Here is a 57,671-nt window from a genome sequence, read left to right on the forward strand (position 1 = left end):
GTCGATGCTCAAATAAGGTAAGGGTATCATCAATGTTTTCAATAATACGGGTGCGTTGGCGTTGTTCGCTGTCTTGACGGGCATAGGTGCGTAAGCTTTTGACGAGATCGGCAATACGCGCCGCGCAGACATGATTAGAGCGCAATAACCGCCCACAGCGGGCGTATTGCTTCCAGGTAGCAAGTTCGTGATTAAAGCCCTCACCCAGACGTTGTTGCCACTCTTTGATGTTTTCAGGCTGATACAACCCAATGTTGACTAAATCGCGCGCGATCCGTTTATCCCCGGTAAGGTCGCTTAGGGTGCGGGTATAGGTTCGAGCCGTGGCGGTTGATAGGGGGGAACTCTCGCGGTTTGTCTGTAAAAGCGACAGGGCTTGTTCGCGGCTGGCTGAGGTCAACGGGGTTTTTGCCACTTCCTCTAGGGCGTCTGCAAGTGCGTCACTGTTGCGTAAAATCGCTGACACTGGATTATTGAGTTCGTGAGCGACGCCCGCCACGAGTTGCCCCAGTAGTGCCATTTTTTCTTTTTCTAATAACTGGCGGTTAGCTTCGTCCAGTGAGGCGAGCGTTTGCTGCAGCTGGATTTCGGTATCGATACTGCGCTTTAAGCGTTGGTTAAAGTGCAGCAACAGGTATTGAATAAACAATGGCAGCAGCTCAGAGCGGCTGGTCATTATTTTGCTAAATAACGCATGATCGATTTTGATCACCTGCGTCCGAGTGAGGGTGCGCCCCGTAGAGAAAGAAACGTCTCCCGTCACGAACGACATACTGCCAATCAAGCTGCCGGAAGAAAGGGTGGAAACATGGTGCTCTTGCCCTTCGTCATCTGTTTTATACAGCCCAACGTCACCGTCGGTGATAAACCACAAAAATGCATTATCTTGATTTTCTTTGGTAAGCACATGGTTGGCACTGTAGGTGCGGCACGCACGGCTTTCATCGTTGCCTTCAAAAAACGCATACAAACCGGCAATGACGCGATCGGCGACCGCTGCTTTGTCGGTCTCGCCTGGCGCTAACAATTGCGCTTGAAATTGACTTATCTCGCGCTCAACTTGGGCATCTAATAAGGTGCGGTGATCTAACACTTCGGTGTAACGCAGTAAATCATGTTGGCAATAGCGCAACACGTAGGTAGTGAGTTCTTTTTCGGCAACACGCTGCATCTCCTCGGCTCGCCAAGGCTTGTGCATACAATAATTGAGTCGGCCTTCATTCACCGCCTGCAAAATAATATCGTATTGCGGTGCCTCACTGAGCAAAACAGTCCGTGCGCCTTGACTGGCAGAGTGGTTGTCGACATTGACTAATAGATCGATACCGCGATTATCGTCCGACCCGTTATGGCAGATCAGTAATGCCACCTGTTGCTCGTTAGCCTTAAAGTCGTCGAGCATGGTATAGGCGTCGTCTGGGGTCTCTGCACTGCAAAGATCAAACACATCACGAAACGGCGCGAGGTCGTGAGACAACTGCTCTACCACGAAAGGGTCTTGGTCAATGCACAATATAACGTAGGGATTCATACACTCTGTCGATCTATTGCAAATATGCTTTGATTGTATGCATTTATCCGCGGCAATGATGCGAAATGGTCGACATTCACGAATAAATACACCGTATTCTGCATGGCGGTACTGTGATACACGCCCTTGCCTCATTAGTGAGAAAGTTCCTTCTTATTATCCATTGTCTATTGACCTGTGCGATGGCTTCCATAACAGTTTGCCTTCACAGTATAACGCGTTATCTTCAGCGCCTAATTTTAGTTACACTATGATTTTTCGCATGCCTGAGGCAAAGAAAACATGTTTTTAGGAAAGTATGGTGCCATCGCAGGTGGCCTTGCGATTGTTGCGTGTTGGCCGTTTGCGACTGGCCAAATCGCACAGTCGATGTATGAGCGAGAAGTCGATCAGCGCTCAACGGCAGAATTCACGCTTGAGCAGCAGACCTACGATCGCGGGTATTTAAGCTCGCAGGCGGTCACACATCTCTCATTTCAGGGTGAAACCAAAGCGATGCTTGCGCAGTCGGGCTTACCCGTTAGCTACGAAATCGCCTCAGAGATTTCTCATGGCGTGTTTGGCGTCTCGTCAAGCAACACGTTAGTGATGACGCCTGAGCTACAAGCGATCACCCAAAAAGCGTGGCCAGGTAACCCAACCCCAGTTCGTTTAGAGCTAGATACCTTGATGACAGGGGCATCCGATTATCACCTTACCGTCGCACCTTTTTCGCTATCAGAGGCGAGCAGTAACCTGACCGCGAGTGAGTTAAGCCTACAAGGCGAGATCGACCGCAAAGGACATGTGAACGCAACCTTTTCTTTACCCGCGCTGGCCTTCAACGACGATAGTGGGCAGCAACTGAAAGTGGATAGCGTGTCGGGGTCAGGAAGCGGCTATTTGCAAGATGGTCTGTGGATTGGTGAACAGTCTTTATCGCTCGAGCAAGCGCACTTCAGTGATGTGAGCGGTCAATCGTTAAAGCTGGGCGACGTCAAGCTTGAGATAGGGAACAAGTTGATTACGTCTGAGTCAACGTCAACCCGCGAGCTAAATAACACCAACCAACTGACGGTGGGAACGATTGCGTTACCGAACAACACGCAGTGGCGTAACTTGGTAGTGGCACTCGATGCCAATCATCTTGATTACAGTGCCATGTCCCAAATCGCGTTACTCTCGTCGCAGTGGCAAGAAGGTAGCGCGCCAGTGAGTATGGAGGCCTTTGACCAAGCTTTGGTGCAATTGTTGCAGTCGGGGTTATCGATTGATTTGTCGCCCGCCAGCTTAACCGTGCCAGAAGGCGATATCAGTGTCGACATGCACGTCGATGTGAAAGGCAGTGAGCCAACTGGCGTGTTTAATTTGCAGCAACTGGTCAATCAGGTAAGCGGTGATCTTGATGTCTCGGTACCCAATGGAGTGGTGACACAGTCACCGTGGCAAGCAAAAGTACAGGATCTGACCAAAGCGGGTTTTGTCATACAAACAGATAAAAATACTGTGCTGTCTGCCAAAATTGAGGGAAACCAAATCATCACCTCTGATGGCTCTGCCGTACCGCTGGTACAGTTTGTCATGTTTATGCTGATGTAAATGCCGCATGGGCACTGACTTGAGACGTCGGTGCCCTTAGTTATCCATCACAATAAAAGCGAACGATGATGCAGTCCTTGCCTGAACTTAAGGCCAAAAAATACAAAACGGTGAGAGAAGAGACCGTCATAGGGTTACGTGCCGTGGCATTTATGAAGCATGGCACCACGACGCAAGTACAAATAAAGACCCCAGTGGGACAAACGTACCGGTGTGAATGTACCTTTATCGGTTTTGATGGTGAAAAGCGCTTATTCTTTTCGCTACCGACAGAAAATCTTAATCAAGTTAATCAGTTTTTTATTGAAGGTTATCGCTTGGCGGTTGATGCAGTATCTGATGAGGGCGAGGGGGCTAAAGTGCGGTTTGCCTCTAAGATCTCAACCGTGCTCAAAACACCCATTAATTTGGTCATGGTCGAGTTACCGCAACAAGCCAAACTGATACAACAGCGCAAAGATAATCGTTATGAGTTAAACGTCAAAGGGGAAATTCCGCTCGATCATCGTCGTTTGCCCGTTAATCTTACCGATATTTCTGCAGGCGGTTGTGGGTTTAGTTTTGACGCCATTGCGCCTGTGTTTGAAAAACACCACCAAATGGCGATTCAAATCCAAGCACCAAACAGTGACGAGTGTTTTATCTTGAGTGGGCAAATAGAGAACCGCCAACAAAAATGGGGCATGCAACGCTATGGCGTGTCGTTTGACCGCAGCGGTCTCAAACATTGCGAGGCGTTGATTAAACGGCTGGTTTACGATGGTTCTCATTACATTTTTAACCCCAATGCTGAAGCGAGTGAATGACAAGGTCACTTTAGGGGCTTGAGGCATGTCGCGTCAGAGTATGAGAGCCAGTGGTAGGCCTATCCCATGTAGGATGTCCCTGCTTGCATCACTCATCCGGCGTGACATACGTCACTTTCGCTGGGATCTCATGCTGTTGAAAAAACTGTAGCCAGCGTGTTTGGTGAGGCTGTAGCGTATCGCCCGGCCCCTTTACTTCCACCCATTGGTAGGATGCGCCTCGGCACATAAACAAGTCTGGATGGCCGCGGCGGTTATGGCGACGGTCGAACAAAATACGTTGAAAACAGGCGCGAAGCTGTGTGTCTGTAAGCATGACTAACGCAGCCTCAAGCAGCGGCCACTCTATCACCGACCAATTTACCCACTCGTTAGTGATGCCGTGCTTTTGCTGATAGTGTTGTGCCACCCAATCGCGTGCTCGATCAATCTCGGCGAGGCGCTGATCAATCAGTGTCTGCCGTTTAGCGACAAAGTCGTCGCTGTGGAGATCGCGCGGCCCACGTTGAAAAGGGTTAAGAAAGGCGCCACGGACCGGCAAAAACAAAACATCCCAAAAAAACAGCCCAAACAACGCGTTAAGCAAGCTGTTCTCGCTGAACCATACTTCCCAGCCTTGCTGACGATAATAGTCAGCAACCTCATTTTCGACGCGGTGATTCAGCGGTAAAGCTAACGTCTCGGTGGGTAATGTCGCCGGTTTAGCACTCGCTGAGGGAACCAAGCTGCCGAGTGCGCGAACCGGTTTTTGTTTCGCCAAGCGATAAGCAACGTCAAGCTCTTCCTCATCGTGTGGGGCTTGGAGCATGGTTGCGATGATCGTTGCAGCCGTTTTAATGTCACCTTGCTTTATCAAGATACGTGCGCGTCGTTCTTGGCTGGGTGGCTGAGTGGTGGTTTGATACAGCGACAATGCGGTCGATAAATCATCCTGGCGCTCAAATTCGCGTGCAATGCGATTAACCAAGCGCTGCCGCTTGCGCTCGAGCGGTGCCCAGTCAAAAGGGGCTGGCAAACAGGGTGCTAACGCCAAGACTTCTTTAGGTTGCTTGTTTTTGCGCGCTTGCCACACGATCTCGTTTAATGCGGATAAGTGCAGCCAGTCATTTATTTGGGACCGATGCTCAAATAAGCGATCGGCTTGCCGAATGGGATAGGGCTCAAAGTGTTGGATACCCAGCTCGGCCACCACGAACTGGCTCAAATCCTGGCGTGAATTGCCAAAATACAGCAGGTTTAATACCGGTAAGATGTCTGGCTGGTGGCAGACCACCAATTCATAAGGGCTGTCGAGTGTATTGCCGTAGAGAGCCTCTATCGCCTGCTGCCACTGGCTTTTAGGCGCACTTTTGGCGAGCCCTGTATCAGGAAAAGCCGTCATAAGTTGTGTTTTGGTGAGTAATTTGAATACCACCTCTGCCGGGGCAGTATGGGTAAGGCTAATAAACTGATGTTCAGCTAAGGTGTCGAGCAGCGGCGGCGTTTCACCCAGCTCATCGTAGTGCAGCGAGCCGGCCAAAAACCAGTCGTGACGGCGCATCAGTAAACGCACCAGCAAACACTGTGCTTTGAAGCTAAGCTGTTGAAAGGTCGTCAGCCAATGTCGTTCTTTGTGCGTGAGAAGATCCCAGTCACGTTCGCAGACTAAATCCATCAAGTTTTGAAAGTTATGATGGTAATAATAGGGACTAAGAGGGTCTGGCTGCGTCATTCTTTTCCTTATCTTTCATCAGGACACGTGCATTCAGGAGCCGCCGCATGAAACGGATTATCGCTGTACTATTGTCAGTCTTTAGCGGATTAGTGTCGAGCTATGCCTTGGCTGAGAATGAAACTACGTTCTCCACCGAGCAAGGGATCGCTGGGGTCGCATGCATTATTAGCGATCCAGCCGGACGGCTCTTGCTAGTGAAAGACACAGTGACCGGACGGTATGGTTTGCCCGGTGGGCGGGTTAATTTGGCCGAATCACCGAGTAGAGCGCTAGCGCGTGAAGTGTTTGAAGAAACGGCTATTCGCGTCACGGTCGGTAATGTCTATCATCAAGATGAGCGCGGTGTGTTATTTGCTTGTCAAAGCCAGGCACCATTGCCCGTTGTCTCTACGGCGGAGGGAGTGGGTCTTTTGCCGGCTTGGCGCGCGCCCCATTTTGCCTCTGAAGTCGAGCAAGCACGGCTGGTACCGCGCGCCCATGCGCAGGATTATCGCTATCGTTTTCGCGACCGTCGTGATCTTTTGTGGTCGCTAGCGGCGAGAACGCCAAGCAGCGATGTCAGTGCCTTGGCCGATTTTAGTGCCTTAGCGCCTGTGTTTTATGTCAGTCAATATCGATGGGTCGCGGGGATACAAACCGCGGTACAGCAAATGAGCGAGGCGGCGAGCTCGACCGTGACCGCGGTATTTAGATTGGTCAATACGCTGGGCGAGACCGCCTTTTACATTGCACTGCTGCCGCTATTTTTGGTCTTTCGTGGCCATAAATCCGCATTATCACTGCTCTTTTTGTTAATAAGCGCGGCGGCAGTGTCGACGACGCTAAAAAGTGGCTTTGCCATGCCAAGGCCGTTTTATTTGTGGCCAGAGTTACAAATCGGCCAGGCAAGCGGCTTTACGGTACCCAGTGGTCACACCTTACTCGCAGCGGCTGTCATGACCGCTTGGTATCTAAAACGTCGGGTCACACACCCACCTGCTTATAGTGCGCTCGCCATGACGCTGTTGGTGATAGTGCTTATGGGGCTGAACCGCATGTATCTCGGTGTGCACTTTGCCAGTGATGTAGTGATCGGGGCGCTAGTAGGAAGCAGCGTTGCCTGGGCGACTGTCAAGCTTGATGCGGTAACGGTGGGTAATGAACGGCCCATGCTAACGACAGGCAGAATCTGGTTCTTAGCGTGTCTTATCATGGCGCTGTTGGCATTGGCATTAAAGATCCCCAATTTGGTGTATCTGTCAGCGTTAGCAGCGGGTGTCTATACCGGTCAGGTTTGGCATAAGCTCTTTCCTAGCCATAAACCGGCCAGCCAGCTCAATGGCAAACTGTTAACGCTGGCGTGGATTTTTTTCGGTATCGCCGCCATTGTTGGCGCAGCCTGGGGAGTGGCACAGCTGACAGGCCTAAGCTGGATTGTGCTTATTGTCGTTTCAATGGCGGCATGGAGTTTGGGCCCGTGGGTACTGATTGCCAGCCCAGAGCTTGCTAAATGGTCAGGTAAGCGGCTAGGTTGGCGCGAGTGGTGATAAGGATTTGCTAGGTGATCGCTTTGGCTGTGCCAAGAGTTAAGGTAAAGTGACAGCACAACAAAAATTGCACCAGGCATGGTGAGATAGCGCACAGGAACAGCAATGATACCGGCAATCCATCCAGAGGCGGGCCTGTCGTCCGCCGTTGTTGATTTTATCACCGCTTTGCAAACAGCAGGTTTTCAAGGCGACATTGAATCGACCTATGCGAGCCGCCTTGCGGTGGCCACTGATAACAGTGTTTATCAAGCCTTACCACAAGCCGTCCTCTTTCCCGCATCGGTTGATGATCTTCAGCTTATTGGTCAGACCGTCCAAGCCCCAGCTTTTAGTGAGATTAAGTTTTCTCCCCGTGGTGGCGGCACTGGCACCAATGGCCAGTCGTTGACCCAGCATGTGGTGGTGGATGTGTCGCGTCATATGCAACAGGTGCTGGAAGTGAACCCGGAGCAAGGCTGGGTACGTGTGCAAGCAGGCGTGGTTAAAGATCAACTCAATGATGTCTTGCGCCCGTATGGTTACTTTTTCTCACCTGACTTATCGACCAGTAATCGTGCCACGATTGGCGGGATGATCAATACCGATGCCTCCGGTCAAGGCTCGCTACGTTACGGCAAGACCTCTGATCATGTACTGGGTTTAAAAGCAGTGCTCGTCGATGGCAGTCTCTTGGATACTCAACCGCTTAACGCTGAACAGCTTCAGCAGGCAATGTCGCGCGACGATCTAAGTGGCCGAGCGCTGCAAACGGTGTCCTCAGTCTGTCGTGAGCACCGTGACTTGATTACCGAGACCTTTCCACCATTAAATCGCTTTCTAACCGGGTATGATCTTAAACATGTTTACGATGACGCACTGACCGTATTCGACATTGGTCGCGTGCTATGTGGCGCTGAAGGGTCCCTAGCGTTTATAGCCGAGGCCAAGCTCAACATCACCCCGATCCCGACTGTGCGTACCTTGGTGAATATTAAATACGATAGCTTTGACTCAGCATTGCGTAATGCGCCGATGATGGTAGACGCTAATGCCTTGTCGGTTGAAACCATTGATGCCAAAGTGCTTGATTTAGCGCGTAATGACATTGTTTGGCATACGGTGAGTGACTTGTTGCAAGCGGTGCCCGGCAAAACCATGCATGGCATTAATATGGTGGAGTTTGCGGGGAATGATCCGGGTGAGATAGAGCAGCAGATTACGGCACTTTGTCAGCAACTGGATAGCTTGATTGCTCACAAGCAAAAAGGGGTGATTGGCTATCAGATTTGTCGGGATCTCGCGTCAATCAACAAAATTTACGCGATGCGTAAAAAGGCGGTCGGACTGCTGGGTGCCACAAAAGGTAAAGCCAAGCCCGTTGCCTTTGCCGAAGACACTTGTGTACCGCCTGAACACCTTGCTGACTTTATCAGTGAATTTCGGGCATTGCTCGATAGCCACCATTTGCACTATGGCATGTTTGGTCATGTCGATGCGGGGGTACTGCATGTGCGTCCAGCGCTGGATTTGTGTGACCCTGACCAAGAACGCGTAATGAAAACCCTCTCTGACCAAGTGGTTGCTTTGGTTGCCAAATATGGCGGCTTGATGTGGGGAGAGCATGGTAAAGGATATCGTTCGGAGTACGGCCCAGCGTTTTTTGGTGATACCTTGTTTGCGCAGCTTCGCCATATCAAGGCGGCATTTGATCCGCAAAATCGAATGAACCCAGGAAAGATTTGTACGCCGATTAATAGCCAAGATGCCTTGGTGAAGGTTGATGATACCAAGCGTGGCTTTTATGACCGCCAAATTCCGGTAGAAGTGCGTGATAGCTTTAAAGGGGCAATGGAGTGTAATGGCAACGGGCTGTGCTTTAACTATGACACCGCCTCACCCATGTGTCCTTCGATGAAGGTCAGTTATGACCGTCGCCATTCGCCAAAAGGTCGCGCTGGGATCGTGCGGGAATGGTTGCGTTTACTGTCTGAGCAAGGTGTCGACCCCTTGGCGGTTGAGCAGGCATTGATGACCCAGTCGCCGTCAGTCCGTGAAGTGATGGCCAAATTCGGACGCTATTTTACTCGCCGCAGAGAAGCAGATGATTTTAGCCATGAAGTCATGGAAGCCATGAGCGGTTGCTTGGCGTGTAAGGCTTGTGCTAGTCAGTGTCCGATCAAAGTGGATGTGCCGAGTTTCCGCTCGCGCTTTATACAGCTCTATTACAGCCGCTATCCGCGCCCGGTGAAAGACCACTTAGTGGCGAACATTGAAACCTTGCTCCCGCTGATGGCCAAAGCACCAAAATGGGTGAATGCGGCGACTCAGCCTCAATGGGCCCAAGGGCTCACTGCGAAGCTAATTGGCTACACAGACACACCGGCGTTGTCGGTGCCGACGCTGGCTCAGTCTCTAGCGGGCGATCATGCGCTTAAGTTTGACTTAGCATGGCTGCAGGCTCTGTCCGCGCAAGAGCGTGAGCACTATGTGTTGATCGTACAGGACCCTTTTACCAGTTTTTATGAAGCGCCCCTGATTCACGATTTGATCAAACTGGCGCGACAACTCGGGAAGGTGCCCATGCTGGTACCCTTTAAACCCAACGGGAAAGCCCAGCATGTAAAAGGTTTCCTCCGTCGTTTCGCCCAGACGGCGCGTAACACCGCTGGCTTTTTAAACCAGCTGGCGGCGTTGAATATTCCCATGGTGGGCGTTGATCCGGCGCTGGTGCTTTGTTATCGCGATGAGTATCAAGAAGCGCTAGGTAAGCACCGAGGTAACTTTAATGTGATGCTGAGTCATGAGTGGCTGAGCAGTGTTGTGCCTGACATGCCGGTCGTGACGAGCCGTGATGCTGACCCCTGGTATCTGTTCGGCCACTGTACCGAGAAAACACAGTTGCCTCATGCTGAGCAACAATGGGTGGCTTTATTTGCGCACTTTGGTGCGACGCTTAAACCGATTTCTGTCGGTTGTTGTGGTATGGCGGGCACTTATGGCCATGAAGCAGACAAACGTGAAACGTCAGCTGCGATCTATGATTTAAGTTGGTCGCCACAGTTGGCCAACCTACCTAGCGAGAGAGTGCTCGCAACCGGTTACTCGTGCCGTAGCCAAGTGAAGCGGTTTAGTGAGACGCAGTTACAACATCCTTTGCAAATCTTGTTGCGGCTAGCGTGTACGCGAATTGATCGTGCGCGTGTCGATAACGTATCACTATAAAGCTTGCATCTGGGTGGCTTTGTCATACAGTAAAATAAAGAGCTGAAAGCTAAGGTAAAACAAATGCTTAAAACGATTGTTATCATCTTGCTGGTTTTACTCGGGATTACGGCAGCCCAGTACTTGGACGAGGGGACGCAAAAGAAAATTGCGTGGGTGATCGGAGCCATCGCCGGTGTCCTGGCGCTTGGTGTGATTGGTGTTGAGCTTTTCCGTTAGTTGTGGGCGTATCCGACGCGCCATGAGTACGATGATACCGTAACGCCAACAAACTCGCCGCGCTCGTAGTGAAACGCTCGTAGTGAAACGCCCGTAGTAAGATGCCCGCAACGGGGTGTACCACGACGGGCGTTTTTTATTTCATCCTTTTAAAGCAGGCGCTTATGCGCGTTTTCCACGCTGGTTATTGCCTCGCCCTTTGTTATTTGGCCGACGTATATCGGGTTGTTTGGGGTGCTTAGTGGCAAAGCGCTGGGTGCCATGGCGGCCTGAGCGGCGCTGCCGGCCTGTTTTTTCGGGGGCATCTTCTTTCGGGATCAGGCACTTGGGCCCGTTACCAATCAAATGCTGTTTCCCCATACGTACCAAGGCTTCACGGATCAGTGGCCAGTTAGCGGGATCATGGTAACGCAGTAGCGCCTTGTGTAAGCGTCGCTGGCGCTCTCCTTTTGCCACTGTCAGTGTTTCGCGCTTTTTATAGCGTACCCGCTTCAGTGGGTTGGTTTCTGAATGGTACATGGCAGTCGCATTACACATGGGTGATGGGTAAAAGTTTTGCACTTGGTCGCACTCAAAGGCATTCTCTTTCAGCCAGCATGCCAGATGCACCATATCTTCATCCGTACACCCTGGATGCGCGGCAATGAAGTAGGGGATCAAATACTGTTTTTTGCCCGCTTCTTTACTGTATTTTTCAAATAGAGCCTTGAAGCGATCATACGCACCCATACCGGGCTTCATCATTAAATCCAGCGTATTTTTCTCAGTATGTTCTGGGGCGATTTTTAAATAGCCACCGACATGGTGAGTGACCAACTCTTTCACATATTCCGGTGACTCAATCGCCAGATCGTACCGCACTCCCGAGGCAATCAGGACTTTTTTGATTCCCTCTACCTGGCGTGCTTTACGGTAAAGATCAATGGTATGGCGATGATCGGTATTGAGCTTGTCACAAATCTTTGGAAATACACAAGAGGGGCGACGACAGTTACGCTCCGCTTTAGGATCGGCACAGCCGAGTCGATACATGTTAGCGGTTGGGCCACCCAAGTCTGAAATCGTGCCAGTAAAACCAGGCACTTTATCGCGAATATCATTGAGCTCTTCAATGATCGACGCTTGTGAGCGGTTTTGGATGATCCGCCCTTCGTGCTCGGTAATTGAACAAAATGAACAACCGCCGAAACAGCCACGCATAATGTTCACCGAGGTTTTAATCATGTCGTAGGCAGGGATCTTGGCTTTACCGTACTTTGGATGAGGTACTCGCGCATAGGGGAGGCCAAACACATAGTCCATTTCTTCGGTGGTGAGCGGCACCGGAGGCGGATTAATCCAAAGGAGTTGATCGCCATGTTGCTGACCCAACGCCCGCGCGGAGTAGGGGTTGGCTTCCAAATGCATCACCCGGCTTGCATGGGCATACAAAATCCGATCGTTTCTGAGTTTTTCAAACGAGGGCAGGCGAACAAAGGTGTTTTTCGCATCATGCCTAGAAGGGCGAATGGTGATTGGTTTCGCGGCATCCGGCTCTGCTTTTTTGCTGGTTTCGCATTGGGTTTCTGTTGCATAGGGGTTGGGCATGGTCATGCTCTTTCCCGGTTTATCAATGCGGGTGGAATCGACTTCTGCCATACCTTCGGGCGGTGTTTTCATCATCACTGCGGTGCCCGCGATGCGAGTCATATCGGCTAAGGTGTCACCGCGAGATAAACGATGTGCCACTTCTATCAAGGCGCGTTCTGCGTTGCCAAATAGCAATATGTCTGCTTTCGCGTCACATAACACAGAGCGACGGACTTTGTCTGACCAATAGTCGTAGTGTGCTAAACGGCGCAAGCTGGCCTCTATCCCGCCCAGTACGATCGGCGTTTGCTTATACGCCTCTCGACAACGTTGAGAATAGACCAAAACCGCACGATCAGGGCGTTTACCTCCCTCGTTATTGGGCGTATAGGCATCATCATGGCGCAGTTTTCGGTCTGCGGTGTAGCGGTTGATCATCGAGTCCATGTTGCCAGCCGTCACGCCAAAGAATAGGTTAGGCTCGCCTAATGCCATAAAATCATCTTTATTGTGCCAGTTAGGCTGCGAGATGATGCCAACACGAAACCCTTGTGCTTCCAATGTGCGGCCAATCACCGCCATACCAAAGCTAGGATGATCGACATAGGCATCACCGGTTACGATGATGATATCGCAGCTATCCCAACCTAAGATATCCATCTCTTCACGGCTGGTGGGCAAAAAAGGCGCGGGGCCAAAGCAGGCCGCCCAATAAGGGGTGTAATCGTATATAGCAGTCGGTGTCACGTTATGGTCTCTTGGTCAGCCCATTGCAATGAGGACAGGCGATTCAACGATACGCGCATCGTGCGCCAGGGCGGGCGATAAATTAGCCAGCGATTTTAGCGATAATCCTGCATCGAGTATAGGGGTAAATCTGGGGAAAGGTGGCTCAGGATGTCATAGAAGGCTTGGCAGACGGATTGTGTTGTTGCACATAATCAATGAAGGCGCGATCGGCGAGGGACAAGTAGCCCTGTTTACGCCAGGCAATCGCAATATCGAGCTTGATCGGTTGTGTAAAGGGGATCCCGACAATCCCCATTTCATGTTCGGTGACCATATCGAGCAGTGCACTGATCGCAAACCCATGACGGACGATATTCAAAATCATCGCCAGTAAATTGGTTTCTAATGAAAGTTTGGGGGTTATTGCATGCGTATCGCAGACCTGGTCAAGGTAATCACGGTGGAAGTATCCCGGACGGAACATGATCAACTCATGGTCGAAAAAGGTGTGGTAATCGAGCTTATGATGTGTGGCGAGCGTATGATCGGTCGCGACAACGGCGACCATCTGCGAGGAAATCAAATGCGTGGTTTCTAACGAATCGGGCACCTCTCTATCGTTAATCACGGCGAGATCCAGCTCACCGTCGAGCAGCATTTGCCGCAGGGAGTGAGTGCCAGCCTCTACCACTGTGAGTTTTAGCGCGGGATAGCGACGGCGGAACCCCATCAGCAACTCAGGAAAAAAATAAGATCCGAGCATACCCGGTACACCGATACGTACCTCGCCTTTTTGCAATCCTTTAAGCTCATCCATGGCTGTGGCTGCATCTTGCATTTGCTGTACGACGCGATAGGCATGCTGCAGCAATACTTGCCCTTCTTGCGTAAGCTGAATATGCTTTTCATTGCGAATAAAAATCGGCATACCCAATTGATTCTCAAGCTTTTTAATTGCAATACTGAGCGCTGGTTGCGCGATATGCAGACGCTGGGCGGCGAGCGTAAAGCTTTTAGTCTCAGCGACAGCAATCACTTGGCGGAGCTGTTTGACGTCCATGAATATAAATAAAATATATGAAGAGGATATATTTAATATATTTTATTAATTATAAAGCGGTTGTTAGCATGATCACATCTTAGCCCACTGGTGAGGTTTTCATGATAGAGCTTGGCTCACCACGTTACCGACTGACGGCGTTTGCGCTCGCGTTCGGCTCGTTTTTGATTTTTTGTAACCTTTACTTGTTTCAACCTATGCTACCTGTCTTTGCCGCGGCTGATGGGATCAGTGAAACACGGGCGAACTGGCTACTTGCGGCCACCACTTTAGGTCTTTCTTTTTCACTGGTGCCTTGGGCCGTGCTGTCGGAGCGAATCGGCCGGCGCCCCGTGATGCTGGTGAGCCTTTGGATGCTTCCCGTGATAGGCCTTATGATCGCCAGCACCTCTTCTTTTTGGATCATCGTCGGTTTACGGGCTTTAGTCGGCATTGCGCTGGGTGGGTTTGCCGCGGTTGCGGTCGCGTATATGGCAGAAGAATTCTCACCGGAGGCGCTGGCAATTGCTGTGGGTAGCTATATCAGTGCTAACTCACTGGGGGGGATCTCGGGGCGTGTATTCGGTGGGATGATGACAGATTGGTGGGGCTGGCATGGCGCGGTGATGGCGATGGCCGTGCTCTCCTTGGTAGGTGTGGCCATCGTGAGTAAACTTTTGCCTCGTCAGCGTTATTTTTCGCCTGGCAATACCTCCTTACTGACCCATTCTCGCGGGGTGCTCACGCATCTTCGCACTCCCAAATTGTGGCTGGCGATGATGATTGGCGGTATCAATTTTGCGTTATTCGTGAATTTGTTTTCGGTGATGGCGTTTCGCTTGGTGGCTGCGCCTTACCAATTGCCAGTCAGTTTGGTGTCTTCGGTGTTTGTTTGTTACCTCGCCGGCACGGTGACATCACGATTGAGCGGGCGCTGGGTGCTGCACTTTGGCGCGATCAAAGGCATGGCTTTTGGAACAGGGGTGGCCATGCTGGGGGTTTTAGTGACCTTGAGCAGTCAGGTGCTTTGGATGGTGGTGGGGTTATTAATTGTAAGCGGTGGCGCGTTCTTTACTCACTCACTCGCTTATGGATGGGTAAGCCGTCAAGCCGCGCAGGGTAAAGCAACGGCAACAGCCTTATATCTGGTGCATTATTATATTGGTGGTAGTCTCGGTGGGTTTTATCTTATCGCAGCTTGGCAACACTTTGCATGGCCTGGCGTGGTGATCGCGGCCCTAGTGCTTATCACGATTTTATTGGGACTGGTATTTGGCCTTTCTCGTGTCATGCGCCGACGTCGCGAAAGCCAGCGCCAAACGTCTGTTGTGGCATCCTAAGCGTTAACTCGGCGCGGAGAAAAAGGCGTTGCCCAACGCCCATCCAAGAGAGCGTCTCGCGATGACTGTACTTTCTCCTGCCTGTCTCTGATTGTCTTTTTGCGACCGAATGCTTCGCTAAAGCGATGTTTCGGTGGGCATATCGATATTGTCACGGCTGACAGAGTTTCTGGCGTCAAACCCCGTCTGTTTGCCTGGCTGGTAAGTACGTATACAATTTCGCCCTTCGGCTTTTGCTTGGTAGAGAGCACTGTCGGCGCGCTCTATCAAGGATGAAAGCGTATCGCCTGGTTGTAGCGTGGAAAGGCCTATCGACGCGGTGACTTTCAACGGAGTACGGCTTTCATCAATATAGACATCCATCTCTCTAATTTCACCCAGCAAACGCTCGGCGATTTGTGCGGTGATTTCGCCATTACATTTAGGGAGGAAGACAATAAATTCCTCGCCACCAAAGCGACCGAAAATATCTGCCTTTCTCAAGCGCTCTTGTACGGTGCGAGTAAATGATTGCAAGACCACATCGCCTGCGTAGTGACCCCACTTGTCATTAATTCGCTTGAACTTATCCAAATCGAGCAGCAAGACGGAGAATGGCGAGTGCCGCTCTTCACTAACGGCCAGAGCGCGCATGGCCAGCTGTAATAGCATTCGGCGGTTATAGATACCGGTTAATGGGTCCAGCGTCGCCTGCCGGTAAAGGCGCAAAATCATGTGGAGTTGAGAAAGCTGTGACCATACCACCATGAACGCAATAACGGTTTGTAGCCAATACGAAGCAATATTATCTGGACTGGTCATGGTGCCACTGAATGAATCAACCCATAAGTGGCAAATCAGGGTAATCGACATCAAGAGTATGCTTTCCCGCATTGTGAGCGGGAAGATGGTCAGCATGACAATCTGAATAATGGGCAGCAAGGTGTAGCTGTAAGAGAATGCCGCGTTGTCGGTGGGAAAGCCTAAAGTGTGGCTGGCGGACAAATAAAAGGCGTTGGTAGCGAGTACCATGGCGACCAAGCCAAGTTTCGCTGATTTGAGATTATTAGCGCGATTGACCGCGTAACCAATGGTAATAAGCATACCCGCTAACAAAAGGCGTTGTAGCGAGAGCTGCGCAGCGGCCGCTTTGTCAGCGAGGAACAAAAAATCAGCGGGTGACCATGCAATGGTCAGGGCGGCCCATACATAACACAACACGCACAAGCGGCTGCGCAGATAAGTGCTGCGTGTATTATTAAAGCTGTTTGCGTGCTTTTTAGCACTCCACAGCTCAAGGAATGATATTTGCAGCTTGTAGATAATATGGCCTAAGGTTTCACTCATCATTGCACTCATTGTTGTTCCCGCCTGTGCAAAGGTTCCAGTTGCGTCCGCCGCTTTGGTATTATCCTGCTGCGCGGTCATGTTATTTTTTTCTGTCATAAAGGTTGGTATAAGCGTGCAAACATGCCAGTTTGTTGTTTGTTTTGACTGTGTTTCTTGCATTCAATGTGATCTAGCCAACTTTTTAATGCAATGAAACGAATAATTGACCATTTTTTATTGAGATACGTAAGGTGCTTTTCACTATGTATACGTTACTTGCTCCTGCGGTTGCCTCGGCAATTCTAGGGGCACAGCTGGTGCTCTCACTGGCGCTATTGAAAGGAGAAATATGCCCAGGCCAGCGGGGCCGATTCCATCGTGCTTTCTGGGTGCCTGTTTTTGCGTGGTTGATCTTAGTTCCATTTACGTTGTTCGCCAGTTTACCCTTTTTGTTGTTAGGGATTTTTGCGTTTCGATCAAAAACAGGCAAAACACGTCACTCCGGTCCCATTCCTTTGCTTCATGTCGCAAATTTATTGGGTTTTGTTGCATGGATTGTCATACTTGCCACGCACGGTGGCGGGATGCTGATGATGGGAGCCTTGCAACTAGTGATTCTTGGGGCGAGCCTTGGCCATAGTTTGTTAGTGCGTGCGCGCTCGCGATTGCAAGCTTTTGATCGCTTGCTCCCTGTGAGCAGTGTATTAGCCTTTATGGGCGTGATGATGATGGCCGCGCTGTTGTCAGCGGTTAGCCCATCGGCAACGAGTGACATCAATGCCATTATGGCTGGTGCAGGCCTAGGTTTGCTTGGGGTGGCCGCACAGATTTGGCACCTGCTTAAACAAACATCGCCTGTGTTTTGGCGCGTGAGTGTTGGTTTTGGATTTATGCTGTTGGCCAATATCAGTTTGACACGGCTTGTCATTGCTTGATTGGGCAGTTTTTCGTCTAGGATCTATACTCAAAGTGCGTGAATTCAGTGCAAGGAGAGGGTATGGATATCCACAATATCAGCCGATTAGATGGTGCTATCTTCTATGGCATTGTGAATGAAAGACTGCGTCTAGAGTGTGATAGTTTGGAAGCACTGATGGCGCATTTAGACCTCGACCACGATCAGTTGCAAAGTAAATTTGATGATATTGGTTGTGAGTACGACCCACTTACCAACCAATTAAAGCTTAAATAACGTCTAGGCTGCGACTCACTGCACACACAGTGAGTCGCATTTCTTGCCGCCTTTTGACAGACCCGCGACACGTCCTGCCATTTTGTTAAAAATTTGATCGTTTATTAGTCTGCCCACTACGCTTATAGAGGGAGAGAGTCAGTGAACCTTCTGTTTTATCACGTGGATTATTCTTTATAAGGACGACACTGATGCCGCGAAGAGCATGGAGCGTAATTGTATTAACCGCACTGATCGGTGTGGGATTTGCAGCCTTAACCGCCCATTTATTGTATCAAAAAGAGCAAGAGGCGATTCGTAAAGAGCTGCATAAAGACGTGAATAATGCCGCAATGGCGTTGGCGCGCGAGGTCAACCTTGGCCTTGAACTGCTCTACGCGGTTAAGAATCATTTTGACGCGGGTCACCGATTGGACGCGCGTAATTTTCAGCCGCTGACATCCGGTGTACTGAAACGCCACCCAAGCTTTAAGTCGATAGAGTGGGTGGATATCGTGATGCACCATCAGCGCCGGCATTATGTTCAGGGAATGGAAGAAAGAGGTGACCCGTCGTCAGGGTTTAATATTGTCGAACTAAGCCCAAACAATCAGCTGATCCCTGCTAAGCGGCGTGACATGTATTTTCCGCTGAGATTCACCTCTGGCGAGAACAGCGAAGCGTCTGTTATTGGTTACGATCTTGGTTCCACGCCAGTCACCCGTCAGGCATTGAAAACCAGCTTTAATACCGGCGTGCCTGTCGCCACCCCTGCTACCACTATTGAGCGCGCCTATGGCAATGTACGCGGCTTTTTGTTGATCATGCCTATCTTATTAGATCCAGAGCAGCTGGGTGGAGAAGACACGCGAGATTTACGCGGGTTTCTGGTGGCGGTGATTGATGTGAATACCTTGGTTAATTTGGCGATCGACACCGTCATTAATGATGGGATTAATTATACCCTGATTGATGCGACCGACCCGAGTCATCGCCAAGTACTTCATACGCAGCGGGTGGAATTGGCACAAATGAAAGACTCACTGGCGCAACAGCCCGCCAAGCCTATTTTCTTCGCAGGTCGCGAGTGGGAACTGATTGGCTATCCGACCGTCAGCTACATGCAGGCAAGGCAAAGCTGGGTGCCGTTGTGGACGTTTCTCATTGGCAGTGGCATATTTTTGGTGATTTGCTATCTGCTTTATCGCCTGCAGTCTCGCGCCTACAGTGTTCAGGTACAAGTTGATCAAAAAACACACGCATTGAAAGAAGCCAATAGTCGACTGGAGTCGATGACCAAGTGTGATGGGTTGACGGGATTACATAATCGCACCCAGTTTGAGCAGGAGCTCGAACGTGAGATCCAGCGTGCACTTCGTGATGAAGCGCCTTTGAGCCTGATGGTAGTAGAGATCCAGCACCTGTCTAATTACAACAACCAGTATGGACGCATTGCCGGTGATCAGTTGATCCGACAAATTGCACAGGTACTGGATGAGATGCTTAAACGGCCCGGTGATTTGGTATGTCGGTTTACCGGTAGCCAGTTTGTTGCCATCTTGCCGCGCACAGAAGGCGCAGAGCGATTGGCTGATGAGTGTGTAAAAGCGGTGAAACGATTAAAGGTAGAGTTTGAAGGAGAGCCGGAAGATCGGGTCAGGGTATTTGTTGGCGGGGTAACGGTCAGCGATCAAAAAGAAATGACTGCCTCGCGATTACATGCTTATGGTGAAATTGGCTTGACCCGTGCGAAAGCGGACAATGATACTGGGTGGCACTGGATGGAAATCAGCGCGCCGGTGCAGGACAATAAAAGCATTGACCCTTAAAGAACCAGAGCGGTACAGATGCACCGCCCTTGTATGTTTCTAAGATATAAACGCTGACGCGAGGTTAGTACTCTTCACCTTTATTGAAGCGGGAATCAACCACAGGGCTTTTGAGTAGGGGATCTTCTTCAGTGTTTTGCGTGTTAGCCGCGGTGAATAATAACGTATGCGCCTCGTTACTGAGCATAAGATGATTATCACGTATTGTTGCATCACTCCATTGGCTTAGAACCTGACTCATGGTTTGTTCGAGTTCCATCGCACTGGACGAACACGCCATCTTAGTACTGGCCATTGGCGCCACTTTGAAGCGATTACTATTCAGTTCAGCGTTACCAAAATAACGGTTACAGCCACTAAAGCCGCTGACACCCATGTCCTTATTAATGGTAAGCGTTGGGGTTCCTTCCGCACTGATAGCCTGTTGATCGACCATGGTCAGTTGCCATTGCTGGGCAACGCCAGAGCTTGTCACGCTGCCATCGTCACCGCCGGCATACTGGCCGTTACTACAAGCGGTCACCCCGGCAGTGAGCATGACTGCCATCAACACGTGTTTTTTCATAATGACTCCTTAGTCACTAACAGTGGGTTTCAATTCAAGCGTAGCCAAGTTAGTAACAAGTATGCCAATAAAAATGTGAGTTTATGTCAAGCCAATGTCTTTTATGTTGGGCGATAAAAAAAGCCCCCGGTAGAGGGGGCAAGATATACCATCGCGTGTCTTATTATTATTGAAATCTTGTCTTGGTGGTGTTTATTGCACCAGCACAATTCACTGAGCGAGTATGGCTGACGCCACGGTTGGTTAGTCGCAGGAAATCAACTGATGAGATTACCAAATAAAAATGACAGTTTAGTTTCACTCAGAAGACGAGATAACGAAGGATGACATCTTGGCGATAGCGTAGGTCGCACATGACGACATCATTTCTGAGCGAACATGTTCATTTTCCTTGACAATTTTGCCATTGAGGCTGTCCACTAAGGCATCAGGCAGTAAAACCACAGCATTCGCGAGGTGTATTTTTTGGATATTAACGTTATGCTTCTATTTAGTGACAGCACTGATCCGACACTGGCTACAGTGTGTAAGTAGAAGAACGGCTAGGGCAGACCCAAAAAGGAATCCATCATGGCATTGAGCGATGCTGCAAAGAAAGTTCAGGAAGCGTTGGTTGCTCGCGGTATTGAAACCCCAATGACGGCGACATCTCCGATGTCTTCTGAAGAACGAAAAGAAAAAATTGAATTTCATATGCGTGAAATTCTGCAGTCGATCGATTTAGACCTTACCGATGATAGTTTGGCCGAGACACCGGCGCGAATTGCGAAGATGTATGTCGATGAGATTTTCTCAGGCTTGGATTACGCGCAATTCCCCAAAGTCACCATGATTGAGAACAAGATGGGTTGCGATGAGATGGTGCGCGTTAAGGACATTTCAGTGACCAGCACCTGCGAGCATCACCTTGTTACCATTGATGGTCGGGCAACCGTCGCCTACCTTCCTAACCACAAAGTGCTTGGTCTGTCCAAGATAAACCGGATTGTGCGTTTCTTCTCTCAACGTCCGCAAGTGCAAGAGCGACTAACACGTCAGGTGTTGGTGGCATTGCAAACGCTGCTGGAAACCGAGGACGTAGCGGTGCGTATTGAAGCGACGCATTATTGCGTGAAATCTCGTGGTGTCATGGATGCCAACAGTGAGACGACCACCACCGCACTCGGTGGCTTGTTTAAGAAGAATGCGGCAACACGTGCTGAGTTTTTGCACGGGATTCAATAACGCCCATGCTCAGACGGCAGATGTTCAAAAAGCCCCACTCTGGTAACAGACTGGGGCTTTTTTAGGGCGGTTAGCGTGGAGGCGTTAGCGGTTTGGTTTACTCAAACTGCCTCGCAATATCGTGGAACTGACGCACTTTATCTCGCAGCTGACGGCTTGCCTCGGAAACATCATTGACCTCGTTGAGGTTTTGCTGAGAAACCGATTCGATATCATGGATCTCTTTGCTAACGGCGGTGAAACTCTCTAATTGCGCTTGGGCAGAGTGGTGTGTTTCATTCGTGCGGCCGACCACATCCTCTATCGCATTTCTGACCGAGTGCAGGCTCGTAATACTGTGGTCCGTGGTATCAACACACGCTTGTGTTTGTTCGTGGCTTTCGTGAATCTGGTTTTGCCAATGCGAAATAGTGTTGTGCATGTCTTGGATTGAAGACTGGATTTGCTCCGTGGCTGTTTGCGTCCGACTGGAAAGCGCCCGCACTTCATCGGCAACAACGGCGAAGCCTCGGCCTTGCTCTCCAGCGCGTGCCGCTTCAATTGCCGCATTCAGCGCTAGCAAGTTAGTCTGCTCGGCAATCCCACTGATCTCACTCATTGACTCGGTCACTCGATCTGCGGTGGCAGACAGCTGTTGCGTCGCGGTGAGGGAGTTTTCAGATTGTTGAGAGAGGCTTTTTAATTGCTCGCCTGTCTGCTGTAACAAGGATTCGGTTTCTTTGCTTTGCTGCTGGACCGAGTGCAATAGTTCAACACTTTGCTGGGCGTTATCAGATACCCTGTTTGCCGATTCAGAGGCATGATCAATGTTACTGGCAATCGAGGAAATCTGGTGGCTTTGCTTATTGATAGCATTAGACACGCGTGTTGATAATGCACTCAACTCATCCGAAAATTGATTCAGTGACAGTGAAGCATCGAGCATACGTCCAAGAATAGTACGTATGCGGGCATTGAGCATTTTCACCTTGTAGTCAACCACCGAACTGAGCCCAGTCCCCGAGTAAATATAGCGGCTGATACTGTCGTAATTGGCTTGCACGCCGCGCGCGAGGGTTGGCAAGGTAAAGAGCTCGTCACGGAAGAGGGTACCAAGCACCAAAGGCATCGCAATGGCGCCCGCCACATCCCAGCCCGATATGGCGCTATCGAAAATAAGCGACACAGGTGCGGCGACCAATCCCAACCCCATTAATGTGTACTTCAATGCCGCAGGAATATCGGCAACCGACAACTGCTTCATCGACTTGCCGTTTTTCTCTGCCCGACACAGGGTTTGGTAGATTTGCGCGGCGCGATGTTTGACGGCAGGATCAGGCTTCACCCTGACGGACTGATAGCCGGTGACTTGGCCTCGGTCGTAAATGGGGGTGACATACGCGTCTACCCAATAATAATCGCCGTTTTTACAGCGGTTTTTGACGATACCTCGCCAAGGTTGGTTAGCTTTTAAAGCTCGCCACATATCCGCAAATGCCGCTTTGGGCATATCGGCGTGACGAATAATATTGTGAGGCGCGCCCGTCAGTTCCTCTTCATCGTAGCCAGCGATCCGAATAAACTCCGGGTTACAGTAGGTAATCACCCCGCGTTTATCAGTGGTCGAGACGAGGCGCTCATCGTCACCAAATACAACTTCATTATTGCTCATAGTCTTTATCTTTTTTGGTCACAGTTGATAAAAGCCTTGTTGGTTTTAGTGTAGTGGTTTCAGGCTTTCTATTAATAATTATGTTAATAAATTGTTTCTTTCTGGACGGAGCCCATAAAAAAAGGGCCTTGCGGCCCTTTTGTTTCAGTTTTAAGACAGCGGTGCTTAGTCTAAAACCTTTGCGATGGCAGTGCAAAGTGGCACCATGTTGGTGTGCGTCATGCCTGCCACATTTAAACGGCCTGAGCCGACGATATACACGCCATGATCGGCTTTGAGTGCATTGACTTGGTCTTTATTGAGCCCAGAGAACGAGAACATGCCGTTTTGCTGCTCGATAAAGCTAAAGTCACGCGACACACCTTGCGCTTTCAATGTTTTGACAAATTCGGTACGCATGGTTTTGATGCGATCGCGCATGTCCGCTAGCTCTTGCAACCACTGCGCCTTGAGCGTTGCGTCGTTCAAGATGGTGGTCACTACGGCGGCGCCGTGAGCGGGTGGGTTAGAGTAAATAACGCGGGCAATGGTTTTCACCTGACTAAACGCTTTGGTGGCTTCTTCTTGATTACGGCCAACGAGCGTAAAGGCGCCCACTCGCTCATTATACAAACCAAAGTTTTTCGAAAATGAGCTCGCGATAAGCAGCTCAGGACATACCTGAGTAAAAATACGTAAGCCGGCAGCATCCTCTTCGACACCAGTGGCAAAGCCTTGATAAGCAAAGTCGAACATCGGCAGCAGGCCTTTACGCTGACAGAGTTCCGCGAGGGTTTGCCACTCTTGCTCGGTAGGGTCGATGCCAGTCGGGTTATGGCAGCAGCCATGAAGGAGAACAACATCACCTGAGCTTGCTTTCTCAAGGTCAGCGACCATTGCTGCAAAGTCTTTATCGTTTTTCGCCGCATCGTAATAGCTGTATTCAGCTAAAGGAAGGCCAGCGGCAGTAAATACGCCCTTATGATTTGCCCAAGTTGGATTGCTGATCCAAACCGTGACATCGCCAAGATGACGTTTAATAAACTCGCCAGCCAAGCGAAGCGCACCGGTTCCACCTGGTGAGTGTGCGGTTTGCGCGCGTTTGTCGTTGATAACGTCAGCTTGCTCACCGAACAGCAGTTGTTGCACCGCGAGGCCATATTCGGCCGTGCCAGGAATGCTTAAGTAAGACTTGGTGCTTTCTCTGTCGAGAAGTAACGCTTCGGCTTTTTTGACAGAAGGGAGTACCGGCGTTTCGCCATGCTCGTTTTTGTAGACGCCTACCCCGAGATTGATTTTGTCTTCACGGGGGTCAGCTTTATATTCTTCAGTCAGTCCTAGAATAGGATCAGCGGGAGCGGCAGAGATTTTCTCAAACATTGGTGTCGTCCATGGTTATGATGAATGAAAGTCAAACTGGCTTTTTTATAACACTTGTCGAGAAGAATAGAAACCGAAGGACAAGCGGACCAGTCATGTGTTTTGTATCGGTTTATGCTGTAAAAGCAGTTTTTACGCGGAAAAAACACAAGAAAAAGGCTGCAATATGCAGCCTTTTGAATAGCAAACCGATTTAGAAGTTGGCATTGCGTGGTGAGCGAGGGAAAGGGATCACATCGCGAATGTTGCTCATTCCGGTTACGTAGGAAACGAGGCGCTCAAAGCCCAAACCAAAGCCTGAATGAGGAACTGTGCCATAGCGGCGTAGATCGCGGTACCACCAGAAATCTTCTTTCTCAAGGCCCATTTCTTCTAAGCGTTGGTCAAGTACATCAAGACGCTCTTCACGTTGAGAGCCACCGATAATTTCGCCAATTCCCGGTGCTAACACGTCCATCGCGGCAACGGTTTTGCCGTCATCGTTCATGCGCATGTAGAAGGCTTTAATGTCTTTCGGGTAGTTTTTAACGACCACCGGCGCATTAAAGTGCTCTTCTGCAAGATAGCGCTCGTGTTCAGACGCTAAATCGATTCCCCATTCAACTGGGAATTCGAATGTTTGGCCGCTGTTTTGCAAGATGGTGACCGCATCGGTGTAATCCACTTGGGCAAAATCTGCATTAACAAATTTTTCCAGACGCGTGAGCACGTCTTTGTTAATGCGTTGCTCAAAGAATTTCATATCGTCTTGGCGCTCTTCAAGCACAGCTTTGAACACATACTTAAGCATGGCTTCTGCCAAGGCCGCCGAATCATCCAGGTCGGCAAAGGCCACTTCTGGCTCAACCATCCAAAACTCCGCCAAGTGACGGCTGGTGTTTGAATTCTCCGCGCGGAAGGTTGGACCGAAGGTGTAGACTTTGCTCAACGCACAGGCATAGGTTTCAGCGTTTAACTGACCCGATACGGTCAAGAAGGCTTCTTTGCCAAAAAAGTCTTGGTCAAAGTCGACGTCGCCTTGCTCGGTTTTGGGCACATTGGCCAAGTCTAAGGTAGAGACGCGGAACATCTCGCCAGCACCTTCACAGTCTGAGGCGGTGATCAATGGCGCAGACATCCAGTAATAGCCTTGCTCATGGAAAAAGCGGTGGATCGCTTGTGACAAGGTGTGGCGAACCCGCGCCACCGCACCAATCACGTTTGAGCGTGGGCGTAAATGGGCCACTTCACGCAAGTATTCGATAGAATGACGTGTTTTCGCCATTGGATAGGTATCAGGGTCATCTACCCAACCGACGACTTTTACGGCTGTGGCTTGCAGCTCATAGGCTTGGCCTTTTCCTGGCGACTCTACCACGTTACCCGTGACTTCAACTGAGCAGCCAGCGGTCAAGCGAAGAACGTCTTGCTGATAATTATCCAGCTCATTAGGGACCACGGCCTGAATAGGGTCAAAACAAGAGCCATCGTAAATGGCAAGAAAAGAAATACCGGCTTTGGAATCTCGGCGTGACCGGACCCATCCACGCACAGTCACTTCAGTGTCGACTGCCGCCTTGCCGCGCAGGACGTCTACTACAGGCGCGTATGTCATAATTCGCTTCTATCTCCGTTTAGGGTAACGCGGTTATTCAGTGACAACCGCATCAGTCATTTTGCAAGTTAGGCTAGCAAGTTTACCTGTATCCTGTATAGCTTCAAGACTTGAGCGAGTCTGAGAGCTTAAATTGACCAATTAATCCCTCTAACTGCTCAACCAGTTGCTCAAGATTCGCGCTGATAGCTTTGACCTCATTGGCATTGCTGGCGGTATCGTTAGCATGGCTTTGGATTCGGCCAACTTGAGAGAGGAGGGCATCGGTCATTTGTGCTTGGTGTTCGCTTTGTTGGCTAATATCGTCCGCGTTGTTATTCACGGTGGTGACTTGCTCGGCGATATTGCCGAGCGCCTCAGAGAGAGCCATAACGGTTTCGCCTCGCTGATTAGCACTGTCACTGGTTGCTTCCACCGCTTGTGCTGAGGCTTCGCTACCTGCACACAGGTTTTCGATAATGGTCTGGATTTCTCCGGTTGCGTCGTGGCTGCGGCTGGCAAGGTTACGCACTTCTTCAGCAACTACCGCAAAACCACGGCCTTGTTCGCCAGCACGCGCGGCTTCGATAGCGGCATTTAACGCGAGCAAGTTGGTTTGTTCGGCAATTTCACGAATCACCCCCAGAATAGTGGTCACTTGCTGGCTTTGTTGATTCACATCCAAAATTTGGCTGCGCACCTGGCTTATATCTTCGACTAACTTGCGAATATCATTGGCGGCAACGTTAGCGAGATCACTGCCTTGGTTGGCGCTGGTGGCCGCTGATTCACTCAGTTGCGCCGCTTCTTGGGTGCGGTTTTGAATATCATGTTGGTGTTGTTGAACATTATCGATCGCCGATGACATATCATTGGTTTCATGACGCTGGCTATCCGCTAATTGGTCGGTATGGCTAGAGACGCGAATCAAGTTCATCGCCTCGGCTGACAGCGTTTCAGAGGTGCGCTGAACTTGTTGCAAGCTGGCAGAGAAGTTATCAAGCAACTGATCACAGCTATCACATAGCTCACCGATTTCATCGCCTCGGGTATCGTTGAGACGCTCGGCCAGATTTTTATCATGGCTGGTACGTTTCATGAACGCAGAGACCCGCTTGAGCGGAGACACTACCCACCGACGGATCACCGTTAATGAGATCAGAAAACCGATCACAGCAATGCTTCCCATGATCCCGGCAGTAATGAGCATTTCTTTATCTATGGTGCCGTAAAGCGGCTCGAGATCGTACTCAAGGCGAATCACCCCTAGCACTGTCCCTTCTTCGGCGACGTGGCACTGCAGACAGTTAGTGCCGCGGTAGTCGCTGCTTGCTTTCATTGGTAGGGCAACCACGAGTCCTTTTTCGCCATTGCTGTCGACGGTTTCAACGATGGTTTCACCGTCTAGGGCACGCTGATCAATCGCATCCTGCGGCGATTGTTCGGGGTTACCGGGGCCAAAAAAGCGAGTAATAGCGTCGGATCGGATCACACGCGCTTCTTCAATACCTTCATGAGAAAGCATTTTTTCTCGCAAGGTATTTCGTTGGCTAATGGTGCCCGTCAACATCAACATGTTAAGGCTATCAAAGTAGTTAGAGGCTTTATCGAGCGTTTGCTGACTAACAATCGAAGTCATCAGTGCCTTTTGCTGATGAGATTGGTAGGCCAAGGACGTGACGAGCACCAGAGCGAAAACAAGAAAAAGAGCAAGAAGAATTTTGCTCGCAAGGGTCATGCGCATGAGTCAACCATTTGTTATTAAGTTATAGAGTTATCAGTTATAGCCTGTAGCCACTATGTTAAACCCTGAGTGCGCAAGTAAGGGAGTCCCCATATAAAATGTGTGATTTCATCGACGTAAATCGTCCCGTTAGTGAGACACGAGTCCGCATTGTTGGCTGAATGCTAGGTTGGAATGTTACGTGCGCTTAGCCAGTGAGGAATGCGATTGAGTCATCCGGCTAATTTGAGTAGCATGCGGCCTCTTATTGTTGTTGGAAGAGATAAAATGACCACCGAGTTGTTTAAAGAGTTCACCTTTGAAGCGGCACACCACCTTCCTAATGTCCCTGAGGGACATAAGTGTGGTCGCTTACATGGACACTCTTTTATCGTGCGTTTGTACGTAGAAGGTGAGGTGGATCCTCACACAGGTTGGGTAATTGATTTTGCGGAAATCAAAGCGGCGTTTAAGCCTATCTATAACCGCCTTGATCATTATTATCTCAATGAGATTGAAGGGCTAGAGAATCCGACCAGCGAAGTACTCGCACAGTGGATTTGGCAACAAGTTAAGCCAAATTTACCCTTACTCAGTAAAGTGATGGTGAAAGAGACCTGCACCGCCGGCTGTACCTATTACGGTGACTGAGTGTCGTGGCGCTGCGCGAGTCACGCGGTTTTGAGTAACGGCGACCGACCCAAGCCGTTGCTCTCCATGCTCAGGCAATCGCCAGATACTTATGTGTCTGTATCGATAGACGCCAGCCTCGCTGAATGCATGTATCAATGCACAGCTGGGTCGCGCGCGCTTTTTGGCTCACGGGCTGTAATGCAATCGTTGCTGTATCAGCCGGTGGGCAGGTGGCGAGTAGCGCATCAAGCTGATCGATGTCCTTTTCTGTGCCGACCGGGTGCTTTACCTCATTCGCCCGCGCCATCGCTTCCTTAAGCACTGGCAACTTCCCTCGCATATTGATTTTCGGAGACACAGTGACCCACGTATTGGCGGATGCGTGGATAGGGTAGGTGCCGCTCGTTTCTATTTGGCATTGGCAACCTCCCGCTTCTAGCGCATGGGTTAACGGCCTTAAGTCATAAAGACAAGGTTCGCCACCGGTAATCACAATATGGCGCGCGTGGTACCGGCTTAAAATGTCGGCGGTAATCGCATTGCTATCAAGCCAGCACCAAGCGGGAGAATCCTCAGATTTATCAATAATAAAAATTTTGTCTTTCTGATCTTTCTCATCGGTTTCCCAAGTTTGCTTGGTATCGCACCAGGCGCAACCGACAGGACACCCTTGTAAGCGAACAAAAACAGAGGGAACCCCTGTAAACGTGCCTTCGCCCTGAATGGTTTCAAATATTTCGTTGACTCGGTACATGATGGTTTATAGCGATAGATATAAAGCGCCACATTATGCCAATGAATACGACTGAGATCTTGTTTTTTCACGCGTGATTAGCCTTTGAACAGCGTTACTGTTTAAGCGGGTTTTGTGAGTTTGTACGCGATTTCATCGATCTAAAGTGACCCACATCACGGGGTAGCAGCTTGCTGCTTCACAATTAGTTCGCGAAGTAAAAAAATTCACGGAGATAGGTGATATCAGGGGTATCACCATGGCCAAGCAGTTATAGGACAAGGCATGATTATTGGGCAGCCGGGACATATCGACCACATTAAGCGTAAAAATGCGGGCACGATTTATAATTTGATCGACCGCTTTGCGCCGATTTCTCGGATTGAGCTTTCGAAGCGCAGTCAATTGGCGCCTGCCAGTATTACCAAAATTGTCCGGGAGTTGATGGATGCGCACTTGGTCAAAGAAACACAAATACAGGGCACCAGCATGCGTGGCCGGCCCGCTGTTGGTCTGGTGCTGGACAATGAAGGCTGGCAGTTCTTATCGATGCGCCTTGGCCGTGGATATCTCACTATGGCATTGCACTCACTGAGTAGTGAAATCCTTATTCAAGAACGCCATGAAATTGATGTCATGGCGCAGGATGCCTTGCTTTCCACGGTGGTTGAATACGTAAAAGCCTTTTTCTCACGCCACCAACAAACGGTTGATCGTGTTACCAGCATTGCGGTCTCGCTCCCGGGCTTGGTGAACAGCGCCCAAGGTACAGTGATCCAAATGCCGCATTTTGAGGTTGACCATATGCCGCTGGGGCCCGTGTTGCATCGTGAGACCGGGCTGCCCGTATTTGTGGGCAATGATACACGCTCGTGGGCGTTGGCAGAGAAGTTATTTGGCAACGCAAAAGAATCCGATAGCGCGGTACTAGTCGCGGTTCACAATGGCGTCGGCGCGGGGATCATGCTGGAGGGAAAGGTACTCCAGGGGCGTGTTGGCAATGTGGGCGAGCTTGGTCATATTCAGGTTAAGCCTTTTGGTAAACGCTGTTTTTGCGGTAACTATGGTTGCCTGGAAACGGTCGCCAGTCTTTCTGCCGTGTATGAACAGGTACAGACGCTGCTCGATGAGGGGCACGCGAGCCAGTTACAGGGGAAACCGTTAACCATAGAAGCAATCTGTGATGCGGCAGTGGCAGGCGATGGACTCGCGCATCAGGTGATCACGGAGTTGGGGCATCATCTGGGTACGGCTATCGCGATTGTGGTGAATTTATTCAACCCAGAAAAAATACTCTTCGGCGGCGAGTTTAATCGTGCCAAGAGCGTGCTTTATCCGGCGATTATGGAGTGCTTAAAGACGCAAACCATCCCACTGTACAGTAAGCACCTCGTGTTGGAAGAAAGCTATTTTTATACCCAGGCCACCATGCCGGGGGCCGCGATGGTCAAACAAGCCATGTACGATGGCAACTTGCTGATGAAGGTTCTGGAGGGGTAGTGTCGCGCGGTGTGGCACACTGGAAAGACGACAGTCAATAACGGCCTAAGCGCCTAGGCCAGCGATAAAAAAAGCAGGTGACGTGCACCTGCTTTTTTGAAAGTGTTTCTTTAAATAGCCATGTTAACTATTTTTTCTTTCTTCGGCCATGCAAGCTGCCGCGGTAAATACCACATCCGTTGAGCTGTTGAGCCCTGTTTCTGCGGAATCTTGCAAGACGCCAATGGTAAAGCCAATTCCCACGACCTGCATGGCAATCTCTTGTGGGATCCCAAACAAGTTACAGGCCAGTGGGATCAGCAGCAGTGAGCCGCCGGCCACACCGGATGCACCACAGGCCGATACCGCCGCGACAATACTTAGTAGCACCGCAGTGGCGATGTCCACCTCAATGCCCAGCGTATGAACCGCCGCTAACGTTAATACCGTAATGGTAATCGCCGCACCGCCCATGTTGATGGTTGCACCCAGTGGAATAGACACTGAGTAGGTGTCTTCATCCAAATCAAGACGGCGGCACAGTTGCATATTCACCGGGATGTTAGCCGCTGAACTACGGGTAAAGAAGGCGGTTATGCCACTTTCACGTAGGCATTTTAAAACCAGTGGGTATGGGTTTTGACCTGTCTTGAAGTACACAATCGCTGGGTTAACCACGAGTGCGATGGTGAACATACTACCCAATAGCACACCGAGAAGGTGAACATAGCCAGCGAGAGCATCAAAACCACTTTTAGCCAGTGTGCTCGCGACCAAGCCGAAGATACCCAAAGGTGCAAAACGGATCACAAAGCGCACGATCATCGACACGCCTTCTGACACGTCGGAAAACACGCGTTTGGTTTCGTTTGATGCATGGTGTAGGGCAATCCCTAAACCAATCGCCCAGGCTAGGATCCCGATATAGTTGCCGTTCATCAATGCGCTAACGGGATTATCCACGATATTGAAAAGCAGCGTATTCAATACCTGGCCAATCCCTTCAGGTGGTGTGATGCTGGCATCTGTGGTCGCAAATTCCAGGGTCGTGGGGAACAAGAAGCTCATGGTGACTGCCGTCAGCGAGGCAGCAAGCGTACCGACAAGGTACAGACCAATAATAGGGCGCATATTGGCGCGCTGCCCTTGTTTTTGGTTTGCAATGGAAGCCGCCACTAAAACGAAGACCAAAATGGGGGCAACGGCTTTCAACGCGCTGACAAAGAGTTGTCCGAACAGTCCTGCATTCGCTGCCCACTCAGGAGACAGGTATGCAAGGACACCACCGGCAAGAATACCGACAAGGATTTGAAGTACCAACGAGTTGCCTCGGCTGACACTGGCGAGTTGTGTTTGACTCATGTGACTCTCACTTCACTGTGTTTATTATCAATGGCTGTTAATGAATCGTTAGAAGTGACGAATTAAACCAGTTTGATTCACCCGATGTAAAGGGAAAATTACTACTTTGCACTAGTTATGTAGGACTGAGCCGGAGAGTTGTCATTAAGTAAAGGTTTACCAGGTGTAATTATTCTGTTACCGCCACGAGATTAATGGCGATAATGGAGAGCATCGCCGAGCAAATGCACGCATTCCGTTGCCTCTTCAGCATAAAAAAAGGCGGCTTCGCAGCCGCCAGAAGGATAACAACTAACACAGAATTTTTTTAGTAAATCGCATGTCCCACGGTATTGAGTAATTTGCTCACACCTTTGGTGAAATAAAGCGGTGCATCTGCCACCGTGTAGCACAAACACCCTTGTTTGGTGAATGGCGTATGATGATGGCGACTATCGAGCAAAATAAAATCACCCGGTACGTATTCGCCACTTTCATCCTCGAACGTACCATCAAGCAAAAGGGTTAACTCATAGCCTTTGTGCGTGTGCGCAGGCACCGAGCCGCCTTCATCAATATGGAGGAAACTGGCACGTGTTGCCCCTTCATCAAGGTTCAACCGGGCGCGCTGTACTTTGCCAAATGATGACCAGTTAGAATCGCTAAAGCGCTGTAGCGCGCGTGGCAACGTGTAGGTTTTGTTACTCACACTTATTTGTGTTGCACGGACTGGTGTTTGCGCATCGACGGCACCATCATTGGCCGCCGCATCTTCGAAAATGGCAGCAAGCATTTCGTCTTCAGCCGCATAATCCCAATCAGCAACGGTTATTTCTTCCTCGTCGAACGCTGTATCTGCAAGCGAGGCTTCTGCAGCGGCGACATATGCCTGGCATTCCTGGCAGAGCTCAACATGTGCTGACAACGCAATCGCCATCGAGGTGGGCAGTTTGCCAGCGGCAAACGCGTCAAGTAAGTCGGTCGATGGGTGATATTTAATCATTGTTTAACCTCCAGGTGATTGCGGAGCTTTTCCAGACCTAAACGCAATCGGGATTTTACGGTGCCCAACGGCACGTTTAACTGTTCTGACAACTCTTGGTGGGTAAGCTGTTTCAGGTAAACGCCTCTCACCACTTGTTGTTGCACGTCGGGTAACTCATCAATGAACGACAGCAACTCTTGATCCATCATATATTGCGCACCAGCATCCGACTCATTGTCCTGCTGGCCAGATTCGAGCACGGGCCAAATATCATCACTGAAGTTGTCTTCCCGGTTCGATTGCACCTTACGCAACATGTCAAAGCTAATGTTACGCATGATGGTAAAGACCCATGTCGTCGCTGCGCCTTTATCAGCGTTGTACAAATGCGCTTTTCGCCACACAACCAACATGGTTTCCTGCACAAGCTCCATCGCTTGCCCATCAGCACGGAGATGCTTGGCGCCGTAAGAGCGAATCTTAGGGCCAAAAAACCGGAACAGGCGCTCGAAGGCAACACGGTCACGGTCTTCCGAGACTTTCAATAATAATGCAGACAACTCTTCCTTCGTCACGTCAGTCATGTTGGCACGCGTGTCCCGTCTGGAAATGGTGGTCTCAGTATACATGGTTTGTGGCGCAGTCATAGTTGAGTCCTATCTGTCGTAGCCGTCCATTTGGCTACCAGTACGTGGGTAGCAGTGATTGGATCACTCGACTTCCTCTTCGAGCAGCTGACTGATAAATTGTTTCGCTTCTTCTGCTGACTCTTGAGCAATAAACCATTGTTTTTGCGCATTAGAAAGCGGCAAAATTTCGAGCCAGCGCTGACAGCTCCAGGTTAAATCTTCGAAATGAGGCGCTTCATATTGTTCTGCGTGTTCAGGGTGAGCGGCAAAGACGTGTTTGAGCCCTGAGGCGATACGCGCTTTGTTGTCGGCTTGCGCCTCACCCAAATGCTCATCATGAGGCCAATCATTGAGTGCGCGCACATCGCCTACCCAAAGTTTGTCCGCTTCTTGGTCCGTCGACATAATTTCTACCCGCTGGCGACCGGCGATCGTGATACCCAGCAAGCCGTCGGGCAGTGTTTCGAAATCGACGATGTCGACTAAGGTGCCGTACTTGTAAAGACGCTTTCCCTGCATCATTGCCAGCACAAATCCTTCTTGATTCGCTGAGCACTCACGGACGAGGCGTAAATAACGAGGTTCAAAAATGCGCAGTTTGGCTCTGCCTCCCGGCAACAAAAACAGGGGCAAAGGAAACAGCTTAGTCATACTCATGCCTCCTTCTATCGATTTAACATGTCTTCCATTACGCGTAGGGCAATGGATGCGATCAAGCCGGCCCTTGTATCAAGCTAATCGTATTGACATTAATCACCCATGTGGCATTCTAGATGTCTAAATGGCCAATTAGCAAGGTGAAGGGAATGAAGATAAAACAACTCAGCGCAAGTCTCGCGATACTTCTCGCGGCGGTATTCCTCTCAGGGTGTTCCGACCAAACTGAAACCATTAAAATTGGCGCAACGGTCGGTCCCCACGCGCAAGTGGTTGAATCGGTGGCTGAGCAAGCGAAAGAAGAAGGGATTGATGTTGAAGTCGTAGAGTTCTCTGATTACATCTCGCCTAATGCAGGGTTAGCGGATGGTAGTTTGGATTTAAACAGTTATCAGCATCAGCCGTTTCTCGACAATTTCAACCAAAACCACGATAGCGAGTTGGTAGCGATTGGTCGCTCAATCTTAATGCGGATGGGGATTTATTCTGACAAAGTCGACAAGGTCGAGGCGTTAGCGAATGGCGCACAAATTGCGATCCCCAATGATCCCACAAATGCGGGTCGCGCGCTGTTATTGCTGGAAGACGCAGGATTGATTACGTTGGCTGACAATGTTGGCTTTAAAGCCACGCTGCAAGATGTTCAATCCAACCCTAAACAGCTCGAATTTGTGGAAGTAGAAGCGGCACAGCTGCCTCGCAGTTTGCAAGATGTCGATGCCGCGGCGATCACCATGAATTATGTGATGTCATCAGGGCTCGATCCGAGCGAGCAGGGCATTTTCTTGGAATCTAAAGATGCGCCTCTCGCCGTTATGGTGGTGGCCGCACGCAAAGACGATCAAGATAACCCGACGTATCAGCGATTACTCGCGTTATTCCAGTCCGACAAAACACGTCAGTTTTTGCAAGATACCTTTAATGGCACCATAGAGCCTGCGTTTTAATTTATTGTCACCCAGTGAAATCGGCCAGTGCAACGCTGGCCGATGGCCAAACGTCACTATTTGTTTACCACTCATACAGTTATTACTGTTACCATAGTGATCTATCGGTGATCCACAATGTGCTAGGATCGCGACGTCTACCTCCCCACATCAATAAAACGCATAGGAAACTGGATGCAATCGGCTAGTCGCCCATTTAATTGGTCGCCCGTATTGCTGGCATGCCTGACCGTCAGCATTGGGCAATTCAGCATGGGCTTAGTATTTCCGTCTTTGCCCTGGATCGCCCGAGATTTCAACCTCAGTATGGACAATGTCCAACTGCTAATCTCTGCCTATCTACTTGGCTTTGGACCATCACAGTTTATCTATGGGCCTATCTCAGATGCGCTTGGCCGTCGCCGCGTGTTGTTAGCCGGTGTGTTGCTTTCACTGATTGGCTTAACCGTGATGGTGAGTTTTAGCGCCAGCTTCACTGGCCTGGTCATTGGCCGCTGCATCCAAGGAATGGGCACCGGTTGCTGTGCCGTGCTCTCGCGTGCCTTTACCCGTGACTCGTATTCTGGGGATCAACTACCGCAAGCCATGTCATATTTGATTATGGTGGCGTCTTTGACCCCGATTGTGGCGCCCGTTATTGGCGGGTTCGTTAACCACAATCTAGGCTGGCTGGCGATCTTTATTTTGCTGATGGTGTACACCAGCATGGTGTGGTGCGTACTGTTTTTCCTGTTTAAAGAAAGCATGCATACTCGTTCACCGTTGCCCAATGTGAAGGTGATTCTCGGCCGTTATGGCGCATTGTTAAAAACACCGTATTTTCTCTATTTCGCCAGTATTAGCTGGGTGAATTTTACCTTGGTGATCACCACGGTGTCGCTGATGCCATTTTTAATGCAAGAGCGCATCGGTATGACCTCGGATCAATATGCGCTGTGGGCGCTTATTCCGACCTGTGGCTTATTGTTAGGGAGTGCGCTGGTTTCGCGCATTCGGCCGCGTTTGGGCACCAAGCGTATGCTGTTGATGGCACCGGTGATGCAGCTCATTTCTGCGGTTTGGTTATGGCTCACCCCGATGGACCCGTTACTGCTGATGATTGGGCAGTTCTTTATGGTGTTTGGCAATGGGATTGCGCTGCCGTGCGCCCAATCGCAGGTGATGCAACCTTACTCTAACCAAGCCGGCACCGTCGCTGCGCTCTCCGGTGGTGGACAGATGATTATTTCTGCGTTGATGAGTATGGCGCTATTGAGCTTGGGCGTTAGCGAAGCATGGCACCTTGGTGTGGTAGTGGGTGTGTGCGCGCTGCTTTCCGTACACAATATCTTCCGCGGTTTTGCGGCACCGAAAGTCAACGTCGCCAGTACCCCGAGTGAGGCATCATGACAAATACAACATTGGAAACGGGCCTGTTTCCGCTGACAACCCCACGCCTGAGCATGCGGCCAATGGTCAAAGCGGACTGGCCGTTGTTCCACCGCCTACACACAGACAATGCCGTGATTGCGCAATGTTTTGACCCGATGCCACTGGATGAGATTGAAACCCGATTTGAGCAACGGCTTACGCCCTGGTCTCCTGACGCTAAGCACTGGTTGTGCTTGGTAATCGTAGAGACGGTGACGCAAACGCCAATCGGCGTCACCGGTTTTTTACTTGAGCAGGGTGTCGCGGAAGTCGGCTATTTACTGTTGCCGCCTTATCACGGGCGTGGCTATGGGACTGAGTCTTTGCAGGCCGTCACCGATTTTGCCATTCATCATGGTGATGCGCGAATCATCAACGCGACGGTAACCGCCGGTAATCTTTCCTCTGCGCGCGTGCTAGAAAAGGTAGGGTTTCAACTCAGCCGGATTGACCCCGATGCCTTCTCTATCGGCGGAGTGTTTTACGACGACTGGATCTATACCTATACCGCAGCATGAATTAAATGTTTTCCCCAGATCACTGATTTTGTTTTGTTCGTTGACCTCAAGTTATCTTGAGGTTTTATCCTTGCCTTCGATGTTTAGCTTTCCAAGCTCAGTTTTCGATAGCACGGATAAAGGGAATGAATGATGACAACAATCGAACACGTCAATATCACTGTGGTGGACATGGAGGCGGCGTTAGCGTTTTTGGCGGTGGCTGTCCCCGATTTTAAAGTTCGCCAAGATGCCCAGTCGCCAAAAGGATATCGTTGGGTGCATGTGGGCAATGAGCACTGCTATTTTGCGCTGCAAGAGCCCAACCCAAGCTCAGAGCCCAGCATACAGCCACGTAGTACCTATAAATCTCAAGGCGTGAACCATATTGGGCTGATCATTGATGACATCGATACCATCCGCGAACGCTTGCTTGAAAAAGGTTATCAACCCAATGGTTCAATGGCGCACGAAACCCACCGCAAGCGGATGTACTTCTATGATAAAGCCGGTTTTGAGTGGGAATTGGTCGCTTACTCATCCGACAAACCGGAAGAAAGGTATCTCTACGAGTAACGCACAAAGCCGCACTGCTCGCTTTCCCAAAGAGAAAAACACCGCCCATCATCAACGGGGCGGTGTGTGCGTCATCGACTCTCTACTCACCAAAAAACTGCTTAATTGCGGTGATCATGCCTTGAGTGAGTTGGTGGAGTTGGTCGTCGCGGATGCAATAAGGTGGCATCACATACACCAGTTTGCCGAACGGGCGAACCCAAATGCCTTGGGCGGTCATTAAGGGCTGAATATCGGCCAGATTCACCGGTTCGGTCAGCTCTATCACGCCAATTGCGCCAAGCACACGCACGTCCGCCACACACTCGAGGGCGCGAGCAGGCGCTAAGCCGGTTTTTAGCTGCTTCTCGATGTGCGCGACGGTCTGCGGCCAGTCACTTTCCAGCAAGGTATCAATGCTGGCGCAGGCCACGGCACAGGCGAGTGGATTGCCCATAAAAGTGGGGCCGTGCATAAAACAGCCTGCATCACCGCTACAGACCGTATCGGCCACATGGCGGGTGGTTAGCGTGGCGGCCAAGGTCATGTAGCCGCCGGTCAGTGCCTTGCCGACGCAGAGTATATCTGGGCTGATCCCCGCGTGGTCGCAGGCAAATAGTTTTCCTGTTCGGCCAAAGCCAGTCGCGATTTCATCCACAATTAGCAGTACATCAAATTCGTCGCACAAGGCGCGCACTTGACGCAGGTATTCAGGGTGATAAAAACGCATACCGCCTGCGCCTTGCACGATGGGCTCTAAGATCACGGCAGCGAGTTGACCGTGATGCGTGGCGAGTGCTTCGCGCATAGGCTGTATGTCGCTAGGATCCCACTCACCGTCAAAGCGGCTTTGTGGCGACGGCACAAAATGATGCTGGGGCAGAAACCCTTTGTAGAGTTTGTGCATCGAATTATCAGGATCCGTCACCGACATGGCAGCGAACGTGTCGCCATGATAGCCATGACGCAAGGTCAAAAACTGTGCGCGCGATTCGCCGCGTCCCTGCCAATATTGCATCGCCATTTTAAGCGCGACTTCTACTGACACAGATCCTGAATCGGCCAAAAAGACTTGCGTGAGCGGGGCGGGTGAATGCGCGACCAAGCGTTCGCAAAGCGATACCGCGGGCTGGTGGGTGAGACCGCCAAACATCACATGCGACATTTTATCAATTTGCTGATGCGCCGCGGTGTTCAAAGCAGGGTGGTTGTAGCCGTGAATGGCTGCCCACCACGATGACATACCATCAATCAGAACAGTGCCATCTTCAAGATGGAGCTCGGCGCCGCTTGCGTGTGAGACGGGCAAGCAAGGCAAAGGGTCGAGCGTTGAGGTGTAGGGGTGCCAGATATGCTCGCGGTCAAAATGTGTGTCTATGCTCATAAATGAACCAGATGTAAACCAGTGTTAACTTGTTGTGTTGACAGGTTAACGTCTGTGGGTAGACTAGCCAAGCATTAAAACGACAACAACGGGGAAAACCGCGTGGAAATAAGACACAACTGGACCGCACAGGAAGTGCAAGCATTGTTCGATAAACCCTTCATGGATTTGCTGTTTGAAGCGCAGCAAGTGCATCGTGAATACCATCCTGCCAACCAAGTGCAAGTCAGCACACTGTTATCGATCAAAACCGGCGCGTGTCCAGAAGATTGCAAGTATTGTCCGCAAAGTGCGCGGTATCACACCGATGTTGAGAAAGAGCGCTTAATGGAAGTGGAACGCGTGCTCGAAGCGGCAGAAAAAGCCAAAGCTTCAGGCGCGACGCGCTTTTGCATGGGGGCCGCCTGGAAAAACCCCAAGCAACGCGATATGCCGTATTTGCTCGATATGATCCAAGGCGTCAAAGGATTAGGGTTGGAAACCTGTATGACTCTGGGCATGTTGGATGCGGAGCAAGCCAAGACCTTGTCCGAGGCGGGTTTGGATTACTACAACCACAATCTCGATACCTCACCTGAGTTTTACGGCAACATTATTACCACGCGGACGTACCAAGAACGCCTCGATACCTTATCCAACGTGCGAGACGCGGGAATGAAGGTGTGTTCCGGCGGCATTATTGGGCTGGGCGAAAGTGCTCGCGATCGCGCTGGTTTGCTGGTTGAACTCGCCAACATGCCGGCTCACCCAGAAAGCGTGCCAATCAACATGCTGGTCAAAGTGAAAGGCACACCGCTTGAGAACGTCGATGACGTCGACCCGTTCGATTTTGTCCGCATTATTGCGGTGGCGCGGATCATGATGCCCAAATCGGCAGTGCGGCTGTCTGCCGGCCGCGAAGATATGAACGAGCAAATGCAAACCTTGTGCTTTATGGCTGGCGCGAACTCGATCTTCTACGGCTGCAAGCTGTTGACCACACCAAACCCGGATGAAGACGCGGATATGCAGCTATTTAAAAAGCTGGGTATTAATCGCGAAGCGGTCAGCCAAAAACCCGATCAAGTCACTGAGCACGACTTACTTGAGCAAGTGGCCGAGCGAGTGGCAGCGCGCCCGCAAGAGGGCGATTTGTTCTACGACGCCAGTGTCTAAGTCCCCATGACTGATACAACATCAGCGCTGACCCGTCGTTACCAAGGCGAGCTGGCCGCACGCCAGCAACAAGGCTTATGGCGGCAAAGTGGTGACAATGCCGTCGCCGAGTCATGGCGCAACTTTGCGGGAAATGATTACTTGGGCCTTGCGCAAGACCCGCGACTGGTGAAAAGGGCGCAGCAGCACCTTGAACGCTGGGGTGTGGGTGCAACGGCCTCGCCGGTGGTATCTGGTTTTACCGCGGCGCATCAATCCCTTTGTGATCAGCTGTGTGACTGGCTCGGTTATCCGCAAGCGTTACTGTTTAACAGTGGTTTTGCCGCCAACCAAGCCTTGCTCTTTACGCTGTTAGGTAAAGACGATGTCTTGTTTCAAGACAAACTCAACCATGCCTCCTTGATTGAGGCTGGCGTATTGAGCCCTGCCACACAGCGCCGTTTTCGTCATAACGACATGGCACACCTTCGCCAACTGCTCGCAAAGCAAATCCAGCCTTCCGCATCGCTGATTGTCTCAGAAGGGGTATTCAGCATGGATGGTGATGTATCGCCAACCGAAAGCCTTGCCGCGATTGCCAACCAATCGGGGGCGCTCTGGGTACTGGATGATGCGCATGGGATTGGCGTGTTAGGGCAAGAAGGTGAGGGCAGTATCAGTCGTGGCGCACGGCCGGATATTTTAATCGTGACATTTGGAAAAGCCCTGGGCATCGCTGGGGCGGCAGTGCTGGCTTCTCCCACCATTATTGATTATTTGCGTCAGTTTGCGCGCCATTATGTGTATTCGACCGCCATGCCACCTGCGCAAGCGGCACTCGTTGAGGATGCGATTAGGCTGGCACGAACAGAGCACTGGCGGCGAGAAACACTCAGCGCTCATGCCGAACAGTTAACGCAAGGCCTCCACGACTGGTTAGAGACGACGTCTGCTTTCGAACCGCACGCTTTAAATACGCAGCCCTTCCCGCAACTGCTCGCGACGCCTAGCCCTATCAAGCCGCTGATTATCGGTGATTTGGCAGCGTTACAGCAGGTGAATCACGCCTTGATGAAGGCGCATATTCGGGTCGGGGCGATTCGGCCACCGACTGTACCTGCCAACACTGCACGTCTGCGGATCAGCTTGTCGGCACAGCATCAAAAAACAGATATCACCGCACTGATCGAGGCGCTGAAGCCGGTATTAGCAAGCGACAAAGCGTCCGAGGTGACGCCATGATCGTCGCCGATAAACAAGCGATTGCCCGCGCGTTTGGTCGCGCCGCGTCCCATTATGATGACAGTGCAACGCTGCAGCGCCGTGTCGGCCATCGGTTAATGGCATTGGCTGAGTCAGAGCGGAAAGCTGTCCGACATGGCACCGTCTTAGATGTCGGCTGTGGCACCGGCTATTTCACCCAGCAGTGGATGACTCACGCTAGGACAGTGATTGGACTGGATCTCAGCGCCCCTATGCTTGCGACGGCAAAAGCGCGCTGCGGCAATGCCATGCTAGGCGTACAAGCTGATGCGGAGCATTTGCCACTGGCCGACAACAGTGTCGATCTGGCATTTAGCTCGTTAGCGCTGCAATGGTGTGACGATTTGCATGTGCCATTGGCGGAGCTGAGTCGGGTCGTCAAACCCGGCGGGAAAATTCTTGTCTCGACACTGCTCACCGGATCACTGTGTGAACTCGACAGCGCGTGGCAACAAGCATGCGGCACATCACGGGTGAACCGCTTTATCACGTTGTCTGGATTACAGCAGGCGACCCAACGCGCCGGGCTTAGGCACGCAACCGTGTTGCAAGAAAGCGAACAGCTCACCTTTGCCAATGCCCATGCGGTGATGAAAAGCTTAAAAGGCATTGGCGCCACTTATCGCCCCCAAGGGGCGGGGCAGCAAGGGCTGGCGACAAGAGCGCAGTTTAGCGCGGTAGAAAAGGCGTATCAGCGTTTTGCACTTGCCGCCAACAACTTACCGGCGACCTATCAAATTGGCTACATAGTGATTAACCACCATGCATGACAGTTATTTTATTACCGGCACCGACACCGAAGTGGGGAAAACCTATACCACGGCGGCGCTGTTGCACGCTTTTATCAAACAAGGTTATCAAGCGGTGGGCTATAAACCTGTCGCTGCTGGTGCCGATTTAGCGCCTGAACATCAACTAAATAGTGACGCTGTCACTTTGCAGCACGCCAGTGCGATCGCATTGCCGTATGCCGCTATCAACCCAGTGTTGTTAGAAACGCCGTGCTCGCCGCACTGGGCGGCGGTGTTAGCCAACAAGCCAATCGATACCCAGATGCTGAGCGATGGGCTCGCGCATTTAAAACAGCAGGCCAGTCCGGTATTGGTAGAGGGCGCCGGCGGTTGGCAAGTGCCACTCAGTGAGACTGAAACGCTGGCCGATTGGGTGGTTGCCCACCAACTGCCAGTGATCATGGTGGTGGGGATTAAACTTGGCTGTTTAAACCATGCTTTACTCACCGCAGAGGCCATACGTGCACGCGGGCTTAGGTTAGCCGGATGGGTGGCAAACGCCGTTGATCCCAAGGCGCAGCACAGTGACGAAATGGTGCGCTATCTTGACGCGCATTTAGATGCGCCTTGTCTGGGGCGCTTGCCGTTTGCTGCCGATGCCTCGCCAGCACAATGCGCGAGCCACTTAGATATTAAGCCGTTGTAAACATATTGCGAGAATGTAGCGATCAAAAAAGCCAGCGCTGTGCTGGCTTTTTGTCTATTCAGGTAGTCAATGCGGGTAGACAATTACTTCTGGTCGTCTCGAACACCCATTAGGCTTTGCTGAACCTCGGCCATTTGGCGCGCCGCTGTCGCGTCATCCGACGCTAACCCAAGCTCTGAGCAGGCTTCATCGAAGCTCATGCCGAGATGACAGGTTAAGATGTCGATAGCGACTCGGTAGTTTTCTTGCTCTGCCATGGTCTCACTCCATTGATAACGCGTTGCGTTGTTAAGGTTAGGTTGTCCACACTGGGTGGTTATAAACTTAATGGTTGATATGACCGCCGACTGCCCATTACTTTGTTGTCTTACGCAGTGCATCAGCGTCATAGTTTTAAACAGCTGCGCATAAATTAGCCTGAGTAAACCGCGATGACAACTCGACCAAAGTCTATATTGGGTTGTTTTTGTCTTTTTTATTGGGCTTTTCTGCCTCGATGCTTGTTAAATGTTTGAATGGATTGTTAAAAATTAAGAGTTGCGCGATATCACAATTTGTTTAGATCAGATCGAAATAACGTGCCACACTAACTGGTTGGTGCAGAGAGCTGGATGGTACGGGCGCCACAAGCGACGACTGGGATTTATTCGTAACAAATTGCATCAAAGGATTGTTTTTATCATTAATGCCCATACTATTTTTATCATTACAACAAATAAGCGCTAAACACTGGGTTTAAGCGACGGAGACACACCATGAAACGCTTAGGATTATTTCTCGCTACCAACCTTGCGGTACTGGTCGTATTTAGCATTGTGCTGAATATCATTTATGCCGTGACAGGCATGCAACCGGGGAGCTTATCTGGGTTGCTGGTACTGGCAGCGGTATTTGGTTTTGGCGGCTCGTTTATATCGTTGCTGATGTCAAAATCAATGGCATTGCGCTCGGTGGGGGCGCAAGTGATTGAGCATCCACGCAATGAAACCGAGCACTGGCTAATGAATACTGTCAGTCAACAGGCGCAGCGCGCTGGCATTGGTATGCCAACCGTGGCGGTATATAACTCGCCTGACATCAACGCCTTTGCGACGGGGGCGAAACGCAACGATTCTGTGGTGGCGGTATCAAGTGGCCTGCTGCAAAACATGACCCGTGATGAGGCCGAAGCCGTGCTGGCGCACGAAATCAGCCACATTGCCAATGGCGACATGGTCACCATGACCTTGATGCAAGGGGTGGTGAACACCTTCGTGATCTTTATTGCCCGCGTTATCGCCGGTGCGGTGAGTGGCATGAACAGTGACGAAGAAGGCGAAGGCGGCGGCAACTGGATGATGTATTTCCTCGTCTCGTCAGTGTTAGAAATCGTGTTTGGTATTCTGGCTAGCATCCTGACCATGTGGTTTAGCCGTCATCGCGAGTTCCGCGCGGATGCAGGCTCGGCGCAGCTGGTGGGCAAACAGAAAATGATTGCTGCGCTGGAGCGTTTGAAAGTCAGCCACGAGCCGAAACTGGAAGGCTCAATGATGGCATTTGGCATCAACGGTAAGAAAACTCTGAGTGAGCTATTTATGACTCACCCACCGCTAGAAAAACGTATCGATGCCTTGCGTCGTGGCGACTATCTCTAACCGGATAGCGTCGTCGAGTCATCGATTAAGCGGCCTGCGGGCCGCTTTTTGTTTGTGTGCGACGCCACTTTATCCCCTCACTGGCGAGCACCGCACCCAATACAATCAACGCCATCGCCACCACGGTAAGCGCACTGACGGTTTCCGAGAACATGGGGATCGCGATCAGTGCGGCCACCACGGGCGTGAATGCGCCTATTGCGGCACTCATTTCTGCGCCCAAACGGCGAATCGCAAACGCATAGCTGTAATTGGCAATGATCCCCACGCCCAAGCCTTGCGCCAGTACATGGTAGCCCAGCTCACCGAAAGGCGCTTGAAGCAGATTAAACGAGATAAGCCCGCTCATCGCGCCCACGGGTAGCAGCAAGACGGCCGACATCGCTAATACCGCTCCGGCTTCTGCGGCATTTAAGCCCGTGACACGCACGCCAATAGTAAACCATGCCCAGCTGATACTGGCTGCGAGCAAAATCAAATGACCTTGGGTGACGCTCCACGGTGAGAAGAACAGCGAATGCCACAAAAATGCGCCAATGCCGATCACGATCAACCCAATCCCTAATCGTCGTCCCACCGAGAGCGACTCGCCATAAACGCTCCAAGCAATGGCGGAGACAAACAGTGGCAAGATCCCAGGAATTAACGAGGCGCCATCGGCGACAGGCGCAAACTGCATTCCTGTGGCGGCGAGCAGATAAAACGGTAAACCTGCCCCGAAGGCAATCGCAAACAGATAACGTTTGCGCACGGCAAAAATATGGCGCACACGATGACGGCTCAGCCAACCAAATAGCAGCGCCGCAGGCAAAAAGCGCAGTAGGGCAATATCGCCACTGGTTAACACCGACTGGCTGGCCTGACGCAAGGAGATAAACAGGCTCGCCCAAATGGTCACGGTGACAAGCATGGCGGCGAGGCCTAATAAACGTTGAGAGGTGGCAGGCATGGTTGATCACTTCCTTGATAATGGATGCAGTTAGTGTGGCAGCGTCAAGGGAGGGATTGGTGGCAAATTAACGGGTAGTTTCATCCCCTATTAGTGGTTATCATCGGTTAGTAGTAAATAATTGATGAAAATTACCAAGGAGGGGGTTTGGATAGTAAAGACAAAGCCATTCTGGCGCTGTTACAAGACGATGCGCGCCGCACCACGGCGGAAATCGCTGATGCCGTTGGGTTGTCGTTTTCGCCTTGTGCAAGACGAATTAAAAAGCTGGAAGCCGATGGGGTGATAGCGTCCTATCAGGTTACGCTCGATCGCCAGCGAATTGGGCTTAACATGACCTTTTTTGTCAACGTGAGTTTGAGCAATCACCGAGAAGAGGCGATTGTTACCTTCGAGCACGCACTGGTGGAAATGGATGAAGTCATCAACGGCCACGTGATCTCAGGTACTTATGACTATTTATTGGAAGTGGTGACGCGAGATTTACCGCACTATGAAGCCTTTATGCGCCAGCTACAAACCTTGGCGATGGTCAAAGACATCAATACCAATGTGGCGATCCGCGCGGTAAAACAGGGAGCGGCGCTAAAAGTGTAGCGCCGCGCTATTAATGTGAAATAGTGGTTAGCGAATAGCGAATAGCGAATAGCGATTAGCTAAGGTGCTGGCTCAACCAGTCGCTAAAGGCATTTTGTGGCAGGGCACCGTTGAGTACGTCAACGCGCTCGCCGTTTTTAAATACCATTAGCGTCGGAATGCTACGAATACGATATTGCGCCGCCAATGCTTGCTGCGCTTCGGTATCGATTTTAACAAAACGTGCGCGGCCTTCTTCTTGCTCGGCCACTGCCGCAAAAGCAGGCGCGAAGCTTTGGCATGGGCCACACCACGGGGCCCAAAAATCGACCACGACAGGCACATCGCTATTTAGCAACGCGTTAAAGTTTTCGCTGGTGCCCTCAATCGGTTTACCGTCCAGCACATCAGACTGACACTTGCCACATTTGGGCGCGTCATTCACCCGCTCGTTTGGAATGCGGTTCATGGCTTGGCAGTGAGGGCAGCGTGAGGTTAAGGTTGTCATTGGGTTTCCTCGTTGAATTATTTGTGTCTAATATAAGCGGGTGACGTCGCTCGCCCAAGTTGAATTTATCAATCACTCAAATAGAAAAAGCCGATGACATGGCACCGGCTTTCATGAGGTGTTATTGATTCAGTGCGCGCTAGAGTGCATCCACCACATTGAGGATGGCACTGAGCATATCGCGACCGAAGGCTTGGCTGCGCGCAGGTGACCAACCAAAATCCGGGTCCGGTTGGTCGTTATGATCTTTAAATGGCATTTCAACTGTGTACGACAAGCATTTAAAGCGCTCACCAATCCAGTTTGAGCCCACGGTCAGATTGGCCTTGCCAGGTGCGTCTTTGTCATAGCCGTGCTCGTCTTGGAACTCTGGCGTCACGGTGAGCAGGGCACGCTTAAACCTGTCCTCTAAATCCGCCATACGCGCATCGTAAGAAGGGATCCCCTCGCAACCGGCAACAAAGTTATATGGGATGGCCTCATCACCGTGGATATCGAGGCACATTTTCACCCCTGTTTGCTCCATACGCGCACGAACATGATACACCTCGGGGCTGCGCTCAAGCGTAGGGGCTTGCCATTCTCGGTTCAAGTTGGCGCCCACCGCATTGGTACGCAAGTGGCCGCGCACGCTGCCGTCGGGGTTCATATTGGGCACCACGTAAACGTCGGCCTTTTCCAACAGCGCACGGGCAGTGGTGTCGGTGTCGTCAAGCAATCGGTCGAGCAGCCCCTCGATAAACCATTCCGCCATGGTTTCGCCTGGGTGTTGGCGAGCAATCAGCCAAATCGGTGTTTTCGGTTGGACGGATTCACCTAAATCGGCACGAATTTTCAGTAGGCTAATATCGCGCCCATCCAAGGTCTGGCCGAGGGTTTCTAGCTGACATTGTGGATAGGTCTGCGCTTGGTGAATTAAATCCAGGTGGCGCTCATAGCTATACGGCGCGAAGTAGGCGAAATACATCGAGCCATGTTGCGGCGTTACTTTAATGGTCAGTGTATCGCCGTCAAATTCGGTGGGGACGCGGAACCAGGTATCGCGATCGTAAGAGGCGACCGCCTGATAATCTTTCCAGCCTTCAGGGTAGGCTGAGCCTGCCAGTTGCTGAATATGCAGTGTGTGAGCCTGATTCACTTGCGCCTCTAAGCGAAAGTGGAACCACTGATAAAACTCAGACTGATTGTCGTGGTGAATGGCAAGTTGAATGTTGTTGATGTCGTCATCGTTAACAACGCGAATATTCCCGCTGTCGAACTGGCTAAAAATACGCATAGAGCATCCTTTATCGGTTTGAGAGGCCAGCTGTGTTTGCACCTGAAGGTAAGCCTTATGTTGTAAAACCGAGCGTGACTGTCTGATTAGCAACGAACCGAGTCACTCATTGTCTTCACTGACGAGCTCGCCACTGACTAATCACGTAGGCAAGATGGCTTTACTGGCTTATTATTAACAGTATTGTGCCTTATCTTGTCGTACTGTGTCTTAGCTGGCAAGGTGCCCTTATCACGCTATGACCATCTTTTTCCTCAAAGATTATCTTTTCCTCAACCAAAAAGGAGCCACTATGCATTTGCAGGATCCTGAGCTTTTAAAAACACAGGCACTGATCAATGGGAAGTGGGTCGATGCCGACAGCCAACAAACCCGCGCAGTGACCAATCCTGCGAACGGAGAGCACTTGGCGACGGTACCTAATATGGGGGCGGAGGAAACCAGCCGCGCCATTGATGCCGCGGATGCTGCGCTACCCGAATGGCGAGATTTAACCGCCAAAGCGCGGGCAGACGTGCTTTATCGCTGGTACGAGCTGATGCTCGAGCACAAGGATGATTTAGCTGCAATCATGACGGCTGAGCAAGGCAAGCCGCTAAAAGAAGCCGCGGGCGAGATCCAATACGCGGCCTCGTTTTTACAGTGGTTTGCAGAAGAAGCGAAGCGAGTGTATGGCGCGACCATTCCCGCGGAGCAAGCGGATAAGCGTATTTCAGTGATCAAGCAGCCGATTGGCGTGACCGCGGCGATTACCCCGTGGAACTTTCCAGCGGCGATGATTACCCGTAAAGCGGCCGCAGCATTGGCGGCGGGTTGTACCATGGTGGTGAAGCCTGCCAGTGACACGCCGCTATCGGCACTGGCCCTCGGTGAGCTCGCGTTGCGAGCCGGGCTGCCAGCTGGAGTGATCAGTGTGGTGACCGGGGCGTCGGGCCCCATCGGTGATACCTTATGTGCTGACAGACGTGTCCGTAAGCTCTCGTTTACCGGCTCGACCGAAATCGGCGCACAGTTGATGGAGAAATGCGCCCCAACCATTAAAAAGCTCTCGCTGGAGCTGGGCGGCAATGCGCCTTTCATTGTGTTTAATGACGCCGATATTGATTCCGCGGTTGAAGGGGCCATTGCAGCGAAGTTTCGTAACGCAGGGCAAACCTGTGTCTGTGTGAACCGCATCTACGTGCAATCGGGCGTGTATGAAGCCTTTGCAGAAAAGTTTATCCAGGCGGTGAGTCAATTGCAGGTGGGTAAAGGCACCGACGATGGCGTGGACATCGGCCCGCTCATCAATAAGGGGGCAATGGACAAAGTGAATGCCCACCTGGAAGATGCCAAGCAAAAAGGCGCGGCGATTGAGCTGGGTGGCGCGTGCCCTGAGCTGGGAGAAAACTACACCCAACCGGCGGTGATTAAATACGCGACCCCAGCGATGCGGATAGCCAAAGAAGAGACCTTCGGCCCCGTGGCACCGCTGTTTTCTTTTGAAGAAGAAGCGGACGCCATTGCCATGGCCAATGATACGGAATTTGGGTTAGCGTCTTACTTTTATGCCAAAGACATTAGCCGGGTGCACCGTGTTGCCGAAGCGCTGGAATACGGTATGGTAGGAATCAACACTGGCTTGATTTCGACCGCGGTCGCGCCCTTTGGTGGGGTGAAGCAATCGGGCCTTGGCCGTGAGGGCTCACACTGGGGACTCGATGAATACCTAGAAATGAAGTACTTGTGTTTGGGTCTGTCGTAACCTGAACGGCTTAAACCGCTAAGTGTTAAAAATTACTGACACGTAAAGCGGGTTTTACGCTGTTTATTGCAGTCAACTTGCCTCGAACGTCACCAAATTGGTGATAATTCAGTCAGGTTGACTGTTTTTTGGCGGCTTAGTGTATGAATATTTGCATTTGCCCACATCCGCTCTGTTGTTGGCTTTTCATCCGTGGTAAAACTCAAGTACTATGCGTAAGAGAAGTCCAACCGTTGCCTTGTGGCAGCATGTTGGCGAACCAAACCAAGTGGAGATACAAGATTGATCAATGTGTTCCTTGTAGATGATCACGAGCTGGTTCGCACAGGGATTCGACGTCTTTTAGAAGACGTTCGTGGCATAAAAGTGGTAGGGGAAGCCGACAGCGGTGAAGCTGCACTCAAGTGGTGCCGGCAAAATCACGCCGATATTGTCCTAATGGACATGAATATGCCAGGCATCGGTGGGTTGGAAGCGACACGCAAGTTGCTTCGTTACTCGCCGGACGCCAAGATTATCGTGCTCACGATCCATACAGAAAACCCGTTCCCCACCAAGGTCATGCAAGCGGGAGCCGCGGGTTACCTAACCAAAGGTGCCGGTGCCGATGAAGTGGTGAACGCGATCCGCATGGTCAACAGTGGCCAGCGTTATATCTCACCGGACATTGCCCAGCAAATGGCGCTTAGTCAGTTCTCTGCCTCTTCAGATAATCCTTTCAAAGAGCTGTCAGAGCGTGAATTGCAGATCATGCTAATGATCACCAAAGGGCAAAAAGTCACCGACATATCCGAGCAGCTTAGCCTGAGCCCGAAAACGGTGAACAGCTACCGTTATCGCTTATTCAGCAAGTTGGGCATTAATGGTGATGTGGAATTGACCCACCTTGCTATCAGGCACGGCATGTTAGATACCGAAACCTTGTAACGCGAAGTAATGTAGTACGAGACCGCGCAGTGCCGAACACCTTTGATGCTAAAAATTTTCTGAAAACCGTTCCTCACCAGCCCGGCGTTTATCGCATGATGAACGCCGCGGGTGACATTATCTATGTGGGTAAGGCCAAAGATCTCAGCAAACGCCTAGCCAGCTACTTTCGGGTCCAGGTTTCCAGTGAGAAAACCAAAGCCTTGGTGCGTAACATCGCCGATGTAGAGGTGACGGTGACCCACACCGAAACCGAAGCGCTGATCCTTGAGCACAACCTGATTAAGCAGCATCGCCCCAAATACAATGTGTTGCTGCGAGACGATAAATCTTATCCCTATATCTACCTCAGTGCTCACGAGCATCCGCGGCTCGCGATCCACCGCGGCGCGAAAAAGAAAAAGGGTGAATACTTTGGTCCCTTTCCTGATGCCAATGCAGTGCGCAAAAGCCTGCACCTATTGCAGAAAATATTCCCGGTTCGCCAGTGTGAAGACTCGGTGTATGCCAACCGCAGCCGGCCTTGCTTGATGTATCAAATTGGTCGCTGCTCTGGCCCTTGTGTGCCAGGGCTGATTAGTGATGATGACTACGCCGAGCAAGTCAATTTTGCCCGTATGTTTTTACAAGGCAAAGACCGCGAAGTGATCGACAGCTTGGTCGCCAAAATGGAAACCGCCAGCCAACAGCTGCAATTTGAAAAAGCGGCGGAATATCGTGACCAAATCCAAGCCTTGCGCCGCGTACAAGAGCAGCAGTTTGTCTCGCAAGACAGCGATGATGATATCGACGTTATCGGCTTTGCATTAGAAAACGGGGTGGCGTGCATTCATGTGCTCTTCCTGCGCCAAGGCAAAGTGCTGGGCAGTCGAAGCCACTTTCCTAAGATGCCGGCAGAAACCGACCCTGGTGAAGTGGTCTCAAGTTTTGTCAGCCAGTTTTACCTGGCGCAAGCGGAAGGGCGCACCATTCCCAGCCATATTCTGATTTCTGACGATATCGGTGATGATCTGGGTTGGCTATCGAATACCTTGAGTGAAATAGCCGGTCGCAATGTGCGCCTACAAAGTCGTCCGCGCGGGGCTAGAGCCCGCTTTTTGAAGCTGGCCAACACCAATGCCCGCACTGCTTTGACCAGCAAGATCAACCATCGGATGACCATCCAGAATCGTTATCACGCGCTGCAAGAAACCCTGGGCTTAGAGCCGGTTAAGCGGATGGAGTGCTTTGATATCAGCCATACCATGGGCGAGAAAACAGTCGCCTCCTGCGTGGTGTTCAACCAAGATGGGCCGCTGAAAAAAGAGTATCGCCGTTACAACATTGAAGGGATCACCGGCGGCGATGATTATGCCGCGATGGCTCAGGTACTGACGCGCCGTTATAGCAAACAAGTCGAGCCAGAAAAAATCCCCGATATCATTGTGATTGATGGGGGAAAGGGCCAGCTTAGCCGTGCTTGGGAGGTGCTCGAGCCGCTGATTGCTGATTGGCCGATTAACCCACTCATTTTAGGGGTGGCCAAAGGTACCAGCCGTAAGCCGGGGCTTGAAACTTTGATTAAGGTTTCGGGCGAGGAGTTTTCGCTGCCCGCAGACTCGCCGGCGCTGCACCTTATCCAACATATTCGTGATGAAAGCCACGATCATGCCATTGCCGGACACCGCGCGGCACGGGGTAAAGCGCGCAAGCAAAGTGTGCTCACCCAAATTGATGGCGTAGGCCCTAAACGTCGCCAGGCCTTGCTGAAATACTTGGGTGGTATTCAAGAGCTGAAAAACGCCAGTGTTGAAGAAATCGCCAAGGTGCCCGGGATCAGCGCCACATTGGCAGAGAAAATTCATTCCTCATTGCAAGGTTAGTGGCAATGGGGCACCATAACCCAGTTAATCCTAAAATAAAAAGCTGAGCATGCGTCTAAATATACCTACCATTTTGACCTTTTTGCGCATTGCGCTTATTCCGGTCTTTGTTGTTGCCTACTATCTACCTTATGCTTGGGCGCCATTTGCGGCAGCATTGATTTTTGTGATTGCTGGCGCCACCGATTGGCTGGATGGCTATTTAGCGCGTCGCTTAAAGCAATCGACCCGTTTTGGTGCCTTTCTCGATCCCGTCGCCGACAAAGTGATGGTGGCGATTGCCATGGTGCTGATTGTTGAGCACTACGCCTCTATTTGGATCACGATTCCGGCGGCAACCATGATTGCGCGTGAGGTGATTATTTCAGCCCTGCGCGAGTGGATGGCAGAAATCGGCAAACGTGCCAGCGTCGCGGTCTCATGGGTGGGGAAATTTAAAACCGGCTCGCAAATGTTTGCATTGACCATGCTGCTTTGGCATGGCGCGCCTTGGATTGAATGGTTAGGTTACATTGCGCTGTACGCCGCGGCAGGCCTAACCTATTGGTCGATGTATCAGTACATGATGGCGGCCAAAGACGACTTGCTCGCCGACCCGGAAGAAGAATAAACCGGGCACTGAGCAAACGCATTCACGCCTGTTACCTACTCATATAAACGCAGCCACGATTTGGCTGCGTTTTTTGTTTGCTGCTGGTGGCAGAACAAGAGAAAATGCCTGTTTGACGTCGCGCTTAAGCGAACCGCTGGACTTCGCGCTTTAGGATTAGCGCGGCTAGCCTAGCGCTTGGGAATGGTCAGCACAAAGGCCGCTCCTTGCAGTGGGGAGTCGCTGGCGTGGATGTTGCCATCGTAACTGGCAATGATTTCATCGCACACCGCTAATCCAATGCCAGTGCCAGGGTTGAGCTGATCGGCACGCACCCCACGCTGGAATATGCTTTCCCGATATTGCTCAGGTACTCCGGGGCCATCGTCTTCAATCGCCAATTGCCACACTTCGCCGTGATCGTCGAGCCGGATTTGCACCGTTTCAAGGCAAAAGCGATAGGCGTTTTCCAGCAAGTTACCGAGTAACTCCATCAAATCACTGCGGTGCACTGGCAAAGAGGCACTTTCATCAAACGCTCGCACTACTTTCACGGGTTTATCGCGATAGGCCTTATCTAACATGCCGGTCAGGCTATCAATCGGTGCGGTCAGTGGGCTATCTTCGCGTTTCAGTCCACATTGTCCCACCAATGCGCGTTTGAGCTGATATTGCACCATGTCATCCATCTGGCTGACCTGCTCCAAAATCCGCTTATTCAGCTGCTCGCGCGACAGATGATTATCATCGAGCAGGGCATTGGTGGCGGATAAACGCGTTTTTAAGCTGTGCGCCAAATCATCCATGGCGTGGCGATAACGGGATTTTTGCTTTTCCCGCTGGGTGATCATCCGGTTAAGCGCTTGGGTGACATCTTGCAGCTCGTCAGGGTAATCGTTATCCAGTGTTTGTTGGCGTGATTCAGTAATCGCGATCAGCTCTCTGGCCAAGCGGCGCAGTGGGGAAAAGCTCCAATGACACGCGGCAACCACGAGTGCCGACGCCGAGACAAACAGCAGGCTGATGTAAAACCAGGTCTCGGCTTCTAAATCGGCTAACTGTTGTTTTTGTTTGTCGACGTTGCGCAGCACAAACAGCCGATTTTCGCTATCACCGGGTTGTTTTTCTGATGAAAGCCGTTGCGCCACCACGTTAAAGCCAGCAATGGAAAGGTACTGCGGCTTTTTCGCTTCGTTAGGAATATGTGTGCAGATATCGTCGATATTAAACGCTTGCACATCGCGTGAGGTCCACAGCGTGTGGTTATCGGGCGTACATAGCACCGACATATAATCGCTGCTGGACGGGTCAAGCGATTGAATCCAAGCTGTCAGCTGGTCAGCGCGGATCAGCCCGTCTTTACTGAGCTGCGCCATCACCATCGGAATTTGTGAGGCCAGATCGCGCGAGTAAGCCGCCATTGAATTTTGCTGATACAGCTTATTAATCAAGGCCGCGAGCGCAATCGAGAAAAGGAGAATAATGCCAATGGAGGTGGCGAGTACGCGGGTGCGCAGTCGGGGGCGACATTGGCAAAGGGTAAGTTGGCCTAGTTTCATGGTTTACTCAGCTTGGATCTCGAACAGGTAGCCTTGGCCACGCACGGTCGAGATGGGGTTGTCGTGTCCGGTTTGGATCAGCTTTTTACGCAGACGACTGATCATCACCTCAATGGTGTTAGGGTCGCCATCTTGGTCATGATACAGCACATCGAGCAAGCGTTGCTTGGAGATCACTTCGCGACTGTGACGAATCAGGTACTCAAACAAATCATACTCAAAGGCGGTGAGCTCTAGCGCTTGTCCGTTGACGGTGACCGATTTCGCCAACAAATCTAACTCGATATCGCCAGCGGTGATAGTGGGCTTCACAAAACCGGCACTGCGACGCACCAATGCGTTTAGTCGCGCCACCAGTTCCGGCTTTTGAAACGGCTTTACCAAATAATCATCCGCGCCGGCATCTAACCCCGTGACTTTATCTTGCCAATTGGCGCGCGCGGTGAGCACCAAAATCGGCAAGCGCAGCCCTTTAGCGCGAATATCACGAATTAGGCTAATGCCATCTTGATCGGGCAAACCAAGGTCAACAATGGCAATATCATTGGGGTATTGGTCAGCGTAATAAAGCCCTTCGCTGGCAGTGCTGGCACAGCGAACATGGTGGCCGAGTTCACTGAGTTCGGTGTTCAGGTGATGACTTAAAATCGAGTCATCTTCAATAATAAGAACCTGCATAAAAGCCCCTGTAAAACAAAAAAGCGCCCGAGGTGGACGCCTTTATTATAGGTTTAATAAACTGAATTTTGGCTGACTCAGCGACCGTCTCCAGCGTGACGTTACACCAAAATAATCATCAAGGTGCCGGCTAAGGTCAAAATAACGTTGGCAATCGCATAAGTGCCCGCGTAGCCCAAGGCAGGAATAGTGCTGCGAGCATGCTCATTGATCATATCCATCGCCGGCGCACAGGTTCTTGCCCCGATGATCGCGCCAAACAAGAGCGCGCGGTTCATCTTCAGCACATACGCACCAATCAAATAGGCGACAATCACTGGGATAACACTGATCACAATGCTGGCCAAGATCACCGAAAAGCCCATGTCCGCGATGTAATCAAATAGCCGGCTACCGGCGCTCAGTCCAATGCCAGCCATAAAGGTCATCAGGCCAAGATCTTTCACCATATTCAGCGCCCCTTGGGGCACATAGCCGAAAGTGGGGTGGTTGGCACGTAAAAAGCCGAGGCTGATCCCCGCCAACAGCAAGCCAGCGGCATTACCTAGGCCAAAGGTCACTTGACCGAAGGTGAGGGTGATCATCCCTAAGCCCAGCCCCAAAATAAAGAAGCAGCAAAAGGCGAGCAAATCCGACATCTGGCTATGAATCGAAATAAAGCCGATGCGGTCGGCCAAGCCTTTTACGCGGCTTTTCTCACCACTGATTTGCAGCACATCGCCTTTGTTAAGAATGATCCCTTGGTCCATCGGCATCTCAACCTGAGCGCGCACCACTCGGTTTAAAAAGCAGCCGTATTCCGACAAGTTTAAATCTGACAGCTTTTTCTGCGCCACGCTGTCATTTTTCACCACGATTTCTTCCTCGACAATGCGCAAGTCGAGCAGATCGCGGTCAAACACTTCTTTACCGTTACGAAAGCTCGGGTCCAGCCGTGCATGGCTGTCGGGATAGCCTACTAAGGCAATCTCGTCGCCTTGCTGCAAAATGGCGTCCCCATCAGGGTTAGCCAAAATGCCGTTACGGCGAATACGCTCGATATAACAGCCGGTTTGGCGATAAATACCCAGCTCACGCAGGTTGCGGCCATCAATCCAATCGATCAATTCAGGCCCGACCCGATACGCACGAATAATGGGTAAATAGACCTTACGCTGTGATTCGCTGCCCAAGCCGCGCTCAATCGCAATTTGTTGGGCGGAGTGCTCAAGGTTATGGCGCTGCAACTTCGGCATCAATTTCGCCAGCACAATCAAGCTCACTAGGCCGGTGAGGTAGGCCATGGCATAGCCGACACTGAGGTTATCAATCATCATCCCCAGCTGTTCGCCTTCCGCGCCGGTTAAGCCGGAGTTAAGCGCATCTTTCGCGCCCACTAATACCGGGGTGGCGGTAAGCGCGCCGGCCATCATCCCGGTGGCAATGCTGATATCCAACCCCAAATGGTTTTGGAAGAACAGGGTTAAGCCAATGGCGCTGAGTAACACCGCCAAGGCAAGCAATAGGTATGATTTTCCGTCACGGAAAAAGACGCCAAAAAAGTTCGGCCCCGCCTCAATGCCCACGCAATAGATAAACAGCATAAAGCCGATGCTGAGGGTATCAGGCGAGAAGGTGAACCCCGCGTTGCCAAAAATGATTGCGGTGAACAACACGCCGATGGATCCGCCGAGTTGCACACTACCAATTTTGATCTTTCCGACTGCGAGGCCGAGGGCGAGAACCACAAAAAGGAGTAAAATATCGTTTTGGAGCAGGAGGTTATTGACGTCTATATTCACAGCACAAATGTCCGACAGAGCGTGCAGGGGGTTAATGTGGTGAAAATTATACCAACCTTAATCACACTTTGTTGTACAAATTTAGTGAAATAATCATTAATTTTGCGCAAAAAAAGACCAGTTGCACGTTTTTTGGAAGCATCCACAAAAAATGGCACCCCCGACTGGCTTTTTAGACCCAACCAACACGCCCGCAAGATCTCGGCCAAATCCTCGAAGCAATCTCACAGAATTAGCGCTAGCTAACATTTTGGACATTAGGGAATGAAAACGTTATCACGCCTCTGTTAGGCTAATCCTTACCACAAAAAGGGAAATGGTCTATCGGGTGCCAAAAACCGGCGGGCGGTAGCGTGGGAAGGCTGGATAGTTAACCAGCTTATCGAGATAGAAGCCGAATCGGATGCACGCTTTCGCGGGGAAGAGGCAGACAGTAAAAGCGATAGATACTATTAATAACAGTCAGTTAAGAAAGAAAAGGCGCGTATAACGGTTTTGGGGAAGTGAGTGTGCGTGCTAATACAATGTTATGTAGAGGGCTATATGGGATTTTTGGATATCATAGGCGGAATTGGCCTGGCGGCTTCAATTTCTGGTTTCTCTGCTAGGGATTTGATCCCTTTCATATCGAACCCAGATAAGAAAGAGTTTGAACAATATTTCTCGTTTTTGGAGACCCGGAAGGTCCTCATCGTTCCCTTTGATGAGGAGGTAACTCAAGCGGTAATAGCAAGTTTGGAGTCTATTAAAACGGAGACGGAAAAGCTCCGTACAAACCTCTCTTCAGAGATGGCTCAGCACTTTGTTTTAGAACTTGTCTATACGCTCAGCCGTGAGCTCATGGAA

At 51.0% G+C, this 57,671-nt stretch carries 50 protein-coding genes (2 of these 50 cut by a window edge); 27 read left to right on the top strand and 23 right to left on the bottom strand.

Annotated features, from left to right (window positions below; all coding sequences use genetic code 11):
* Window positions 1–1,531: the 5' portion of an ATP-binding protein gene (locus BZG20_RS11150; RefSeq protein WP_198531478.1), read on the bottom strand. Its footprint begins 425 nt before the window's first position; the window shows 1,531 of its 1,956 coding nt (coding positions 1–1,531); it begins with the start codon at window positions 1,529–1,531; its stop codon lies off the left edge, out of view.
* Window positions 1,532–1,813: 282 nt separating this feature from the next.
* On the opposite strand from BZG20_RS11150, the gene BZG20_RS11155 reads away from it, so the two are divergent.
* On the top strand, window positions 1,814–3,109 hold the full coding sequence (locus BZG20_RS11155; RefSeq protein WP_077579039.1) for a DUF945 family protein: 1,296 nt from the start codon (window positions 1,814–1,816) through the stop codon (window positions 3,107–3,109).
* Window positions 3,110–3,174: 65 nt separating this feature from the next.
* A complete protein-coding gene (locus BZG20_RS11160) occupies window positions 3,175–3,915 on the top strand; it encodes a PilZ domain-containing protein (protein WP_077579040.1) in 741 nt (246 codons plus the stop codon).
* A gap of 88 nt (window positions 3,916–4,003) precedes the next feature.
* On the opposite strand, the gene BZG20_RS11165 is transcribed toward BZG20_RS11160, so the two are convergent.
* A complete protein-coding gene (locus tag BZG20_RS11165; protein ID WP_077579041.1) occupies window positions 4,004–5,626 on the bottom strand; it encodes a VRR-NUC domain-containing protein in 1,623 nt (540 codons plus the stop codon).
* Window positions 5,627–5,673: 47 nt separating this feature from the next.
* Here BZG20_RS11165 and BZG20_RS11170 point away from each other — a divergent pair, with 47 nt between their 5' ends.
* The 3 genes from BZG20_RS11170 (at window position 5,674) to BZG20_RS16005 (ending at window position 10,578) form a co-directional block, all read left to right on the top strand.
* On the top strand, window positions 5,674–7,155 hold the full coding sequence (locus tag BZG20_RS11170) for a phosphatase PAP2 family protein (RefSeq protein ID WP_077579042.1): 1,482 nt from the start codon (window positions 5,674–5,676) through the stop codon (window positions 7,153–7,155).
* Between the two features lie 105 nt (window positions 7,156–7,260).
* Window positions 7,261–10,359 carry an FAD-binding and (Fe-S)-binding domain-containing protein gene (locus BZG20_RS11175; protein ID WP_077579043.1) on the top strand — a complete coding sequence of 1,033 codons (3,099 nt, stop codon included), beginning with the start codon at window positions 7,261–7,263 and terminating at the stop codon, window positions 10,357–10,359.
* A 63-nt stretch (window positions 10,360–10,422) separates the two neighbouring features.
* Window positions 10,423–10,578 carry a hypothetical protein gene (locus BZG20_RS16005; RefSeq protein WP_156146643.1) on the top strand — a complete coding sequence of 52 codons (156 nt, stop codon included), beginning with the start codon at window positions 10,423–10,425 and terminating at the stop codon, window positions 10,576–10,578.
* A gap of 162 nt (window positions 10,579–10,740) precedes the next feature.
* Here the strand turns inward: BZG20_RS16005 and BZG20_RS11180 are convergent, their stop codons facing one another.
* Window positions 10,741–12,894: a YgiQ family radical SAM protein gene (locus BZG20_RS11180; protein WP_077579044.1), complete on the bottom strand. Its 2,154-nt coding sequence runs from the start codon at window positions 12,892–12,894 to the stop codon at window positions 10,741–10,743.
* 145 nt (window positions 12,895–13,039) lie between these two features.
* Complete coding sequence (locus BZG20_RS11185; protein ID WP_077579045.1) at window positions 13,040–13,936, bottom strand: LysR family transcriptional regulator; 897 nt, start codon at window positions 13,934–13,936, stop codon at window positions 13,040–13,042.
* A 101-nt stretch (window positions 13,937–14,037) separates the two neighbouring features.
* On the opposite strand from BZG20_RS11185, the gene BZG20_RS11190 reads away from it, so the two are divergent.
* Entirely contained in the window at window positions 14,038–15,255 is a 1,218-nt protein-coding gene (locus BZG20_RS11190; protein ID WP_077579046.1) for an MFS transporter, read from the top strand.
* A 117-nt stretch (window positions 15,256–15,372) separates the two neighbouring features.
* Here the strand turns inward: BZG20_RS11190 and BZG20_RS11195 are convergent, their stop codons facing one another.
* Window positions 15,373–16,680 (bottom strand): GGDEF domain-containing protein, encoded by a 1,308-nt coding sequence (locus BZG20_RS11195; RefSeq protein WP_158010033.1) that lies wholly within the window; start codon window positions 16,678–16,680, stop codon window positions 15,373–15,375.
* A 146-nt stretch (window positions 16,681–16,826) separates the two neighbouring features.
* Between BZG20_RS11195 and BZG20_RS11200 the strand changes: the two genes are divergently transcribed.
* The 3 genes from BZG20_RS11200 to BZG20_RS11210 all read left to right on the top strand — a co-directional run bounded on the left by BZG20_RS11200 (window position 16,827) and on the right by BZG20_RS11210 (window position 19,563).
* Complete coding sequence (locus BZG20_RS11200) at window positions 16,827–17,498, top strand: hypothetical protein (protein ID WP_077579048.1); 672 nt, start codon at window positions 16,827–16,829, stop codon at window positions 17,496–17,498.
* 62 nt (window positions 17,499–17,560) lie between these two features.
* A complete protein-coding gene (locus tag BZG20_RS11205) occupies window positions 17,561–17,755 on the top strand; it encodes a DUF4250 domain-containing protein (RefSeq protein WP_046073071.1) in 195 nt (64 codons plus the stop codon).
* 191 nt (window positions 17,756–17,946) lie between these two features.
* Window positions 17,947–19,563 carry a diguanylate cyclase gene (locus BZG20_RS11210; RefSeq protein WP_046073072.1) on the top strand — a complete coding sequence of 539 codons (1,617 nt, stop codon included), beginning with the start codon at window positions 17,947–17,949 and terminating at the stop codon, window positions 19,561–19,563.
* A 64-nt stretch (window positions 19,564–19,627) separates the two neighbouring features.
* Here the strand turns inward: BZG20_RS11210 and BZG20_RS11215 are convergent, their stop codons facing one another.
* On the bottom strand, window positions 19,628–20,128 hold the full coding sequence (locus BZG20_RS11215) for an META domain-containing protein (protein ID WP_077579049.1): 501 nt from the start codon (window positions 20,126–20,128) through the stop codon (window positions 19,628–19,630).
* Window positions 20,129–20,695: 567 nt separating this feature from the next.
* Here BZG20_RS11215 and folE point away from each other — a divergent pair.
* Window positions 20,696–21,352: a GTP cyclohydrolase I FolE gene (gene folE, locus BZG20_RS11220; protein ID WP_046073073.1), complete on the top strand. Its 657-nt coding sequence runs from the start codon at window positions 20,696–20,698 to the stop codon at window positions 21,350–21,352.
* 97 nt (window positions 21,353–21,449) lie between these two features.
* On the opposite strand, the gene BZG20_RS11225 is transcribed toward folE, so the two are convergent.
* The 4 genes from BZG20_RS11225 to BZG20_RS11240 all read right to left on the bottom strand — a co-directional run bounded on the left by BZG20_RS11225 (window position 21,450) and on the right by BZG20_RS11240 (window position 27,574).
* A complete protein-coding gene (locus BZG20_RS11225; RefSeq protein ID WP_077579050.1) occupies window positions 21,450–23,003 on the bottom strand; it encodes a PAS domain-containing methyl-accepting chemotaxis protein in 1,554 nt (517 codons plus the stop codon).
* Window positions 23,004–23,168: 165 nt separating this feature from the next.
* Window positions 23,169–24,362, bottom strand: a complete 1,194-nt coding sequence (locus BZG20_RS11230) for an amino acid aminotransferase (protein WP_077579051.1) — start codon at window positions 24,360–24,362, stop codon at window positions 23,169–23,171.
* A 193-nt stretch (window positions 24,363–24,555) separates the two neighbouring features.
* Window positions 24,556–25,956, bottom strand: coding sequence for an asparagine--tRNA ligase (gene asnS / locus BZG20_RS11235; RefSeq protein ID WP_046073077.1), 1,401 nt, complete (start codon window positions 25,954–25,956; stop codon window positions 24,556–24,558).
* 103 nt (window positions 25,957–26,059) lie between these two features.
* Window positions 26,060–27,574 (bottom strand): methyl-accepting chemotaxis protein, encoded by a 1,515-nt coding sequence (locus tag BZG20_RS11240; RefSeq protein WP_231637367.1) that lies wholly within the window; start codon window positions 27,572–27,574, stop codon window positions 26,060–26,062.
* 372 nt (window positions 27,575–27,946) lie between these two features.
* Between BZG20_RS11240 and queD the strand changes: the two genes are divergently transcribed.
* Window positions 27,947–28,309, top strand: a complete 363-nt coding sequence (queD, locus tag BZG20_RS11245) for a 6-carboxytetrahydropterin synthase QueD (RefSeq protein WP_046073079.1) — start codon at window positions 27,947–27,949, stop codon at window positions 28,307–28,309.
* A gap of 70 nt (window positions 28,310–28,379) precedes the next feature.
* Here queD and queE read toward each other — a convergent pair whose 3' ends face one another.
* Window positions 28,380–29,045, bottom strand: a complete 666-nt coding sequence (queE, locus tag BZG20_RS11250; protein WP_077579052.1) for a 7-carboxy-7-deazaguanine synthase QueE — start codon at window positions 29,043–29,045, stop codon at window positions 28,380–28,382.
* 264 nt (window positions 29,046–29,309) lie between these two features.
* Here queE and BZG20_RS11255 point away from each other — a divergent pair, with 264 nt between their 5' ends.
* A complete protein-coding gene (locus BZG20_RS11255) occupies window positions 29,310–30,524 on the top strand; it encodes an ROK family transcriptional regulator (protein ID WP_077579053.1) in 1,215 nt (404 codons plus the stop codon).
* A 123-nt stretch (window positions 30,525–30,647) separates the two neighbouring features.
* On the opposite strand, the gene sstT is transcribed toward BZG20_RS11255, so the two are convergent.
* From sstT to BZG20_RS11275, 4 genes are all read right to left on the bottom strand, one after another.
* Window positions 30,648–31,865 carry a serine/threonine transporter SstT gene (gene sstT / locus BZG20_RS11260; RefSeq protein WP_046073082.1) on the bottom strand — a complete coding sequence of 406 codons (1,218 nt, stop codon included), beginning with the start codon at window positions 31,863–31,865 and terminating at the stop codon, window positions 30,648–30,650.
* Between the two features lie 307 nt (window positions 31,866–32,172).
* Window positions 32,173–32,847, bottom strand: a complete 675-nt coding sequence (locus BZG20_RS11265) for a ChrR family anti-sigma-E factor (protein ID WP_077579054.1) — start codon at window positions 32,845–32,847, stop codon at window positions 32,173–32,175.
* Window positions 32,844–33,476, bottom strand: coding sequence for a sigma-70 family RNA polymerase sigma factor (locus BZG20_RS11270; RefSeq protein ID WP_077579055.1), 633 nt, complete (start codon window positions 33,474–33,476; stop codon window positions 32,844–32,846). The genes BZG20_RS11265 and BZG20_RS11270 overlap by 4 nt, the downstream gene beginning before the upstream one ends.
* A gap of 63 nt (window positions 33,477–33,539) precedes the next feature.
* Entirely contained in the window at window positions 33,540–34,109 is a 570-nt protein-coding gene (locus BZG20_RS11275) for an LON peptidase substrate-binding domain-containing protein (protein WP_108743409.1), read from the bottom strand.
* Window positions 34,110–34,264: 155 nt separating this feature from the next.
* Between BZG20_RS11275 and BZG20_RS11280 the strand changes: the two genes are divergently transcribed.
* From BZG20_RS11280 to BZG20_RS11295, 4 genes are all read left to right on the top strand, one after another.
* Window positions 34,265–35,062: a MetQ/NlpA family ABC transporter substrate-binding protein gene (locus BZG20_RS11280; protein ID WP_077579057.1), complete on the top strand. Its 798-nt coding sequence runs from the start codon at window positions 34,265–34,267 to the stop codon at window positions 35,060–35,062.
* Window positions 35,063–35,236: 174 nt separating this feature from the next.
* Complete coding sequence (locus BZG20_RS11285; RefSeq protein WP_077579058.1) at window positions 35,237–36,451, top strand: multidrug effflux MFS transporter; 1,215 nt, start codon at window positions 35,237–35,239, stop codon at window positions 36,449–36,451.
* On the top strand, window positions 36,448–36,990 hold the full coding sequence (locus BZG20_RS11290; protein WP_077579059.1) for a GNAT family N-acetyltransferase: 543 nt from the start codon (window positions 36,448–36,450) through the stop codon (window positions 36,988–36,990). Before BZG20_RS11285 ends, BZG20_RS11290 begins: the two co-directional genes overlap by 4 nt.
* A 129-nt stretch (window positions 36,991–37,119) precedes the next feature.
* On the top strand, window positions 37,120–37,545 hold the full coding sequence (locus BZG20_RS11295) for a VOC family protein (RefSeq protein ID WP_241829529.1): 426 nt from the start codon (window positions 37,120–37,122) through the stop codon (window positions 37,543–37,545).
* A gap of 82 nt (window positions 37,546–37,627) precedes the next feature.
* Here the strand turns inward: BZG20_RS11295 and bioA are convergent, their stop codons facing one another.
* Window positions 37,628–38,902 carry an adenosylmethionine--8-amino-7-oxononanoate transaminase gene (bioA, locus tag BZG20_RS11300; RefSeq protein ID WP_198531483.1) on the bottom strand — a complete coding sequence of 425 codons (1,275 nt, stop codon included), beginning with the start codon at window positions 38,900–38,902 and terminating at the stop codon, window positions 37,628–37,630.
* A 108-nt stretch (window positions 38,903–39,010) separates the two neighbouring features.
* Here bioA and bioB point away from each other — a divergent pair, with 108 nt between their 5' ends.
* The 4 genes from bioB to bioD are packed head-to-tail and all read left to right on the top strand — an operon-like array spanning window position 39,011 to window position 42,742.
* Window positions 39,011–40,063 carry a biotin synthase BioB gene (gene bioB, locus BZG20_RS11305; RefSeq protein WP_077579062.1) on the top strand — a complete coding sequence of 351 codons (1,053 nt, stop codon included), beginning with the start codon at window positions 39,011–39,013 and terminating at the stop codon, window positions 40,061–40,063.
* A 6-nt stretch (window positions 40,064–40,069) separates the two neighbouring features.
* Window positions 40,070–41,284 (top strand): 8-amino-7-oxononanoate synthase, encoded by a 1,215-nt coding sequence (locus BZG20_RS11310; RefSeq protein WP_077579063.1) that lies wholly within the window; start codon window positions 40,070–40,072, stop codon window positions 41,282–41,284.
* Window positions 41,281–42,075 carry a malonyl-ACP O-methyltransferase BioC gene (gene bioC, locus BZG20_RS11315; protein WP_077579064.1) on the top strand — a complete coding sequence of 265 codons (795 nt, stop codon included), beginning with the start codon at window positions 41,281–41,283 and terminating at the stop codon, window positions 42,073–42,075. Before BZG20_RS11310 ends, bioC begins: the two co-directional genes overlap by 4 nt.
* On the top strand, window positions 42,068–42,742 hold the full coding sequence (bioD, locus tag BZG20_RS11320; RefSeq protein ID WP_077579065.1) for a dethiobiotin synthase: 675 nt from the start codon (window positions 42,068–42,070) through the stop codon (window positions 42,740–42,742). Before bioC ends, bioD begins: the two co-directional genes overlap by 8 nt.
* A gap of 83 nt (window positions 42,743–42,825) precedes the next feature.
* Here the strand turns inward: bioD and BZG20_RS16080 are convergent, their stop codons facing one another.
* Complete coding sequence (locus tag BZG20_RS16080) at window positions 42,826–42,999, bottom strand: hypothetical protein (RefSeq protein ID WP_046073094.1); 174 nt, start codon at window positions 42,997–42,999, stop codon at window positions 42,826–42,828.
* Window positions 43,000–43,497: 498 nt separating this feature from the next.
* Here BZG20_RS16080 and htpX point away from each other — a divergent pair, with 498 nt between their 5' ends.
* Complete coding sequence (gene htpX, locus BZG20_RS11325; protein ID WP_046073095.1) at window positions 43,498–44,376, top strand: protease HtpX; 879 nt, start codon at window positions 43,498–43,500, stop codon at window positions 44,374–44,376.
* Between the two features lie 25 nt (window positions 44,377–44,401).
* Here htpX and BZG20_RS11330 read toward each other — a convergent pair whose 3' ends face one another.
* Window positions 44,402–45,325, bottom strand: a complete 924-nt coding sequence (locus tag BZG20_RS11330; RefSeq protein ID WP_077579066.1) for a DMT family transporter — start codon at window positions 45,323–45,325, stop codon at window positions 44,402–44,404.
* A 147-nt stretch (window positions 45,326–45,472) separates the two neighbouring features.
* Between BZG20_RS11330 and BZG20_RS11335 the strand changes: the two genes are divergently transcribed.
* Window positions 45,473–45,922 (top strand): Lrp/AsnC family transcriptional regulator, encoded by a 450-nt coding sequence (locus tag BZG20_RS11335; protein WP_074212533.1) that lies wholly within the window; start codon window positions 45,473–45,475, stop codon window positions 45,920–45,922.
* A 55-nt stretch (window positions 45,923–45,977) separates the two neighbouring features.
* Here the strand turns inward: BZG20_RS11335 and trxC are convergent, their stop codons facing one another.
* The gene (gene trxC / locus BZG20_RS11340) at window positions 45,978–46,409 is read right to left on the bottom strand and encodes a thioredoxin TrxC (protein WP_046073098.1); all 432 of its coding nucleotides are present in this window, start codon (window positions 46,407–46,409) and stop codon (window positions 45,978–45,980) included.
* Between the two features lie 139 nt (window positions 46,410–46,548).
* A complete protein-coding gene (locus BZG20_RS11345) occupies window positions 46,549–47,685 on the bottom strand; it encodes a M14-type cytosolic carboxypeptidase (RefSeq protein ID WP_077579067.1) in 1,137 nt (378 codons plus the stop codon).
* Window positions 47,686–47,977: 292 nt separating this feature from the next.
* Here BZG20_RS11345 and BZG20_RS11350 point away from each other — a divergent pair, with 292 nt between their 5' ends.
* From BZG20_RS11350 to pgsA, 4 genes are all read left to right on the top strand, one after another.
* Window positions 47,978–49,429: an NAD-dependent succinate-semialdehyde dehydrogenase gene (locus tag BZG20_RS11350; protein WP_077579068.1), complete on the top strand. Its 1,452-nt coding sequence runs from the start codon at window positions 47,978–47,980 to the stop codon at window positions 49,427–49,429.
* Between the two features lie 282 nt (window positions 49,430–49,711).
* Window positions 49,712–50,356, top strand: coding sequence for a UvrY/SirA/GacA family response regulator transcription factor (gene uvrY, locus BZG20_RS11355; protein ID WP_046073101.1), 645 nt, complete (start codon window positions 49,712–49,714; stop codon window positions 50,354–50,356).
* Between the two features lie 29 nt (window positions 50,357–50,385).
* A complete protein-coding gene (uvrC, locus tag BZG20_RS11360) occupies window positions 50,386–52,218 on the top strand; it encodes an excinuclease ABC subunit UvrC (protein WP_077579069.1) in 1,833 nt (610 codons plus the stop codon).
* A gap of 49 nt (window positions 52,219–52,267) precedes the next feature.
* Window positions 52,268–52,828: a CDP-diacylglycerol--glycerol-3-phosphate 3-phosphatidyltransferase gene (gene pgsA / locus BZG20_RS11365; RefSeq protein ID WP_046073102.1), complete on the top strand. Its 561-nt coding sequence runs from the start codon at window positions 52,268–52,270 to the stop codon at window positions 52,826–52,828.
* 170 nt (window positions 52,829–52,998) lie between these two features.
* Here pgsA and BZG20_RS11370 read toward each other — a convergent pair whose 3' ends face one another.
* The 3 genes from BZG20_RS11370 to BZG20_RS11380 form a co-directional block, all read right to left on the bottom strand.
* Window positions 52,999–54,366 (bottom strand): ATP-binding protein, encoded by a 1,368-nt coding sequence (locus BZG20_RS11370; RefSeq protein WP_046073103.1) that lies wholly within the window; start codon window positions 54,364–54,366, stop codon window positions 52,999–53,001.
* A 3-nt stretch (window positions 54,367–54,369) separates the two neighbouring features.
* Entirely contained in the window at window positions 54,370–55,044 is a 675-nt protein-coding gene (locus BZG20_RS11375; RefSeq protein ID WP_046073104.1) for a response regulator, read from the bottom strand.
* Between the two features lie 101 nt (window positions 55,045–55,145).
* Window positions 55,146–56,825 carry an aspartate:alanine antiporter gene (locus BZG20_RS11380; protein ID WP_046073105.1) on the bottom strand — a complete coding sequence of 560 codons (1,680 nt, stop codon included), beginning with the start codon at window positions 56,823–56,825 and terminating at the stop codon, window positions 55,146–55,148.
* 543 nt (window positions 56,826–57,368) lie between these two features.
* On the opposite strand from BZG20_RS11380, the gene BZG20_RS11385 reads away from it, so the two are divergent.
* Window positions 57,369–57,671 carry the 5' portion of a hypothetical protein gene (locus tag BZG20_RS11385; protein ID WP_131825351.1) on the top strand. It continues 177 nt past the right edge of the window, so the window shows 303 of its 480 coding nt (coding positions 1–303); it begins with the start codon at window positions 57,369–57,371; its stop codon lies off the right edge, out of view.

Origin of the sequence: Salinivibrio sp. IB868, from assembly GCF_001995655.1 — a bacterium.
GTDB classification, from domain to species: domain Bacteria; phylum Pseudomonadota; class Gammaproteobacteria; order Enterobacterales; family Vibrionaceae; genus Salinivibrio; species Salinivibrio siamensis.

What these genes read in the sequence shown, in the direction of transcription:
- BZG20_RS11345 (WP_077579067.1), bottom strand. Translation starts at nt 47,685, where the DNA reads ATGCGTATTTTTAGCCAGTTCGACAGCGGGAATATTCGCGTTGTTAAC.
- pgsA (WP_046073102.1), top strand. Translation starts at nt 52,268, where the DNA reads ATGCGTCTAAATATACCTACCATTTTGACCTTTTTGCGCATTGCGCTT.
- BZG20_RS11175 (WP_077579043.1), top strand. Translation starts at nt 7,261, where the DNA reads ATGATACCGGCAATCCATCCAGAGGCGGGCCTGTCGTCCGCCGTTGTT.
- BZG20_RS11310 (WP_077579063.1), top strand. Translation starts at nt 40,070, where the DNA reads ATGACTGATACAACATCAGCGCTGACCCGTCGTTACCAAGGCGAGCTG.
- bioC (WP_077579064.1), top strand. Translation starts at nt 41,281, where the DNA reads ATGATCGTCGCCGATAAACAAGCGATTGCCCGCGCGTTTGGTCGCGCC.
- BZG20_RS11350 (WP_077579068.1), top strand. Translation starts at nt 47,978, where the DNA reads ATGCATTTGCAGGATCCTGAGCTTTTAAAAACACAGGCACTGATCAAT.
- htpX (WP_046073095.1), top strand. Translation starts at nt 43,498, where the DNA reads ATGAAACGCTTAGGATTATTTCTCGCTACCAACCTTGCGGTACTGGTC.
- BZG20_RS11370 (WP_046073103.1), bottom strand. Translation starts at nt 54,366, where the DNA reads ATGAAACTAGGCCAACTTACCCTTTGCCAATGTCGCCCCCGACTGCGC.
- BZG20_RS11165 (WP_077579041.1), bottom strand. Translation starts at nt 5,626, where the DNA reads ATGACGCAGCCAGACCCTCTTAGTCCCTATTATTACCATCATAACTTT.
- BZG20_RS11200 (WP_077579048.1), top strand. Translation starts at nt 16,827, where the DNA reads ATGTATACGTTACTTGCTCCTGCGGTTGCCTCGGCAATTCTAGGGGCA.
- trxC (WP_046073098.1), bottom strand. Translation starts at nt 46,409, where the DNA reads ATGACAACCTTAACCTCACGCTGCCCTCACTGCCAAGCCATGAACCGC.
- BZG20_RS11190 (WP_077579046.1), top strand. Translation starts at nt 14,038, where the DNA reads ATGATAGAGCTTGGCTCACCACGTTACCGACTGACGGCGTTTGCGCTC.
- BZG20_RS11270 (WP_077579055.1), bottom strand. Translation starts at nt 33,476, where the DNA reads ATGACTGCGCCACAAACCATGTATACTGAGACCACCATTTCCAGACGG.
- BZG20_RS11215 (WP_077579049.1), bottom strand. Translation starts at nt 20,128, where the DNA reads ATGAAAAAACACGTGTTGATGGCAGTCATGCTCACTGCCGGGGTGACC.
- asnS (WP_046073077.1), bottom strand. Translation starts at nt 25,956, where the DNA reads ATGACATACGCGCCTGTAGTAGACGTCCTGCGCGGCAAGGCGGCAGTC.
- BZG20_RS11295 (WP_241829529.1), top strand. Translation starts at nt 37,120, where the DNA reads ATGATGACAACAATCGAACACGTCAATATCACTGTGGTGGACATGGAG.
- queE (WP_077579052.1), bottom strand. Translation starts at nt 29,045, where the DNA reads ATGTACCGAGTCAACGAAATATTTGAAACCATTCAGGGCGAAGGCACG.
- BZG20_RS11160 (WP_077579040.1), top strand. Translation starts at nt 3,175, where the DNA reads ATGATGCAGTCCTTGCCTGAACTTAAGGCCAAAAAATACAAAACGGTG.
- BZG20_RS11240 (WP_231637367.1), bottom strand. Translation starts at nt 27,574, where the DNA reads ATGACTTCGATTGTTAGTCAGCAAACGCTCGATAAAGCCTCTAACTAC.
- BZG20_RS16080 (WP_046073094.1), bottom strand. Translation starts at nt 42,999, where the DNA reads ATGGCAGAGCAAGAAAACTACCGAGTCGCTATCGACATCTTAACCTGT.
- BZG20_RS11230 (WP_077579051.1), bottom strand. Translation starts at nt 24,362, where the DNA reads ATGTTTGAGAAAATCTCTGCCGCTCCCGCTGATCCTATTCTAGGACTG.
- BZG20_RS11225 (WP_077579050.1), bottom strand. Translation starts at nt 23,003, where the DNA reads ATGAGCAATAATGAAGTTGTATTTGGTGACGATGAGCGCCTCGTCTCG.
- BZG20_RS11255 (WP_077579053.1), top strand. Translation starts at nt 29,310, where the DNA reads ATGATTATTGGGCAGCCGGGACATATCGACCACATTAAGCGTAAAAAT.
- BZG20_RS11280 (WP_077579057.1), top strand. Translation starts at nt 34,265, where the DNA reads ATGAAGATAAAACAACTCAGCGCAAGTCTCGCGATACTTCTCGCGGCG.
- BZG20_RS11155 (WP_077579039.1), top strand. Translation starts at nt 1,814, where the DNA reads ATGTTTTTAGGAAAGTATGGTGCCATCGCAGGTGGCCTTGCGATTGTT.
- BZG20_RS11205 (WP_046073071.1), top strand. Translation starts at nt 17,561, where the DNA reads ATGGATATCCACAATATCAGCCGATTAGATGGTGCTATCTTCTATGGC.
- queD (WP_046073079.1), top strand. Translation starts at nt 27,947, where the DNA reads ATGACCACCGAGTTGTTTAAAGAGTTCACCTTTGAAGCGGCACACCAC.
- BZG20_RS11170 (WP_077579042.1), top strand. Translation starts at nt 5,674, where the DNA reads ATGAAACGGATTATCGCTGTACTATTGTCAGTCTTTAGCGGATTAGTG.
- BZG20_RS11185 (WP_077579045.1), bottom strand. Translation starts at nt 13,936, where the DNA reads ATGGACGTCAAACAGCTCCGCCAAGTGATTGCTGTCGCTGAGACTAAA.
- BZG20_RS11290 (WP_077579059.1), top strand. Translation starts at nt 36,448, where the DNA reads ATGACAAATACAACATTGGAAACGGGCCTGTTTCCGCTGACAACCCCA.
- BZG20_RS11275 (WP_108743409.1), bottom strand. Translation starts at nt 34,109, where the DNA reads ATGACTAAGCTGTTTCCTTTGCCCCTGTTTTTGTTGCCGGGAGGCAGA.
- BZG20_RS11210 (WP_046073072.1), top strand. Translation starts at nt 17,947, where the DNA reads ATGCCGCGAAGAGCATGGAGCGTAATTGTATTAACCGCACTGATCGGT.
- BZG20_RS11330 (WP_077579066.1), bottom strand. Translation starts at nt 45,325, where the DNA reads ATGCCTGCCACCTCTCAACGTTTATTAGGCCTCGCCGCCATGCTTGTC.
- BZG20_RS11265 (WP_077579054.1), bottom strand. Translation starts at nt 32,847, where the DNA reads ATGATTAAATATCACCCATCGACCGACTTACTTGACGCGTTTGCCGCT.
- sstT (WP_046073082.1), bottom strand. Translation starts at nt 31,865, where the DNA reads ATGAGTCAAACACAACTCGCCAGTGTCAGCCGAGGCAACTCGTTGGTA.
- BZG20_RS11195 (WP_158010033.1), bottom strand. Translation starts at nt 16,680, where the DNA reads ATGACAGAAAAAAATAACATGACCGCGCAGCAGGATAATACCAAAGCG.
- BZG20_RS11285 (WP_077579058.1), top strand. Translation starts at nt 35,237, where the DNA reads ATGCAATCGGCTAGTCGCCCATTTAATTGGTCGCCCGTATTGCTGGCA.
- bioD (WP_077579065.1), top strand. Translation starts at nt 42,068, where the DNA reads ATGCATGACAGTTATTTTATTACCGGCACCGACACCGAAGTGGGGAAA.
- BZG20_RS16005 (WP_156146643.1), top strand. Translation starts at nt 10,423, where the DNA reads ATGCTTAAAACGATTGTTATCATCTTGCTGGTTTTACTCGGGATTACG.
- BZG20_RS11375 (WP_046073104.1), bottom strand. Translation starts at nt 55,044, where the DNA reads ATGCAGGTTCTTATTATTGAAGATGACTCGATTTTAAGTCATCACCTG.